Here is a 55,516-nt window from a genome sequence, read left to right on the forward strand (position 1 = left end):
CTAAAATAATTATTCTTACAGGATACCCTGAATTTGATTATGCCATAAAAGCCATTGAGTTAGGAGTCAATTTTTATATATTAAAGCCTGTGGATCCTGAAATTTTGAAAGAGAAATTAGAAAAGGTTTATCATGAATTAGAGAAAGAAAGAATTTTATATGAAAGTTCAAAGGGAAGGATAATGGAGAGATTTTTGAAAAAGCATTTAGATGTGAAGGAAGATGAGATAAATAATATCTTTTGTCTTGATCTTCCTTGGAATTCTTATCAGGTTGTTTTAGTGGATTGGGAGGATAAAAGTTTAGACAACTTTCTTTTTTAGTTGATAATTTTATAGGCTTTATTATTAAGGACTTTAGTAAAGAGAAAAGAAAGCTCATAAATTTAAGAGATCATCTAAGAAACAAATATAGAGATTATTTTTGCTTTTCCATTGGAGAAAAAGTGTATGATTTTTTGAGCATTTCATCCTCTTTTGAGAAGGCGAAGTCTCTTTTCTCAAGAAGATTTCTATATGAGGAGAAGGGTTTCTTAGTTTATCCTAAAGGAAAGAAAAATTTAAAGCCACATTTAGAATTGGAAAAAATAAATAATGTGGCACTTTGGGTTGAGGTTATTGAGGATCTTGATTTTGTTAAGCTTTGGGAACTTTTGGAGGATAAGATGATAAAACATATGGTTTATGAAGATGAGGAACAAGAGATAAAGTTGAGTTATTTTAACCTTTATGTAGATATAGTTACTCTACTTATCACAAGATACTCACAGTTTAAGGAAAAATCTTTCAAGTATCTTAAGAACAGGATTTTTGAAGAATTTTTTAATAAAAGAACAATAATTGATCTCCATGTTTTTACAAAAGAAATTTTAACTGAGTTAATTAGTGATTTTTCGGAGATTATGGGAAGAAATCCTCTTGTAAAAATTACCGAATATATAGAATCTAATTTTTACAAAGATCTTAAATTGAAAGATGTGGCAAAGGAATTTGGCTATAACCCTTGTTATCTTGGAAAAATCTTTAAAAAGTATACAAAGGAAAAATTTAATACCTATCTTGATAAAGTGAGAATAAATAAGGCAAAGGAGCTTTTAAGAAGGGGTTTGAAAGTCTCAGAGGTGGCAGAGATGGTAGGCTACAAGGATACAGACTATTTTATATGTAAGTTTAAAAAATATACAGGGAAATCTCCCCAGAATTTTAAGGAAAGTATTTAACTTTCTCTTCATCTTCCCCAAATCTTGAAGGTTATAGGGTAATTCAGCTTTTCAAATTCAGGAATTTTTATTTTTAATCCCTCCTCATTTCTTTCAAATTTAAGCTCTCCTTTTAATCCCAAAAGCTCAACCTTTGCTACTTCTTTTTGGTATAAAGTAAGTTCTGTGCTTAGTGATTTTATCACTATCTCATCCTTTTCAGGCTTATTCATGAGAATGGCATAAAGGGTATCTCCTTTTGTAGTAAATCTTAAATCTCTTCCTGTATAGTTAATTTCCTTCTCACTAAAAGATCCCGCATTTCCTTTTGTGGGTCCCTCCCCATAAATTCTCCATGGTCTTGTTCCATAAATTGCTTCTCCATTTTTAAGTAGCCATTCTCCTATCTCAAGAAGAGTTTTTTGAGCTGCTTCTGGTATGGTTCCATCTGCTTTTGGTCCTACATTAAGTAATAAGTTGCCATTTTTACTTACAATGTCTACAAGTTCCCATATTAACTCTTTGGCGGGTTTGTAAATATCATTTTCTACATATCCCCAAGAAATCCTTGATATAGAAGTATCAGTCTGCCAATATATGGGATCAATATCCCCTAATTTCCCTCTTTCCACATCAAAGACTGCACATTCCCTTGGTACTGCATTCAATTTATAGTTAATTACCACACCTTTCCCCCATTCATGGGCTCTATTATAGTAATAAGCAAAAAACTTTTTTAGGTATGGTTCAAAGGCAGGTTGTTCTATCCACCAGTCAAAATATACTACTTGAGGTTGATATTTATCCACTATTTCCAAAAGACGAAGAAGCCAATCTTCTAAAAATTCCTCAGTGGGCTGCATGGGTTCTGGTTGGGCAGGTCCATATAAATCAAAATAATCTTTATCTCTTACATCGGAATCAAATTTCATTCCCTCATGGAAAAACCACCAATGCTCTGCTCTATGATAAGAAATTCCAAAGGTAAGAAAATTTTCTCTCACGGCTTTTGCCAGCTCTCCAATGATATCTCTTTTTGGCCCCATCTTGCTTGCACACCATCTGGTAAAACTACAATCATACATAGCAAAGCCATCATGGTGTTCTGCTACAGGCACCACATATTTAGCGCCTGCTTTTTTAAATAAATCTGCCCATTCATATGGATCAAACCTTTCTGCTTTAAAAAGAGGTATAAAATCTTTATATCCAAATCTTTTGTGCTCTCCGTAAGTTTTTATATGGTGTTCATATTCGGGCGTTCCTTCAATATACATATTTCTTGGATACCACTCATTACTAAAGGCAGGAACCGAATAAACACCATAATGGATGAAAATTCCAAATTTGGCATCCTTGTACCATTCTGGAATTTTATAGTTTTTTAATGACTCCCATGTGGGCCTAAAAGGACCTTCTGGCATTTTGTACCTCATAATATATAAATTTCACCTCACTTTTAAGTTTCTTTATATACCTAAATAATACTACCAAAAAAGCAAATATGGAAAGAATTTTATTAAAATTTTTGGATTTATGTTAAAATTTTAAATGAGGGAAAATTTGTATGAACAGAAGCGATGATTGGTTAAAACAGGCTAAAAGGGATTATGAGAAAGCTCTTCTTGATTATGAACACTCATTTTACGAGTGGGCTTGTTTTGCCTCTCAGCAATCTGCTGAGAAAGCAGTAAAAGCTTTATATTATAAGTTAAATAGAGCTGTAAAAGGACATTCAATAGTAAAGATGCTTGATGGCTTAAAAGAGCTCATAGATGTGAGTGATGAAATTTATCATAGAGCAAGGATTTTGGATAGGTATTATAAGGAAAGTAGGTATCCTAATGGATTTCCTGAAGGAAGTCCTTATGAATTTTTTGATAAAAAAATTGCAGAGGAGGCTCTAAATGCTGCACGAGAAATTATTGGGTTCTGTGAAGATATTATCAGTAGATTATGATGCTTTAATAAATAAATTAAAAGAGATATCCTTTTTCATAAAGGAAAAGAATAGTAAAGTTATTAAGATTATGCTTTTTGGTTCTTTTGCAAGGGGAGATTATACTCCAGAAAGTGATGTGGATATAATGATTATAGTAAAAAATTCTGAAAAACCTTTTCTCTTTCGAGCTGATGAGTTTTTGGATTATTTTAAAGAAGTTCCCTTTGACGTGAATATAATTGTTTATACAAAAGATGAAATTGAAAAGATGGAAAAGGATAACAATATTTTTATTAAAGAGGTTTTAAGCTATGCTGTGGAGCTTGGGTAAAAATTTATCTTAAGTTTTCCTTTAACCAATTTTTGAAATTGTTTAGGTCCTCTTCCACAATGCTCCAATTTTTTGTTATTTTTTCTTTCAACATATTTACTTTTTCTGGAATGATTTCATAGTTATATGCATGCCTGAATATATATCTAAATCCTCGGAGTTCATTTAAAATAATAAAACTTTCCTTTGAGAGTACCTTAGGTCTTATTCCTGGAATTTCTATGGACATTCTTTTTAAAATCTCTTTATGAAAGAAGGATGCATTGTATAGATTGTGTAGGTTATAGGCTAAGTATATGGTTTTTTCTTTCATCTCTGGGTTAATGTTTTGTATTTCTCTGTATATTTTCTTAACTTCTTCCTCTTGAGAAAGGATATATCCTAAAAGAAAGCTTAATCTTTCCTTCTTCATTTTATTCTCAATCCTCTTTCATATATGATTTTTCTAAATTTACAATACTCAATTTCCACAAGATCTATGTTTCTTCCTATGATGTCCTCAAGATCAGAGAATATTTTGAAAAAGTCCTCTTTTAATCCTTCTACTGCTATATCCACATCTGAAAAATCATAAAACATATCCTCTTCTAATATGGAGCCAAAAATGTAAACTTTTTCTACTTTCTTTTCTTGAAAGTATACTTAAGTTTTGGGATTATATCTTCCAGTAATTTTTTTTCTCTTAAGCTCTCTTTCTTCTTTCTCTTTTAAAAGTTTTTCTTCCCAAACTGAGAAGTCAAACATGATTATAGTATAGCATAGTTCACCCCCAAAGCCCCCAATATATACTTTGGGAGACTTTGGGGGAAGAGGGGGGAGGAAGTTTGTATTACAACTCTATAGTAATCTCTTTAATTTTCTTTTCAGGTACAATTTTTATACCTTTTTCGGTTCTTTCTATTTTTCCACCAGTAATGTTTTTAGCCTCATTTATATTGAAGAGTAATATAGAATAGGGTTTTTCAGAATCTTTTTCTACGTTTATCTTTATTATGTTTTTCTCTTTAATAAGATTTACTTTTAAATCTACTTTTCTTTCTTGGTTGTAAACCTCGCAATATATTTTCTTTCCCTCTTGGGGCTCAAATACATATAAGATTACATTATTAGCATAATCATAGTCAGGTTTTTCTTTGTTTTCTCCCATAGGGATAATACTTCCCGGTCTTGCCATAAGGGGTAAGGAGAAATAATCAAACTTTTCTTTATACCATTTTCCTCCATCTTTTTTCTCGCCTGTCAAAAGATTGGTCCAAACTCCTACATTGGGAAGGTAATATTCTACCTCTCCTGTTTCCGAGAATATAGGTGCTACTAATAGGGAGTCTCCTAACATATACTCCCTGTCTAAAAAATGGCATGTAGGATCTTCTTCAAATTCAAGTACCATTGCTCTTAGCATTGGAATTCCCTTTTCAACTGCTTCTATTGCCTTTGCGTATAGATATGGCATAAGATTACATTTTAAGTTTACAAAAAATCTCAACACATCTACTGCTTCTTCATCATACACCCATGGTACTTTATAATCATGATTTCCATGGAGTCTGGAATGGGAAGAAAGAAGTCCAAAGGCAACCCACCTTTTATATAGATCAGGGGTTGCAGAGCTGTCGAATCCTGCTATATCATGACTCCAAAAACCAAATCCACAAAGTCCTAAGGACAATCCTCCTCTTAAGGTTTCTGCCATGGACTCATAAGTAGAGAGACAATCTCCTCCCCAATGTACTGGGAATTTTTGACTTCCTGCTGTAGCAGATCTTGCAAAGACCATGGCATTTTCCTCTCCAAGCTCTTCCTTAAGGGTTTCAAAGACGGTCTTATTGTAGAGGTAGGTATAAAAATTATGCATCTTTTCTGGATCAGATCCATCATAATAGACCACATCTGTAGGAATTCTCTCTCCAAAATCGGTTTTAAATACGTCAACTCCCATTTTTATTAACTTTTTTAGGTAATTTGAGTACCAGGCTCTTGCAGAGGGATTTGTAAAGTCTACGATTCCCATACCAGGTTGCCAGTCATCGGTTTGCCATATACTACCATCAGGCTTTTTCAAAAGATATCCCTTTTCTTTTCCTTCTTCAAAAAGTTTTGATCTTTGGGCAATATATGGATTTATCCATACACAGATTTTTAACCCCTTTTCCTTTAATCTTTTTAACATTTCTTCAGGATTAGGAAATACCCTATCATCCCATTCAAAGTTTACCCAATGATATTCCCTCATCCAGAAGCAATCAAAGTGGAATACATGAAGAGGAATATTTCTTTCTTTCATTCCTTCTATAAAGCTGGTCACTGTTTTTTCGTCATAATTGGTAATAAAAGAGGTGGTAAGCCAAAGACCAAAGGACCAAGAAGGAGGAAGATGGGGTCTTCCTGTAAGAAGGGTATAGTTTTCAAGAACCTCCTTTAAGTTTTCTCCTCCAATTAAAAAATAATTAATTCTTTCTCCAGGAACACTAAATTGTACTCTTTCTACATGTTCTGTAGCAATTTCAAAGGATACCTTCTCAGGATGATTTACAAAAACCCCATAATCTCTATTAGTTACATAAAAAGGAATGTTTTTATATGTCTGATCTGATACTGTGCCTGCGTCTGCATTCCACATCTCTACAGTTTGCCCATTTTTTATAAAAGGACCAAATCTTTCTCCTAGTCCATATACTAATTCTCCTACTCCAAGGTCTAAGCTTTCTATCGTGTAAGTTTTTTTGTTCTCATCTATAGCATATGCCATATGTTTGTGCCCCGAAGAAGTAAGTTTTTTGTCTTTCCAGTAAAAGGTATATTGAAAAGTGCCTTTTTTGTTTATCTTTACCTTTAGGTTTCCTGACTTTAGTATAAGAAAATCCTCCTCATCTAATATCTCAGGCTTATATTTCTTATCCCTATTTATCTCGAATTCTGGTCCTTTTTCTATCACTCCCTTAAAGTGGTATGAGATAACTTCTATGATATTGGGGAAAGGTGAGGAGAAATGAATCTCAAAAAGAGGACCATATAAAGTTTCACCACGGTTTTTAACAAAACTTGAAGGAGCATAAACTACTATTTCCTTTTCTTTAATTTCATAATCCCAAAGAATGCATGGATAATGAATTTTTATTCCCTCTCTTACTCTCCAATGTCCATCGGTAAATTTCATAATTTCCTCCTCCTATTCAAATCTAAACCAGTTTATTTTTAATCCTTTTTCTAAGGCTTGCCATGCAGATTCTATTACCAGATTAGGATCATCGGTGAAGGCGTCAATTCCAGCTTTTAAGGCATAGGCAAGGGTTTCATAGTGATTCTCAAAGGTTTTATGAGAGGTAACTGTTTGGCTAAAGTCTGCTGCATCGGTAACTACGCATCCTTCAAGGCCAAATTTTTCTTTTACCACCTCTTTTACTATAGGATTTATAATACAGGGGATTCCATTTACCGCATTGTATGCTGTCATGATGCATTGGGCTTTGTATTTTTCAATAACCCTTCTAAATACCTCAAGATAGTACTCATACATATTTCTCGGATCTATATTGGCTGAGAATTTATCTCTATCCTTTTCATTGTTATTGGCAAAAAAGTGTTTTGGAGTCATAGCAGTTTTAAGATATACGGGGTCCTCTCCTTGCATACTTTGTATATATGCACCTGCCATCTCTGAGGCAAGAAAAGGATCCTCTCCATAGCATTCCTCTGTTCTTCCCCAACGAGGATCTCTCCCCATGTCTACTGTTGGAGCCCAAAGCATAAGTCCTCCGATTTTACCCCTCATGTAATAATAGGCCCTTGCTTCTTGAGATACGACCTCTCCTATCTTTCTCATAAGATCTCTATCAAAGGAGGAGGAAAGTCCAATAGGCTGAGGAAAAACTGTGGCTTTTCCAAGCCAAGCAACCCCGTGAGCTGCCTCTCCTCCAATATAAAATTCGTGAATGTTAAGTCTTGGAATTTCTGCTTGTCTCGTGGGAAGAAGTTTTATCTTTTCTTCAAGGGTTAAGCGAGATACAAGCTCTTTTACTTTTCCTTCAATGTTCATAAAGTCATGTCCTCCCTTTTTAATATTTTTATTTATGAGATTAATTATATAACCTGAAAATTACTTTTATGAACCACGATATTTTTCTCTTTTAACACGAAATTGGAATGTCTTATAGAGCTGTTTTTTCTCTTTTTTGGAAGAACCTAAAATTTAGGTTGACATAAAAATCGGCGATTATCTGTGAATGGGAATATCATAAAGTTTTTCCCTTATAACTTTCAAGGGTCTAATTTTGTCCTCAACTGGGTATATCATTTTCAAAAAAGTTATAGGGGGTTTTGAATATGAAGATAGATAAAATTTTTTCAAGTCTGGAAATTATGGATCCTCAAACTTTTGATAACATAACCATTTTTCCATTGAAGCTTGAAATTGATAATATGCCTTATTTTATCAATTTAGATTCTGCATTGAAAACAGGGAAATTTCTTATAAAAGAAGTGAATGCTTTTGGAGAGGTACCAGTTTTGAAAGTGATAAATACTCTTTCAGAGCAGGTTTTAATTTTAGATGGAGAAGAGCTTAAAGGCGGAAAACAGAATAGAGTAGTAAATACCTCTATTCTTGTTAAGAAAAATAGCGAACTTACCATTCCAGTAAGTTGTACAGAAGCTCATAGGTGGGATTATACTTCTGAAGGTTTTAAAGATTCTGATGTAATAATTCCTATGGAAATTAGAAAAGAAAAGAATGAAACGGTACTCCAAAATTTAATCTCAAAGGGAGAATTTAGGTCAGATCAAGTTTCAATTTGGAATATGATTGATCTATATAAAAGGGCTTATAATGTGGACTCAGCAACTTCAGCTATGAGAGATATTTACGAAAAAGAAAAAGATAATTTGGAAAATAAGATCAGAAATTTTACATACACTGAGGGACAAAATGGTATTCTCGTATATATTAATGGAGGATTTGAAGGGATGGATATTATTCCCCTTGTTTCTGCTTATAAAAATCTCCATGAAAAACTGATAAGAAGTTATATTTTTAGATATCCCTATAAAAAATATTATGAGGTTAAGGAGGTAAATAAAAGGATATTTGAAGAAATAAGTAAAATTGAGCCTTTAAAATTTAAATCGGTAGGACTTGGATGGGATCTTCTTAAGGAGAATAAATAGAACTACGTATTCCAAGGTCTTTTAAAAATTTCAATTTGGGCTAATTTTAAAGAAAATTCTTTAGAAGAAAAAGATATCTTCTCTATATTTTTAACAGGAAAAGCTCCTGCTACACTTGTAGTTATAAAGCATTCCTCCATATTTTTGATGTCTTCTAATTTTAGGAATGATATATCTACTTGGTAGCCTAAGCTTTTAGCTACTTCAAGAAGATGTTTCCAAAAGCAGTTTCTGTTATTAGTTTCTTTTCATTGAGGAAAAGGCAGGTATCAAACCCCAAGCTTTTAGCTCTTTCTTCTTCTATAACATTAAGCCCCATATTAAATGTTTTGATATAATTAAGAATATTGTGGGAATATTTTCTAATTTTAGATATTTTTATAGCTAAACCCCTATTATACTTTTCCCTATCGTATTTTATTTCTTTTTCTTCTATAATAGGTTCTTTTCCTTTAAAGTGTATTCTTAAAGCTCCAAAAGACAAATTTGTTTTTGTTATATAGTCCCTAAGATACTCTTCGAATTTTTCAAAGGGAAGAGAGAAAGGAAGTTTAAGTGTTTTAAAACCTCGTCTCATTCTATTATAGTGTTCGTATAATAGATGCAATTCCCCATTCTCAAAATATATGGTTTCAAAAGGTACTAAACCAAAGGTGTAAAAATACTCCTCTTTATTCAAAGAAATCATCTCCTCCTGGAAAGGTTGCTTTGATTATATCTTTAAAGCTTACATCTCTCTTTAAAGTTCCATGTATGGTGGATACTAAGTGATATACTGAAGAATATTCTTCAACTTCAAAAAGTTTCTTTACTTCTATGGAGTTAGGAGTGCAAATTTTAGCTAAGTCATTTCTTTCTAAGTCTACAATCATGATAGGAGGTAAAGCTTAAAAGGTTCTATAAATATTTTTTCTTCTATAATATTTCTTCTCATAATCGTAAGAAATTTTTAAGTAAGTTTATTCCCTCCTCTGTTCCTATAGACTCAGGGTGAAACTGAACTCCTTTTTTAGTACAGGCAGCTATTTCTATAATATCATTATTGCTATGATTTTCAAGAATAAGAGAGTGATATTTCACTACTCTAAGAGGATTTTTGATGTTCTTAAAGATCCCTTTTTCATCATGAATTATCTCATCAATTATTCCATGCATTGGTTTTTGAGCCTTTACAAGTTTCAAACCAAAGAATACTCCAATTGCTTGATGTCCTAAGCATACCCCTAAAATTTTTTTGCTGCTTTTGAAACAATCTATTATCTCAAAAAGTATATTGTCATCGGTGGGTCTCCCAGGACCTGGAGAAAGCACTATATAATACTTATCTCGTCTCTATTTTTTACAATGGTTTTCACTAATCAAGATATTTGATATTATAAGTATAAGTTTTGGTTTAGAAAAGAGGTGAGATTAATGGAAGTTTTTGTAGAAAGACTTCTTGATAAAGGGTATATTGATGATGAGGAATTCTTTGTCATAGTTACAGAAGTGGATTACAAAGATGAAATCCCACTTCCTAAGGGTATGTTTAAATTTCAGCCAGAATTTCTCTTAAATATTATTGAGGATGCAGTGGGACAAAATCCTGATTTGATTCTTAAGGTGTATAGAGCTTTAGAGGAAAAGAACCTATATAAATTTAATGCTGTCTTTTATAGAAGTATTAACATTGTGGGTTATGATATTAAAGTCAAAGGTCAAGAATTTTCAGAAGAAGAGGCAAAAAGCTTAGGGTTAAGTAGTGATCAGCATAATCAGATTACAGGGAAAATAGAGGAATATGTTGAAATTTTGAAAGAAAAGCTCACTGAGTATTTTTTTGAGTTTTATAAAGAAGAAACCGAGGAATTTGTATTTGGAGAAGAGTATATAATTGATCTTTTAGATGATGAGGATGAAGAGGATGATTCGGAGGATTACAATGAATGAAACTTAGCATGCCCTCTTCCAAAGTATATGTTTATTTTAATATTATACTGTTTAGCTAATTCTAATAAATTTTCTTTTACAAGGGAATAAAAATTATTAAAATTTTCCTTATTGAAGAGTATTTCCTTCATTCTTGGAAGAAGGTTAGGATAATGTTGGGACATTAACCTTTCTATCTCGGAAAATGTTCCGCCCCGGGTATTAAAACTTTCTGTGTAGATTTCTTCTATACCAAGAACTTTAAAGGTTTTTATAAGTTCTTCCGCATCAGAAAAGAATGGCCAAAAAGGTCCCATCATCACATATACTTTTATATTTTCCTGTTTTAGTCTTTCTATAGTATATATTCTCCTCTCTATGGAGGGAGAGTTTGGCTCTACAACCCTTTTCCAGTCCTCATCAAGGGTATTCAAAGTTATATTTACATCAATATTTTTAAATTTTTTAATGAGGTCAATGTCTCTTAAGACAAGATCAGATTTTGTTAATATACTAAGAGGATAAGGATATTCTGAAAGTATTTCAAGGATTTTTCTTGTAATCTCATATTTTTCTTCTAATGGCTGATAAGGGTCAGTTACAGTTCCTATATTTATATTACCGTTTTTGTATTTTTCTCTCTTTATTTCCTTTTTAAGGACTTCAGGCATATTTACCCTTATATCTACAAACTCTCCCCATCCTTCTGTATGTTTTGTGAATCTTTTCATAAATCTTGCATAGCAATAAAGACATCCATGAGCACATCCTACATAGGGATTTATTGCCCATCCTCCACTGGGAAATCCACATTTTGATATTGCAGTTTTGCAAGTTATTTCTTTAATAACCATTTATTCCCCTTCCCTCATGGTTCTATTATATCAGAGGTTAGCATTCTTTTAAAAGCATAGAAAACTGATCTTTTTCAAAATCTCTTCATAATGCTCCATATCATCCATATGGTAAAGCTCTAAAACATAGTTCCTTAAAACAGAATAAAGAGGTCTTGGAGCTGGTTGGTTAAAGTTTTCAGGGGTGAGCTTGATTATCTTATCTTTAGGTAAGTTAAAAATTTCGGCTACTTTCCAGGCGAAATCATACCTTGTGATAATTCCCTTATTTACAATGTGATATGTGCCATATAATTTTGTAAAAGAGAGTTCTTTTACCTTTCTTACTAAATCGCCAGCATAGGTGCAGGAGGCAAAATGGTAGTTTGATAAATAAATCTCTTTCCCTTCTTTTAAGCTCCGATAGATTTGAGTAAAAGCATTGTTTCCATATTCTCCAAATACGTAAGAAGTCCTTATAATAAAATATTTTTCACAAAATTCTTTTACAAAAAGTTCTCCTTGTAGTTTTGTTCTTCCATAAACGTTTATAGGATTAGGAGTATCAAATTCTGTATATGGCGAGTTCTTATCTCCTGAAAATACATAATCGGTACTTATGTAAATTAAGGGTATATCAAGAATAGAGCAAGCTATAGCAATATGCTTTGTACCCAGTGCATTTACTTTCCAAGCTAAATCTGGATCCCTTTCACATATGTCAGGAGATCTTATAGCTGCAGGGTGAATCACTAAGTCAGGCTTAAGTTCTATTATTTTTTCTATAGTATTTTTATCTTCTATGTTTATATCTTTATGGGTCAAAGGGATCACATCATGATCTTGAAATTCCTTTACAAAATATTGTCCTAAAAAACCTCCTGCACCTGTAATTAATACTTTCATATTAAATTCTTTCCCATCCTATCTTTTCTAAGCTTTTTATTTTCTCCTCCTCGTCCCCTAATAGGATTATGAAATGGTTTCCTATAGGATTTTGTAAGAAAGAATCATCTTTTATCTTTGCTGTAATTTGAGTTCTACACATGTTTTCTTCAAAGGGCTTTTTAACTACCTCTCCTGTAAATAGTGTAAATTTTTTGTTTCTTCCTATTCTCAGGATGGTAATCTTTTCAGAATTTATGTATCCTTCTATGCCTACACTACTTAAGGTTTCAAAGTGAGTATTTAGGTTGAAATACTCTGGAATATTAATTGCTATGGTACAATGGGCAAAGGTATATTCGTTATTTTCTATTCTGGCAAGGTTTGCCATGAAAGGAGTTTTATTGGTTAGCTTGTAAGCAAAAAGCATGGTAGCAAGGGCTTCTGTATCTCCTTCGCAACTTGCAATAATTCCTTCAGCATTTAAGAGAGATAGGGCAAGGCATCCTGTAATTTTTAAATTTATAGCCAAGTCAAAACACCTTACTGTGATAGCATAAAGATTATATTTATCTATGATTTTCTTTAAAGAGGTATAAACTTTTGTTGCTTTTAAAAGTTCTTCTTTTGATATTTTTTTATCCTTTGAAAGTTCCCATATTTTATCGGAAAGGGTAGGATCCTCTTTAAGATTTTCTTCTACTTCTTTTAATGATATTTCCACGGGTTCTAATCCGAGCTCTTTTAATACATCATAATTTCCGCTTTTTATTAACCAATCGCTGGGCTTTCCTATAATCCCTACTTTTTTATTTTTTAACTCATCCATGACTCTTAATACATTCATTATGTTTTCGTCAGGTTTTGTGATTAAAATGGTCTTTATACCTTTTTCCTTGGCATAGGCTTGAACTTCTAAGCTTGCAGCAAGACCATTTGCTATGCCAAAGGGTATGATAAAAAGTCCATCTTTTAAATATTTCAAGGCTTCTTCTTCAGTTCCTCCAGTAAGAAGAATTATGGCATCAGGATCTTCACTCTCCTCTAAATTTAAATATCTTCCTAAATATTCTTTTGCTTCTTTAAGTTTTTCATCTACTTTATACGCTATGGGACTTAAAAGAAATTTTACTTTCATAGTTTATTCTCCTTTACAGAATTTTTTAACATATTCTGCCATTTGTCTTCCAAGCATTCTACATGCTTTTTGTTCTGCCTCCTTGGGATATCCCACAGAGACTGCCCCATAATGGGCAGTAACTCCTGGTGCAGAATAATCAGGAAGTCCAAAAACTAAATAACCATAATTCATAAGGACGGTTAATATAGAATATAAAGTGGCTTCATTTCCACCTCCTAGGCCTCCTGAAGATGAAAAAGCAGCCCCAATTTTTCCCTTTACCTTACCCCAGGCAACACTAACACTCTCGTCAAAAAACTTTTTCAGTTTCCAAGTAAGGGTACCACAATATGCAGGAGATCCTACAATAATGCCATCAAAGTTTAAAAGATCTTCAGGAATAGCATCATCTACATGTTTTATTACCACCTCTACTTCTTGTACACCTTTTGCTACCTCTTCTGCCATCTTTTTTGTATTCCCTGTTGCACTGTCGTATAAAATTAGCACCTTTGCCATGAAATCCCTCCCTTTTTGCATTTTGTCAGCTTAATATACTTTATTCTATCTTGAAAAGTTAGCAAGGACAATAGTTTAAATTCTACATAAGACGAAAAGCTCACTACTAATAATTCCTGAGTGTGGAAATCCAAGCATAGAGGTATATTATGAAACTGTAAAAAATTTAGCTATAAAAGATTTTGTTCCTGAGACTAAATGGTTTCTATGCACAAATCCAATCTGTAGAGTAGTATATTTTTCAGATAAAGATATTATTAATAAAGAGAATAAAGAAAATATTCCAGTATGCTACTTTGTAGGTATAACATATAAAGAATTATCTTGGTAAAACCAATAGTGGTATGTGTAGATATAAAAATCCCACGGGAAGGTGTTGTGCTAAGAGACTACTTTGATACAAATATAGAAACCCTTGCAAGGGTTTACGCAATTTTAATTTTTATTTTATCTCACATAAGAATCCTTTTCTTTGCTTATTTGAAATTTTTGGAACACTCTTCCCTTTCTCTTAAAAATCCTTTAAATCCCACATAGTTCAGATCAAACTTGTCCATCTCTTTGCCCTCCTATTCTTATTCCTTAAAAGTTTCATACAGTCTACCAATAGAATGAACTATATAACCTCTTACTTCTTCCCCTAAAGCCCATTCCTCAATAACTACATATCCCAGTCCTCCAGATGCATGCACTACTTTGAAATGTCCCTCTATAGTTGGTTCAATAAATAGCCCACAATGACATACTATCCCATCTTTATTTCTTACAAAAACAATGTCGCCTGCTCTTGCTTGTTCGAGGGGGATAGGAATTGTGTTTTCTGAAAAGAGCGCTTCTACAGTTGCATCGTTATAAATTTTTCCTTGATTTTTGAATAAAAGATTAGGACATACTTGCTGGTAGCCCCATACAACTAACCCTGAACAATCAAATCCTATGTCAGGACTTTGAGCCCCTAAAACATAAGGTTTCCCAACTTGACTTATTGCATACTCTACTGCTTTTTGCCCTTCTTCAGGCGTAATTTCCCTTGTGTAATATGAAATGCTACATCCTGAACCCCAAATTAAGCTAAGACAAAATAACATAATCAGGAACTTTATTTTCATCTTCTATCACTTCTCCTGTTTAAATCCCCCTTTATATTTTCTTTTTATTTTAACTCTAAAACTATCTCTTAGCGTATGCTTTTATCATATAGAGGGGTTAGGTCAACTTCTGGCCCTCAAATTTTTAAGGCAAAAATTTTTTAGGAAGGGTATTATTAGAAGTTTAATTGTTATCTTGAGTAATAAGTGAAAGCGTAACTATAAGTTGGGTTTTCTGATTTGTAATAAATTTGGTGATAATTATTGCTTAATTCAATCCAATCCCAGATATCGTCCCAGTTGGTGTAATAAGGTTGCCACTGTATAACTTTGTAGGGTTGATTGTTATAGGGGCATATTAGAGGTTCTGGAAAATACTGAGGATTATATAATACATAAGTAGAAAAAGACCAAGCATCAATGGGATATTGTTTGTTTTTTAAGTAGTACATCTCTAAAGCTTCTTTTACAAGTCTCATATTAGAGAGGTGAGCATTTCTTTTGGCTTGATTTATAGTTTCAAAATATAGAGGTATAGCAATGGCTATTAATATGGTTAATATGCCTATAACTACTAAAAGCTCTAATAATGAAAAACCCTTTCTACCCATATCCAATTATTAAATTTATATTAATTTTTAATCTGTTTAAATTATATCATAGTATGATTAAATATAAAATACCTTCTAAGATTATTTATTAAGAGGTGGAAAAATGAAGGAAAATTTGAATTTTCCATATTTTATGCCAACTAAAATATGGTTTGGACCTGAAAGCTTAGAAAAGTTAAGGGAAGAGAAACTTCCTGGAAAAAAAGCACTTATAGTTATCTCTGCTGGAGGTTCAATGAAAAAACTTGGTTATCTTGATAGGCTTATAGATATCTTAAAAAGTAGAAGGGTTGAATATGTAGTTTTTGACAAAATTCTTCCTAATCCTATTAAGAAGCATGTAATGGAGGGAGCCCAGATTGCAAGAGAAGAAGAGTGTGACTTTGTTATTGGGCTTGGTGGAGGAAGCAGTATTGATTCAGCAAAAAGTATCGCATTAATGGTAAAAAATGATGGAGATTATTGGGATTATATTGTAGGAGGCACAGGAAAAGGTAAAAAACCTGAGAAAGGTGCGCTACCAATTGTAGCTATAACTACCACAGCAGGGACAGGAACGGAAGCAGATCCTTGGACTGTAATAACCAATGAGGAAACTAATGAAAAGATTGGATATGGAAATGAGTATACTTTTCCCACTTTATCCATTGTAGATCCAGAACTTATGTTAAGTGTTCCTCCTCATCTTACTGCCTATCAAGGATTTGATGCCTTTTTCCATGCAGTAGAGGGATATATTGCAAATATTGCTAATCCTGTAAGTGATCTTTATGCTTTAAAAAGTGTAGAGTTAATTGCTAAATATTTGCCAATTTGTGTTAAAAATGGTAATGATCTTATTGCGAGAACTTATGTGGCTCTTGCCAATACTCTTTCAGGATTTGTTGAGAGTACATCAAGCTGTACTTCGGAACATTCCATGGAGCATGCTCTTTCTGCTTTTCATCCAGAACTTCCCCATGGAGCTGGTTTGATTATGCTTTCTGAGGCTTACCATACATTTTTTGCTTCTAAGATTCCTGATAGATATATTCAACTTGCTAAAGTAATGGGATTAGACGTAGATTCTCTCCCTGAAGAAGAAAAACCTTATGCTTTTATTAAAGCATTGAAGAAGCTACAAGAAGAGTGTGGAGTAGCAAATTTAAGGATGTCTGATTATGGTATAAAAGAAGATGAGATTGAAAAATTAGCTCAAAATGCTATAGAGACTATGGGAGGACTTTTTGAAATGGATAGATATAAACTAAGTTTTGATGAGGTAGTGGAAATATTGAGAAAAGCATATAAGTAAATTGTGGTTTGTGGGCTCTCTCCAAAAGGAGAGAGCCTTTTTTATTTATGGTATAATACTTTCAAATGAGAGGGGTATTGTATTTTTTATCCTGGCTAATAGGGTGGGTATACTACAAGAGTCTGAGATTTCTAAAGAAAGAAGGGGAAATTTCAGGGGAATATAAAGTTTCGGTGATAATACCAGCGAGGAATGAAGAGAAGAATTTAGATAAGCTTCTATATTTACTACAAAAGCAAACCTATAAACCCTATGAAGTGATAGTAGTGAATGACAATTCCGAAGATAATACGGAAGAAGTAGCAAAAAGGTACGGAGTGAAAGTAGTGTCTTTATATGAAGATCCACCAGAAGGTTGGGTAGGGAAGAACTGGGCAATATGGAATGGATATCTGGAGTCAAGGGGAGAGATTTTATTATTTTTAGATGCAGATGTAGAGCCGAGGGAAGAATTTATAGAGGTAATGTTGAGTAATTATGAGAGGTACGGTGGGTTAATTTCCTGTTGGCCATATCAGAGATTTGAAAAATTTTATGAGCATTTGAACTTTATTTTTAACATTGGCGCTGTTATTACTATGTGTGCCATTAAAAAAGAGGGAGCCTTTGGTCCCTCTATGATGATTTCAAGGGAGGATTATGAGAAGGTAGGGGGACATAAGGAAGTTAGGGACAAAGTGGTGGAAGATCTTCATTTTGGGAACCTTTGTATAAAGAAAGGGGTTCCAGTAAACAATTTTTTAGGTGGGGAATATATAAAATTCAGAATGTATCCTAAGGGGTTGAGAGATCTTATTGAAGGTTTTTCCAAAAATTCTTCTCAGGGAGTAGTCTCTTTAAGTTTTACCAAGTTTTTATATCTTTTGATGTGGTTTTATGGAGTTTTTGGAAGTTTTGCTTTTGAAAATCTCATAAATCTTTGCTATCTTTTATTCTCTTTTCAGCTCTATATAATCTCTCGTAGATTAGGAGATTACAGTATTGTAGATTCTATAATATATCCTATTCATTTTATGTTTTTTATAACAGTTTTGTTATATTCTACTTTTAAGACTTTTCTATTTAAATCAGTATCGTGGAAGGGGAGAAAAATAAATGTGGGATAAAATTCTAATTATCCTTCTCCAATTTCTCTCAGGTTCAGTTATGTACTCTTATTTTATTGCAAAACTTTTGAATATAGATTTAAGAAAGGTGAGGGATGGAAATCCAGGAGCCTATAATTTATGGATTTCTACTAACTGGAAGATAGGTTTGATTGGGGCACTTCTTGATTATTTGAAAGGTATTTATCCCCTTCTTTGGTTTGTAAGGTATAAAGATATAAAAGATAAATGGCTTATTACTATTTCTGCCCTTGCTGGAATATTCGGACATGTGTTTTCTCCTTTTATGGAGGGAAAAGGAGGAAAAGGAGTTGCGGTTTCCTTTGGAGCCTGGACGGTAGTTACAGGGCTTGAAGGACCTTTATTTTTAGGTCTCTCCATGTTTATATTCAACCTTGCTAAAATGCGAGGTGCAACGCCAGAGGAGGATGCCTTAAAGGTCTTTTATGGATTTTTGTGTTTAGTGCCTTACGTGATTTATAAAGTTTTTACTGGACACCTCTATATACTTATTCTTTATCTTGGAAATTTTGGAATAATAGCATATTCTCATAGGAATGAGCTTTTAAAGGTTTTTGCAAATGCATAAAGAAGGCAAGTTTTGTAGTTTTGGTTATTCCTGTTTAATTTTAAGAGATATATATTTGAGGAGAGTTTAAGGATATATGTGGATTATAATTGACTTTATGGTATAATTTTCTCAAATGAGAATTATCTTATTTTTAATCTTTTGGCTAATAGGGTGGGTATACTACAAGAGTCTGAGATTTCTAAAGAAAGAAGGGGAAATTTCAGGGGAATATAAAGTTTCGGTGATAATACCAGCGAGGAATGAAGAGAAGAATTTAGATAAGCTTCTATATTTACTACAAAAGCAAACCTATAAACCCTATGAAGTGATAGTAGTGAATGACAATTCCGAAGATAATACGGAAGAAGTAGCAAAAAGGTACGGAGTGAAAGTAGTGTCTTTATATGAAGATCCACCAGAAGGTTGGGTAGGGAAGAACTGGGCAATATGGAATGGATATCTGGAGTCAAGGGGAGAGATTTTATTATTTTTAGATGCAGATGTAGAGCCGAGGGAAGAATTTATAGAGGTAATGTTGAGTAATTATGAGAGGTACGGTGGGTTAATTTCCTGTTGGCCATATCAGAGATTTGAAAAATTTTATGAGCATTTGAACTTTATTTTTAACATTGGCGCTGTTATTACTATGTGTGCCATTAAGAAAGAGGGAGCCTTTGGTCCCTCTATGATGATTTCAAGGGAGTATTATGAGAAGGTAGGGGGACATAAGGAAGTTAGGGACAAAGTGGTGGAAGATCTTCATTTTGGGAACCTTTGTATAAAGAAAGGGGTTCCAGTAAACAATTTTTTAGGTGGGGAATATATAAAATTCAGAATGTATCCTAAGGGGTTGAGAGATCTTATTGAAGGGTTTACTAAGAACATTGCAAAGGGTGCATTTTCTATTAGTCTATTAAATTTTTTACTAGTTTTTCTATATATAACAGGGGTTTATGGAAGTATTTTTTATTTTAGGAGTACAGTTTTAAATTTTTTATATGCTCTTTATGCTACTCAACTTTTTGCAATACAAAGAAGACTTGGAGATTATAAATGGTATGATGCTTTCTTTTATCCTTTGCATTTTTTATTTTTCCTTTCCATTTTTTTATATTCCATTATTAGAATATTTTTTGTAAAAACGGTAATATGGAAGGGGAGGAAAATTCGTGTGGGTTAATTTAGGAGTAATATTATTACAATTTCTTTCTGGCTCTATTATGTATTCTTATATCATAGCAAGGATTTTAAAAGTGGATCTTTCAAAAATAAGGGATGGGAATCCTGGAGCCTCTAATTTGTGGAGAGCAGTAGGCTGGAAATATGGGATTTTAGCACTCTTTCTTGATTATCTTAAGGGAGCTCTTCCCCTTGCAATTTTTGTATCCTTAGGAATAGTAAAAGATAATTTTGTCATTTCTTTAGCTGCCCTTTCAGGGGTTTTAGGACATGCTTTTTCTCCCATCTTGAGGTTTAAGGGAGGAAAGGCGGTGGCGGTTTCCTTTGGAGCATGGTCTGTACTTACTAAGTGGGAGGCACCTATGCTTCTTGGAACTATTTTTACCATATTTACTATTATTAAACCCAAGGGTACTACTGTTCAAGAGGATGCTTTTAGGGTAATTCTTGGTTATTTATTTCTTTTGCCCTATATAATTTACAAATCTTTCCATGGAGATTTTCATCTTCTTATTTTTTACGATGGAAATTTTGCTGTTATCTTATATAAGCACTATAAGGATTTATGGGGATATTTAAGAGGGCAATCCTGATATAGGTTAAAGTATCAGGACTGCCTAAAATTTTATTCTAAGCTAATCTTTAAATTTACAGGATTTCTTATAATGTCAGATACGGGACATCTTCTTTCTACTTCCTTCATTAGCTCCTCAATTCTTTCTCTTTCAACTGGAGAGATAATTTTAACCTTTGCTCTTACCTCTTGATATCCTGCTCTAACACTTGGATCTCCCATAAATCCTCTTGGATCTAAGTCTCCTTCAGTTTCAATTTCAATACTTTCTAAGGGTATATTTTTCTCTCTTGCTACTACTGGTATTACAATTCCAAGGCAACCAATTAATGCGGCAAGTACAACTTCAACAGGGTTTGGAGCGGTATCCTCTCCACCAAGAGATGGAGGCTCATCCATATTAATTGTGAACTTATTTCTAATATTTACCTCAACCTTAAGATTGCCTTTCCATTCTCCCTTTGCCTTAAAGGTTACTAAGTTTGCCATTTCCTAACCTCCTTGTTATATTTTTTATTCTTAACAGTTAATTATATAATTTAATACCAAAAAAGTAAAGATTACAAAAATCCACTTTATAAGCTTTTGGTTTATTGATATAATAAAAATATATGGTAAGGGATAAAATGAGGGGTCTCACATTTATAGAGATTTTAATAACTGTTTTTATCCTTGGAATAATTGTTATTGGCTTAGTAAGCATTTTATCAAACTCAATAGATCTTTTCTTACTCAAATCTGAGGAGAGAGAAGTTATTTCAAATCTAAATACCGCAATGGATAGGCTTACCAGGGATATAAGACAGGGAAGAAGAGTGTTATCCTTGAGTTCTACTTCCTTTTCCATTGAACTCAGTACAGGAGTGACGCATACTTACTCTTTAATAACAGGGGCTGATGGTAAAAGTTATTTGGGAGTTGATGGGCAGATTCTTGCAGGACCAATAAGTAGCATCACTTTTACAGGGATGAAGGATGACTTTACTTATACTACTGCTCCTAGCGATATAAGGATAATAGCTTTTACTATAACTATGACCGATGGAAGGAATATGGCAAGTACTGTGGCACTAAGGGCAGAGATGCCAAGGGTAACAGGTGAGGTTGTGATTACAGAGATAATGTATTATCCTCCTTCTAAAGATAAAAATAGCAATAATGTTGGAACTTCTAATTCTCAATTTGTGGTTATATATAACAATTCAAATACCCCTGTTGATCTTAGAGGATGGAGTATAAATGGTAATCAGTTTACCACCTTGGTAAGTGGTACTTGGACATTATATCCTGGAAAGTCAGCTGTTATTGGGTCATCGGGATCAAATCTTATTGATACTTATTATTTTCCTTTACCTTACTATGCTTCTTATATAAAAACTTCAAGCGGTGGTTTGGGATTAAATGGAAACCCTCTTAGTTCTAATTCGGATACTGTGGTACTTCGTAACAATTTTAATAGAGTAGTAGATCAAATCAGTTATTCTTCTACTTGGGGTGGATATCCTAAGAGTACTTCAGGGCGATATAGGGATTTTTACTCCTTGGTAAGGAAATCTTTAAATGCTCCCTCTCAAGATCCGAATAATTGGGGTGATTCTCAAAATTTAAATTTTGTGATTAATCAGGGAAACGTTGACTATGTAGCTTATTGTTTGCTTCCCAAACTTGTAATCACAGAAGTCATGTATTTACCTTGTCCTTATGTGATTTTGGGCTGGTCAAATTCAAATCAGAATGAACGGGAATATATTGAAATTCATAATCCCACCTATTCAAGCATTGATTTAACTATAGATTGGTCTAAGAATAATTTTTATTCTGTTTATACAAATTCAAATCCTATCTATTCTTCAACAAAATGGATCCTTAATCCTGGAGAGTATGCTGTTGTAAGTAGTTCTGCAGCAAATATAAAAAGTTACTACGGTTTATCAGAAAGTATTATCTACATGAAAACAAATTCACCATCCTTAGCTAGTCCTACATATACTAATCTACCTGATACTTCCTTTACTATTACTCTTTTACAAAGAAATCAAAGCTTTAATCCTCCTAATGGTACAAATAGTTATACTATTGATTATTTCTATTACTCCCCATCCTTAGGTGGATTTCCTTATACTTCTACTTATTTAGATAGGTATTATTCTATTGAAATTAAGAATTTAGGCTTACTTGGTCTATTTAGGAGAGAAGATAATTATGTTCGGAATGTTGCCTCTTCTATTAGTCTTTGTTATACTGTTTTTATTCAATGGGAGAATAATAATCAAGGTAAGAGATATGAAGTGTATTGTAGTCCTGGTTCTAAAAATTCGATCTCTCCTTAAGTATCTTTCTTTTTTTGCTTTAAAAGGTGATTTGGTTTGTTAGAGAGGGCAAGAGTTATTCTTAAAAAAGGAGTGCATACAAAGGTTGTTAGGGGAAATCCTTGGATTTATGATAATGAGATATTGAAGATTGAGGGAGATTTTTTGCCAGGGGATGTTGTAGATATTTATGATGTAAGCAAAAGCTTTATAGGAAGAGGGTTTATAAATCCCAATTCAAAGATAAGAATAAGGATTCTTACAAGAAAGGAAGAGGAAATAGATAAAGAATTTTTTAGAGAAAGGATTCTTAAAGCTTGGGAGTATAGAAAAAAAGTAGTAGATACCGATTCTTGTAGAGTGGTTTTTGCTGAAGCAGATTTTCTTCCAGGACTTATTGTGGATAAGTTTTCAGATATTCTTGTGATTCAAACCTTAACTCTTGGGATAGATAGATTTAAAGAAGTTATAGTGGAAGTTCTTGATGAGATTTTTCAGCCAAAGGGTATATACGAAAGAAACGATGTCTCAGTAAGAGAGCTTGAGGGACTTCCTCAGGTAAAAGGTTTTTTAAAGGGAAATTTTGATACAAAAGTGGAGATAGTAGAAAATGGAATAAAAGTCATTGTGGATGTAGAAAATGGTCAAAAAACAGGCTATTTTCTTGATCAAAGGGAGAATAGGGCAAGTTTAAGGGGATTGGTAGATGGAGCAGAGGTTCTTGATGTCTTTTGTTATACAGGTGGATTTTCTCTTCATGCATTAAAATATGGAGCAAGTAAAGTTGTGGCGGTGGATTCATCGGGTATTGCTTTAGAGATAGCAAAGGAAAATGCTAAATTAAATGGATTTATGGATAGGATAGAGTTTATTGAAGAAAATGCTTTTGATCTTTTAAGAAGATTTCATAAAGAGGGGAGAAGTTTTGATGTGGTGATTCTTGATCCTCCTGCCTTTGCTAAGTCATCAAAAAATATTGACGGGGCTTTGAGAGGATATAAGGAAATAAATTTGAGAGCCATGAAGATAGTAAGGGATGGAGGATTTTTAATTACTTGTTCTTGTTCTCAGCATATTACAAGGGATCTTTTTGAAAAAGTCATAGAGTCTGCTAGTTTTGATGCCAATAGACTTCTTCGTCTTGTAGAGTTTCGCTATCAAGCAAAAGACCATCCTATTCTTCTTTCTCATCCTGAGTCTTTATATCTTAAGTGTGGGATTTATCAAGTTTGGAAAAAGTTATAATCTTATAACCGATTTTAATTCCTCTCGGTTTTCATAAAGCACTTCAAAGATGTCTTTATCAATGTAGCCCTCTCTTGCAAGTCTTCTCATATAATTTATAGCCATTTTCTCAGAGACTCCTTTTCTATATGGTCTATCCTCTAAAAGAGCAGAGTAAATATCTGCAGTGGCTACAATTCTTGCTTCAATAGGTATTTCATTTCCCTTTAGTCTAAAGGGATAGCCTTTTCCATTTAATTTTTCATGATGATAAGAAGACCATATAATTATGTCCTCAAAGGGAATGGAATTCTTAAGAGTTAAAAAAGTTTTAAAGGGATGCACTTTTATGTATTCTGTTTCTTTTCTTGTTAATTTATCTTTTTTTAATAAAATTTTTGAAGATAAGGCTACTTTTCCAATATCGTGAAGATATCCTGATATTCTTATTCTCTTTATTTTTTCATCATTTATATTTAAATTTCCTGCCAAAAAGGATGAGATGTTTGCTACGTTTCTTGAATGTCTTACTTGAATCCTGCTTCTATAATCTACAATTCTTGCAATGGCTTTTGAAAGGAGTAAAAAGGAATCAATATCAAGCTTTATATCGCAGGAAAAGTCCTTAGGAGTTATGTTATCATAATTTATTTCAAACCAAAAGGATTCCTTTTGAGAAAGATCATAAAAAGCGTTAAGTACATCAGGATGGAATAAATTCTCTCCCTTTTCTTTTATTTTTTTAATTATCTTATTCTTCTCTTTTAGTATATATTTACTTTTGTCATAGTTTTCATCAATATGTTCTGCAAGGTTTAATATTTGGCTTTCTATAGGTATTTTTTCATCTTGATAAAATTCTCCTCTTCCTAAATTCCAAGAAAAATGATGGTATTTTATTATGGTGGCGGGTCTTTCTAAAAAGGGAATATCCGATAGGAATAAGCTACTTTTTAAGGCATGATCAGAAATTTCCTTATGGTTGTAATTATTATTCTTGTTCCCATTTCCTGCATCATGAAGTAGGGCTGAAATGACAAGCTCATATTTGGATTTTTCTGGGAGCTTTAGGTGGTTTGCTATAGCGAGGGATATATTAGCTACCCTAGAAGAATGTCTTCGGTTTTCAGGAAGCTGACTATCCAACTGTTCAGAAAAAGCAAACAAAAAAGCAAGTAGAGACACCATTTTCTCCATAATTTTTTAGGTAATTTTAACACGACAAATTTTTTTTGTCAAAAATAATAAACCTTAATATTAAATTATTTTACCCTTAAGTTTTCGAAATTATTCTTTAATCAATGAAAATAGTTTTACCCTTTTCTGGATAAATTAACCTGCAAAAATTCTTGAATTCCATCTCCATTTAGATGTCCGCTGGCATGAAGAGGGGATTCTTCTCTTTTTTCTACTAAATTTCCCCTTATCTCTAAGTTGAAATATCTTAGCCAATTTTCTACTTTTTGCTGGTCTATTTTCATCTCTTCATTGAAAGCTTCGCTTGAGGAGAATATATATACTCCTTTATCAGGTAAAATGTCTAATAAAATATGAAAATCATAATAGGAGATGCATAAAATATAGTCCTTTGGATTTTTATTTATCTCCTTTGCTGTTACGACTTTTCCAGGAATATTTTTATATTTTTGAAGAAGGTTTTCTTCCCAAGTGTCATAATTTCCTTTAGGCTTTGCGTAAAAGGTTATGAATTCGTCCTTTTTAGGGTCAGGATATCCTATAAGAGATAGGCTCTCAAGAAGATATATGTCTTTTAGGGTTAGGACTAACTTTCTTCCTGTTTCTTTTTCTACCTCTAAAAAAGTTAATAACCTATCAATATTTCTTGGACCAAAATCTGCAATTACGTAATGAAAACAAGATTTAACTATCTCTAAAGCTTTTTCTTTTACTTCCTATTCGGTATAAAGTTTTTCAATATTAGGGTGGGTGCCTTCGCATATGAACACTTTTACATCCATTTCTTTTAAATTTTTCATAAATTCCTTTGTTAAATTTCCATTTCTTTCGTGTAGTCTTAAGTCTACTGTGTATACAATCCATCCTGCAGAGGTTTTTATAGCAAAGCTTCCTGCTCCTGGAATATAGTGATCTACAGGAAAAAATATAATTTCAAAAGGACCAATATTAAATTTATGGTTATTAATTTCTAAGAAGCTTTCGTAAAGATCGCTTATCTTTTTCTTTTCTATCTTTCTCCAGAATTCAAGTATTTTATCGTTGAAATTTTCTGCATAGGTGATGTATTTTCGAGGTTAAAGAAGTTATTATTGGGATTTTATGATTTATATAGGGGAGATAGCCTATGTGATCTAAGTGGGCGTGAGATATGAGTAGAGCAAGAGGCTCTATTTCTCTATAAAGAGAATGTTCTTTAAAATCTCCCCAGATTCCAGGAATTTCTAAATCTTCCCTATATAAACCTCTTAAAGGAGGAATAAGGCTTAGGTGTAAGTGGTCATAAATTCCTAAAATTTGCCTTGGCCTTAAGAATTTGTCAAAATATTTGTTCTCTTCATTAAAATTAGTTCCAAAATCTAAAAGGATAGAATTGTCTCCATCTTCTAAGAGTATTTTATTTCCCCTATGCAATTTACCCCATCATAAAAGTTAAGCTTTACATGCATATTTTATTTTATCACATGTTAAAATATAGGAGAAAATTAATTTTTAATGTGGTGATAAGAAGGTATGAACGAAACTATAAAAACTATCAAATCAAGGGTTAGTGTAAGGAAATTTTTGGAGAAAGAGGTTCCTAAGGAGATTTTAGAAGACCTTATTGATTGTGGAAGGCTTGCTCCATCAGGGTATAATAGACAGCCTTGGATATTTCTTGTAGTTACGGATAAAGAGTTAAAAAATAGGCTTGCTGAGATTACTCCTTGGGGAAGATTTTTAAAAGAGGCTGGCGCAGGAATACTTATATTTTGCGAAAAGGACGCAGAAACCGCCCTTGAAGATGCTTGTGCTGCGGGAGAAAATATAATTATTGCTGCTCAATCTTACGGACTTGGAACTTGTTGGATTAACTCTTACAAGAAAGCTTATTCTGAAGATGTAAAAAGGCTTGTTAAATGTCCTGATAATATGGAACTTATGGTCATGCTTGCTGTGGGTTATCCAGCAGAGATTCCTCAAAGACCTCCTAAGAAATCTCTTTCTGAGGTATTGAGGTGGCAGACCTTTTAAGGCCTGAAATAATATACGAAGATAATCATCTTCTTGTAGTAAATAAGCCCGCTGGAGTTTTGGTTCAAGGTGATATCACAAAAAGTACTACTCTTCTTGAAATCTCAAAGGCATACATTAAGGAGAAATATCAAAAGCCTGGGAATGTTTTTCTTGCTATTGTGCACAGACTGGATAAACCTGTATCAGGGGTGGTAATTTTTGCAAGGAATTCAAAATCTGCAGGAAGACTTTCGGAAGCTTTTCGAGAAAGAAAAGTGGAAAAAGAGTATTTAGCAATATGCGAAGGGATTTTCAAAATAAAAAAGGGAACTATAAATGAAAGCTTATTTTGGGATGAAAGGGAAAGAAAAGCAAAAATCTCTAATAAAGCTGAAAGTAGAGTTGCTATTACCCATTATGAGGTTTTGGAAGAGTTTAAAAATTTGTCCCTTGTAAGGCTCATACCTGAGACAGGGAGAAAACATCAGTTAAGAGCTCATCTTTCCTATATAGGACATCCTATATTGGGAGATGAAAAATATGGAGGGGGAAGAATATTTAAGGATAAGATCTTTTTGCATTGTAGGAGGATGAGGATTCCTCATCCTGTAAAAAAAGAGATTATGGAATTTAAGACAGAAGTTCCAAATTTCTGGAGTGAATTTTTAAAAATTAAAATTTAAAAGATGAAAAAGGGTCTAAGGCTTACTATAGAACTAATTCCAGAAAGTGCATGGGGAGAAAATTTGAGGAAATATCTTCCAAGGGAAGTTTGGAATAAAATAAGGAGAGAAGTTTTAAAGAAGTCAGGATACAAATGTGCCATATGCGGAAGCTCAGAGAAACTTCAATGTCATGAAGTATGGGAGTTTGATGATGAGAATCATATTTTGAAATTAAAGGGTTTTATGGCTTTGTGCGAGAAATGCCACTTAGTAAAGCATTTTGGTATGGCAGAAATTTTGGCGTCAGAAGGTAAAACAAATTTGGAGGATCTTATAAAACATTTTATGAAGGTAAACGACTGTGATAGAAAAACTTTTGAGGAACATAAAAAGGAGGCTTTTAAAAAATTTAACGAAAGATCAAGATATGAATGGTTAATAGATATCGCTGTATTAATATAAGATGGGGAAAGGGGAGGAATGAGGATTTTAGGGATGCTTGGTTCTAAATTTTTTGCATTTCGTGTAGGCTTCTCAAATAAATAGTGTCTTTTCTATCAAGCTTAGGTGTTCCCTTGCACTTTTTTCCCACGAAAATTCTTTTGCTCTCTCAATCCCCTTGTCAATTAGTTCTTTTCTAAGTTTTTCATTCTCCAATACCTCTTTTATTCCCTTAGCTATATCCCACTCGTCATGAGGATTTATATAATAAGCCGCATCTTTGCAAATTTCCCAAAGAGGTGGTATATGGGAAACTACAATGGGACATCCACATGCCATGGCTTCCAAAGGGGGGAGACCGAAGCCCTCATAAAGGGAAGGAAAAACAAAAATCTCTGCCAGATTATACAAATATGGAAGATCTCCTTTATCCACGTGTCCCGTGAAGATTACCCTCTCTTTTAAGATAGTATCTTTATTTATGAGCTCAAAAATCTTTTTATCCCCCTTTAAGAATCCTTCCTTTTGGCCTGTAATTACTAAAAATAGGTCTTTAAAATCCCCTGCAATGATCTTAAAAGCCTTTAAAAGTCTTCTTAAATTTTTATGGGGTTTTACGTTTCCCACAAATAAAAGAAATCTATTGGGCAACTTGTATTCTGATTTTATTTTCTCCAATTCTTCCTTCTCATATACTCTGAATCTCTCTCTATCTACGCCATTATATATTACCTTAATCTTCTCTTCCTTTACTCCTGTGTATTTTATGATTTCAGATTTTGAAAAGTTAGAAACAGTAATTATTACATCAGAAAGATTTACCGCGGAATTTATAAGGAATTTAGCATAAGTCCTTTCAAAAGGACTGTAAAGTTCTCCAAAGGCCAAATGAAATACGTCATGAATAGTAACTATTCTTTTTTTAGCTCTTATAGGGAAAACAGGTACGTTAAAATGTGGAGACCAAAAAATATCCACATCTTTTATCTTTAGGAGAAACTCTATTTGTTCTGTGGGAAAATAGATAGGGGATTTCATGGATATAAAATTCAAGTTAGATATATCAATATATTCTTCTACTTTCTCCCTTTCTCCTAAGAGGGAAAGATTTAAATGATTCTTCAAAAAAGGAATTAAATTTTGAAGATAAGTACCTATTCCAGAGGAATCTATCATTCGAGCATCAAGAAGAACCTTGGTCATTTTCTCATTCCATAAAAATCAGATAATTTACTTTTTTCTAATCCTTTTGAGCTTGATCCTATGCTTCCTCCCTCTTTATGGTATATTCTACTTCTCCAACAGTGTGCTAATTTATATCCTTTTCTTTTTGCCATTTTAGACCAATCTAAATCCTCGAAATATAAGACATCCATAAGCCATACATCTTCTATGAATTTTTTTGTCATATTGTCCTTAATCATCTACAAAATATCCTCTATCCCGGAATAATGTACAACAATATAAACTTTTGCATTATTCATAACTTTCTCATTACTGAATTCCATTTGTTAATAAATTCGGATAAAACTATCTCTTTCTTAAATCTCTTTCCCAATTCTTTGGCTCTTAAAGACAAATCTTTTTTATCATCCTCTGTCAATTGAAAATATTCTATCACCTTTTCTGCAGCCTTTTTGGGATCTAATGGTACTACGAAGTCATCTCTTAATTTTTTTACTATCTCTTTAGCTCCTGTATATTCTGAAACAATAGCAGGTAAGCCTCCTAAAAGAACCTCTATGGTACTTATCGAAAAAGCCTCACCTCTTCCTAAATGAAGGTAAAGGGATGATTTCTCTATATATTCATAGATCTGAGAGAATCCTACAAAATGAACTCCTTGATAATAGAATTTTTCTTTGATATCTTTGTTCCAATTTCCTAAAATAAATAACTCTGCATCTTGAAACTCTTGTTTTACAATTTTGAAGGTGTTTATCAATAGGTCTATTCCTTTATAAAAATGATCGGGACCGTTTCCTACAAATAGAATATTATGGTTGAATCTTTCTTTTATAGGGAGATTTAGGAGTTTGTTATATCTTTCTTCCTCGATGAATGGATAAGCTACTATGTATTTTGCCTGAGGAAATATTTCTTTTAAAAGATCTTTCTCCATCTCTCCTATGCATATGAATAGGTCTACCTGGGGAATTGCTAATGAATGCAGAAATCTCTTGAAAAGGTTCATTTTTTTAGTTTTAATATAGTACAACTTGGGATCCGCTGAAATGTTAATTATAAATTTCTTAAATTTCTTAAAGGGTAAGATTTTAAATAAGGCAGGAATTAAAAAAGTTCCTTCGCAGAGGAGAATCTCATAAGGGGAGGTAAATAAAGAGAATTTTATATAGGAGAAAATTCTTCTTAAAGGTTTTTTATTACTACATAATATATCCAAATCTTTAGCTCTTACCGCTTGGGCTAAGCTTTTATGAAAAGTATGTGGGATGTAGTAAAGGAAAAAAATATTTTTACCATTTTGCATACGCTAACCTACCTGCGACAAATATAGATTAACTAATTTATCTACTGAATGCTTTTCTAAGTACTTTGATCTTATAAGATCATAAAGCTCTATGTTTTGGGACTGAGAGTTAACTTTTAAAATTCCCTTCTTTATTGACTCTATACTATTAGGATCACAGTAGACTACTTTGTCCCCAAAATATTCTATCACAGGCTTGCATTTTCCTACTAATATGGGTTTTTTAAATATTCCAGCCTCAAGGTTACTTAAGCCAGGTGTTTCTAAAAAGCTTGGTAGTAGGTGGGCTTTGCAGTTTAAGTATGCGGATTTTAACAAGTCGCTCTTTCGGTCGATATATTCTATGTGTAGAATTTTGTCTTTATTAGTGTAAACTAATTTTTCAACTTCTTCTTTAATGTTATTATTTCTAAATCTAAATTTGCCTATTAGAACCAACTTTTTTTTCAAAATAGGATATACTTCTAAGAATGCTCTTAGAAGATTAAGAGTGTTTTTCCTTTCGTCCAAAAAGGCTACGGAGAGAAAATACTCGTCCTTATCAAGGTTATATTTTCTTAAAAATATGTTAGCATCCTCAGGATTATTAAAGATAGCGAAGCTGGAGTCTACATAATTGTATATTATCTCAATTTTGGGAGCATCTATTTGAAATAACTTTATTAACTGTACTTTTTCAGCATTACTATTTACAATAATAAGATCCGATTTGGAAAGAAAATATTTTTTATAGGAGAAAAAGTTAGGAACAGGACAAAGTTTTGAGAGAAGAGACCCTATTAACATCCTTGTCTCCTTTTCATAATAGAAGGTTGGGCTTACAAAAATCTTTATATTGGGAAAATTATTTTTTAAGTTTTTTACAATATCGTAAAACCAGTTACTATAACCAAAGAGGTGAATTATATCAAAGGTTTCCTCCATACTAAAAAAGTCTAAAAGCTTTACTCTTATGTTAAAATTTCCATTGTTAATATGTTCCATATAGGAAAGAAGTTGAACTTCTTTCCCTCCAAAGGCTATAGAAAAAGGGAAATCGCTTAGAAAAGCTACTTTAATCATAGGTACCTCAAGAATAATTTTTAAGAACTTCTCTTTGCCATTTTATTACTTCCCTTACACCTTCTCTAAAAGAGATCTTAGGTTTGTATCCTAAATTTTTTATTTTTTCTATAGAAAATCTTTTTACAAGACTCAGAAATTTAGAAGGTGGATCTATAATCTTTAAATTTTCAAAATCTCCTCCTACCTCCTCAATGATTATATTTGCTACCTCTTCCATAGTATGATATTCATCGGACCCAATATTAAAAGCCTCATATTTTTCTGTTATAGGGTAGTCTAACAGTAATTTAACCCCGTCGATAAAATCTGAAATATAGCACCAGGCTCTTATTGCTCCTTTATGAACTGTTATAGGTTTATTATTTAAGGCATTATAAACAAATATTGATATGGCACTTCTATATCTATTGGGATATTCTCCAGGGCCATAAACCATAAATGGTCTAATGGTTAATGCTTTGAGACCATAATTATCTACGTAATGTTTAACTATAGCTTCCCCATAAAGTTTGGACAGAGTATATATATTTGTTGTTATAAATGGATTACCTTTTAGCTCTATATCTTCCTCTTTGACCTCTTTCCCTTCATTAAAGAGTTTTCCATACACTTCAGAGGTACTAAAGTATATCAGTTTACTATTATATTCTAAACATAAGGAAATAATATTAAGAAGCCCAACATTATTAACATATACCATCCTTTGAGGATATTCTTCTCCTATTAGTCTCCCTACCTCTCCTGCAAGATGTATAACTGTACTTATTTTCTCCCTTTTAAAAACCTTCCATAAATCCTCAAAATGAGTCACATCAGCTCTTATATAATCGCTATAATCAGTAATCTTCTGGTCAATTCCTATAATTTCAAACCCATCTTTTTTCAAAGAATCATATAAAAAACCTCCAATAACACCTAACGCTCCAGTAATAAGGATTTTACTCATAATTTTTCTCCCCCATATTTGTCAGTAATTTTTTAAAATAAATTTCTAAGTCTTCCCAAATATTAGGAAAAGATATATTCCACTTTTTTAGGTAGCGAGAAAGTTTTTCTGTAGATCCCCAGAAACTAACAGGCCATATTTCTCCTTTTTCTTCAACAATATAATTAAAAGGTTTTATAGTATGTAAGAATTTAACTATGTCTAATACAGATACTTTCTCAGAATGATTTAAGTTTGTTACCTCTAAAAATTCATTATCTTCCTCCTTCATAGTTAATAATGCATTTACCAGTATTTCTGCAACAAAATTTACAGGTAAGGGATTTAAAAATGATCTACCACCTCCTAATACTTTCACTATATCCCCATTTACAGCCGATTTTGCACATTTAGGGATTAATCTATCCATTCTTTCTCCTTTTCCAAAGGCATACATTAATCTAAATATCCATAACTTTGATAAGTAACCAATTTTGTAAAAATACTTTGCATATTCTTCTTGAAACCGTTTTGAAATACCATAAGGTATAGTTGGGTAATGAATGATGTTTTCAGGAATCTCTCCTGTAAGTCCATAATATACTGCTTGAGAAGACAAGAGTATTAATTGTCCTCTAAAGTACTTCATAAAATTTAAAAAATTTCTCACATTTAGATCGAGATCCATAATTGGATTATTATAAGCCATATTGTGAAAACTATTACCTGCTAAGTATATGCAATATGAGAAATTTCTAGCAAGTTCACAGTCTTTTTCATCTTGGAGGTCTAATTTGACTTTTTGGAATTTATTCTCAATATTCTCTGGGTGTTTGTTATAAGTAAATATAAATTCTTTAGCAAAAGGCTTTTCTTTAATTAAGTCTTGTATCCCTCTTCCAATAAAACTACTTCCACCAACTACCAATATCATAACTTTTTTCTCCTTTCTCTCAACAATATTTTAAAATTCTCAAAGACATCACTCTTAGATTTTTCTTCGACATCTTTATAGAAATTGTCTCTACTTAAGCCTAAAGATTCTATATGCTGAGTTGTTTCTATTAGAGCCTTATTTAATAATTTTGACCTCTTTAGACCGGGGCTGTTATTTATCATGTAATTAATTAAAAATTCCGATGTAAAAGGATAAGCTAAATGTATTTTCTTACCACTGTAAATAGCTGATAGTAAAAACAATGCTATAAGTTTTGATAGTTCTTTTAATATTTCCTCTTCCTCTAATAGTTTTAAGATCCTTACTCTTGTTAAATCACAGCCATAAATCATTTCTTTTATTTTTTTGGATGTTTGAAACGGATGTTGTGTATAGAATACACCCACATCTTTTATAATTGCAGGTTTAATTTTTAATAGTGCGTAACGCATTAGTAAATCTCCATCGGCATCAACATTTCTTAATAAGGGATCAAAACTTCCATAATTTTCTAAACAATTCCTATGGAACATTAAAGAACTACCATTTATTGGGTTTGAGTAAATTATAAATAAAAAGAGAAAATCTGTGCTAATAGAGGATAGACAACTTAAGATTTTAGACTTATACGAATTTCCCATTAGTATGGCGTTATTAATACTCTCTCCTATATAATATTTTTCAAAGAAGCTCCATAAAGTCTTATTTTTTTTCATTGTAAGTATTTGTTTTTCAAGTTTTCTAGGATTTATAAATATATCGTCAGCGCTTAGCCAACAAATATAGCTCCCGTTAGCCTCCTTGAATCCTACATTTAATGCGTTTGCAGCACCTTTATTTTCCTTTAAATTGATGATTTTCATATAAATTTCTTTGTTTGGAACTAAATTTTCTAAGCTTTCTATAATGTCTAACGTATGGTCAGTGGAACCGTCGTTAATAACAACTATCTCTATTGGTCTATAAGATTGCTTAAATATAGAAAGTATAGCATTCTTTATAAAATGTTCCGCATTATAAGCAGGAATAACTACACTAATAAGGTCTTTTCCCTTCATACTATTCAACCCTTAATCGAAGAAGATGCTTATTGGTCACCTTTGTAAGAGATCTCAGCCTTGTTCCTGTTCCCCCTGCTAAAATTACTCCTTTCATAGGTTAATAATCTCCTTATAAAAAAGCAAAGTATATCTTATGCATATTTTCATCGCTTTTTATTATTTATATCATGAGATTTAATAAAATAAAATATTATATTCCATAAAAGGTGTTGAGAAAGTAGGACAACAAAGATGACTTTCTTGAGATTTTGCGCAGTGGGTAAGCAATATTTCTCTTGCTTATTTCTTTTTATTTTGTTATAATTTTGCACCGAACGACGTTCGTTCAAAATAAGGAGTGAAGGAAATGAGGATAAGTAAAGAGCCTGAAATAAGAAAACAAGAGCTAATTGAGACTGCTCTTAAATTATTTTTGTCCAAGGGTTATGAGAAAACCTCTGTTAGGGATATTTTGCGAGAGGTAAAGGGATCTCCTGGGATGTTTTATTATTATTTTTCCTCAAAGGAGGAGATTTTTGAGGAGGCTATAAAATACTATGTGGAGAATTATATAAAAGAGCTTTCTCAAATTTTTAAAGATGAAAATTTAACCCTGCAGGAGAAATATCAAAAAATAGTCAATGCAGTGGTAAAAGCCTTTGAAGATATGAAGTCTCTTTCAGATATTTATTATAGTCCTCAATATTTTCCTTTAAGAGTTAAAGTATCTTTCAAAATCCTTGATGGATTGAGAGAGCCCTTTGCAGAACTGATTGAAAAGATTAAAAAGGACAGAAATCTTGACTCTAAAAAAACTGCTACCTTTATTCTTTATGGAGTATATGGGTTATTACACAAAAATGCAGAAAATTTAGGAGAGCCAAGTAGTATTCAGAGCATAATGAACTTTATCCTTGAGCTTACGGGGAAAATTTTGGGAACTTTAAGTATTTAGAAGGGGATGGTGATTGTGTATGAAGAAAATTTACCTATGGGCATTTAGACATTCTAAGCTGGTACTTATTTTTTCTTTGGCTTTATTTGTTTTTTCTTTATATCTCACCTTAAACTTAAAAGTTAATTATGACTTATATTCTCTTCTTCCTAAGGATTTATCCTCAGTAAAAGCTTTAAATACTTTGAGAGAGAAGTTTAAATTAGGAGAAGAAGGCTACATATTGCTTCCTTTTAAGGATCCAAAAGAGGCTGATGAATTTAAAAATAAAATTGCAAAAATAAATGGGGTTTCTAAGGTCTCATGGATCTCTGATTATCAAGATATCTTTGTCCCTGAATATTTTTGGAATGAGGATTTAAAAAGTAGGTTTATAAGAGATGGTTATACCTTTTTAAAAGTAGATTTTATAGAATCTTCTCAAAGTCCTTTAACTAAAAAAGCTTCTCAGGAGATAAGAAAGCTTCTTCCTAAGGGGGCTTATTTTACAGGAAACGTGGCTATTGCTGAAGATCTAAGCGATTTGACTCAAAGGGAAACTGCAAAATATCTTCTGATAGGAAGTATTTTTGTAATAATATTTTTGTTTTTTCTTTTGCCTTCTATGTATGTTCCTCTTCTTATTTACTACAATATTTTCCTTGCTATTTTGGTGAATACTGCCATCTCTACTTTAATAGGGCAGGAGATAAGCTTTTTAACCAGGATGCTTGTGAGTATACTTCAAATGGGAGTTACTATGGATTATGCCATATTCTTGTATCATAGATATGAGGAAGAGGCAAAGAATAATAGTAGAGAAGAAGCAGGATGGATTGCAGTAAAGACTACCGCTACAAGTATTATTGCAAGTGCAGGGACAACTATAGCAGGATTTCTTGCTATGACTCAGATGAAGTTCGGACTTGGAAAGGATATGGGATTTATCTTAGCAAGGGGAGTTTTGCTTTCTCTCATATTCTCTTTAACTATTCTCCCTGTACTTTTCTATCATTTTTATAATAAGTGGGCAAATGCAAAAAGATGGGTTTTAAGGCTTTCTGGAGAAAGACTTTTTAAATTTATACTTAAGGCAAGACCTATAATTTTTGTCATATTTTTAATTGGGGTAGCAACTATTCTTTTGGCTCCTAAATTTCCTATGGACTATAAACTTCTAAGGGGATTTCCAGAAAATGTTCCATCCATGATAGGACAAAAAAAGCTTGAGGAAATATTTGAAAAAAGGTCTACTATTTTTGTTGTGGGAGAAGAGAGTCCAAAAAATTGGCAAGAGATCTTAAAGATTTTGAAGAAGGAAGAACATATTACAGGGGTTATGGGGTATTACAATATGGTTGATCCTCTTTTGCCCCAGTATATGGTGCCAGAGAGTGTGGTGAAAAATTTCTTTAAGGATAGCACGTCTTATGTGACATTAGATACAAATTTTGAATATGGTACTCTTGAATCCTATAAGTTTGTGGAAAGGTTAAGAGAAAATGTGGAGAAAAAATATAACGTAAAAATTACAGGTGTTCCTGTTTTAAATTATGATTTGAAAAATGTTACTACTAAGGATCTTGATAGGGTAAATTTCATCTCTATTATTGCTATATTTTTCATAATTGCTTTATCTTTCCTATCTATTCCTATTCCCTTCCTTTTAGTATTGGTCATTGAGATGGCTATTACCATAAATCTTCTCATAGATTATCTTACTTATGGATTTGTATTCTTCTCTTCTAACTTATTTATAGGGGCAATACAACTTGGTGCTACTATAGATTATGCGGTGCTCCTTACATCAAGATATTTGGAGGCAAAGAGCAAGGGACTTGATAGAGTTTCCTCGGCTCATTTTGCCTTTGAAGGTGTAAATAGTATTTTAACCAGTGCTGGTACTATGTTTTTTATAGCGCTACCCTTAGGAATTTTCTCTGAGATATTTATGGCGCAAAATCTTGCCATGCTTGTGAGTAGAGGAGCAATAATAAGTGTGCTTTTTGTTACTCTATTTATAATTCCTCTTCTTGTTACCTTTGATCCTATTATTGAGAAGTTAACTTTTATTAAGAGGGAGGGAAAATAATGAAAAGGGCATTTATTATAGGAGTCATATTTTTGCTTCTTATTGGGCTTTCCTTGGGAAACTCTTTAAAGATTAAAAATGATGAGACTGTCTATGTCCTTTTGGATTATGATGGAAAAGCAAAAAAAGTGGACTTGGTAAATTGGATTGAGGTACAGGGGCAGGGAGGCTTTGAGATAGTAAAGGATGCAAGATATATTAAAAATCCTGATCTTTATTCTGAAGATGTAAAGATGGACTTTACAAAAGACAAAATAAGATTTTATGGAAATGTTAAAGAGGTCAAAAATATTTATTATAAAGCAGAGGTTAACAGAAAGCTTCCCTTAGAGTTTAAGTTCACCTATAAATATAATGGAAAGGTTGCAAGTCCTAAGGAATTTTTGGGAAAATCTGGAAATTTAGATATTGAGATATATATTAAACCCATTGAAGATTTGCCTTTTAGAATTGTTATGTCCACAGAATTTCCTTCTGATGATCTTATCTTGAGAAATCCTGAAGATTTTATGGTAATGGTACTTGGTAAGACCGTGAGAGTTACAGGATTTACTTATCCGATCCCTGATGGAAAGATAATTTTATCTTTAAAAAGTAATAAGTTAAAAGTTCCTGATATTACTTTTACTGCTCTTCCTTCTCTTCCTCCCTTGGATCTTTCTACGGGAGAAAAATTAAAGGAATTCTATAATGGATTAGAAGGATTTCTTATGTTAAATCAAGCTCATCAAAAGATATTAAAAGGAATATTAGAAAGTCTTGAGAAGAATACTCTTTCTATACCTCAAGAATTTCTTACTCTTCCCTTTACTTTAATGTCCTATCAAAATAAAGCATACTTTATTTCTGATAGTTTAAAGACCTATCCTAAGAGCTTTAATAATCTCTATGAATTTATAAAAAGCAAAGCAGAAGGTAGTAAAGAAGAAGATTGGAAGAAGGCTTTGAGTCTTGCGGAGGAAGTAAAAAAGGAAATTGAAGAAAATAATATGTCCGATGACGTGAAAAAGATTGGAGATTTCTTGGCTGATTTAAATTTTCAAAGCAAAAAAGCTATGGATCTTTTGAGTGCATCTCTTGAAGGACTTCAAAAGATGGAAGAGCTTTTAAATACTATACTTTATGGAGGAGAGATTGAAGGAAAGAAGCTTCCAGGGCTTGTAGATGTAGAAAAGAATATGAAAAAGTCAAAAGATACCTTAAAGAGTAATTTAATGGAATTGGAAAAGGGAGAAAAAAAGCTTAAGGAGTGGGAAAATAAATTGAAAGATTATAACTTTGCAGGAAGGATTGAGGGAGCAAAATCCATAGTAAGATTTTACTTTAAATTAAAAGAGATGAAATAACAAAAGGGGGCAAGAGAATTACTCTTGTCCCCTTTTCTAATGTCTTAATTTAACCAGGTAGCTTGTAAATATCTACATCGTAGATTTCAAGTTCATCATAGGTTCCCATCATGGCATGAGGTCCATAGGGCCAGTATGCCATACCATAATACTTTTGCCCAAAGGGATTCTGTCCTATGAAAAACAATTCTCCATTGTTAAGATCAGTGTTGTAGTCATTCTCTGCTACTTTTATTCCATTTAAGTAGAGTTTGATTTTTCCTTCGGTTTTATTCCATATTACTGCAATCTCTGTAAATTGATCTGTAGGTAAAGTTATACTTTCAGCTATAGCATAGGACCAAGAGTATCCACTCCAAGTTCCAAAAATCATATTTATTATTTTTTCTTGCGTGTTTTGATCTACTCCAAATAGCATTACATTTGAAAAGCCTCCAGAAAATGCTTCCAGCCACCCTACGGTGTCCAAGAGAAAGGCTTCAAAGCGATTATTCATCGTAGTTGAATCATAGTAAGTCAACTGATAGTCTGAATTAGGTTTAAAGTAGAATTTAATAGTTCCCTCTGTAGGGTTTAGATATTGGGTGCTATAGCATATATAACTGTTTAAAGCATCTAAGTGAACGCCTTTTCCGACTTTACCGTTTACAAAGGATATATTTCTTATAGAGTCTATGGTTTCTCCATAGAATGGACTTGTGTATTTATTTTCATTATTTGTTTTGTTTTCAAAGTGGTCCACAAAAACGGGAGTGTTGCCTTGAGTTGGAGGATTAGTTTTGGGAATGCATCCGCTAATAAAAAGAAACATAAGGGAAATTAAGGAAAAATTAATGTTTTCTTCATGTTCCCTCCTTTAAAAATAAAAATTCAGAAGACTTTAGAAAACTTGGGTTATTAAAAAAGGGTTAATTAGGATTTATATAAGAATATGATTAATCAACTCTTTTTTAACAACTTTGGGAAAAATTTGATCCTACTTTCCCACCTCCTGTAAAGATTTTTACATTTATAGTTTATATTGTTTATAATTTGCCGTAAAGTGATGTATGTCACATTTTTAAAAATTTTTAGAAATTTTAGAAAATTACCTTTGAAGAAAGGGTTAAAAGGGTTACAATGGTTGAGGCAATAAGAACACCAGAAGTTATAGAGATAATAGCTTCTTTTAAGCTGAGCCCTAAAAATCTTGCCAAAATTGCACCTGTAAAGGCTCCTGTTCCAGGAAGGGGAATTGCCACAAAAACCGCAAGAGAAAACACAATCCCCAAGGAATATATTCTTAATCTTTTAAGTTTATTCCTTACAAAGCTATCATAATATCCCTTTAATGGCTCTTTGCTAAGTATATATTTTCCAATCCAGTTAATAATATTGTAAATTATTATTCCCATTAAAGTATTTCCAAGAAAGCTTATAATAAAACTTTCTAATGGAGAAAGGCCATTATAAATTCCGTAGGGAATAGATATTCGACATTCTCCTACGGGAGTCATAGAAAGCAAAAATACTTTAAAGATTAAACTTATATTCATGGAAAATATTATAATAACAATTTCAAATTAAATTCAAGCCATTCTCCATAACTTACAGGAGAAGTAGTATTTTTGGCAATAAAAAGCTTCCTTTGAAAAGGCAAATATATTATGCTTTGCAATGTTAAGCGGGTGCTTACATTTTTTAAAATCTCCTTCCCATATTCCACATCTATTTCTTCTTTTGAGCTTATCATCTCTCTTATTATCTTTTCTCTTTCCTTAGTATTTATCTGTCTTACAAAAGTGCCATCTACCGGAGTAGGAAGTTCTTCAATGAGTTTTTCTGCCTGCTCTGATATCATTTCGGGATGTTGAAAGTGGTTAGTTATAACTAAGAATCTCTCTTTATCAAGTTCTCTTATTGCTTTTTTTCTAGGGCTAATCTCTAATACTACTGCCTTTTTATCATCAGCAATTAATAGGTTTAGACCTTGATAGGGATATAATGCATTTTCTAATGCCTCATCGATACTATTAGAATATTGGATTATTTTTCTTGTAATGAGGCATTCCGGAGCGCCCATATTGGTTTTGTGGCTTTGAGATACATTTATAGATATATAAAGGTTTTTAGATATTCCTGTGTAGGCTCCTACAAGTCCAGGAAAGGATATAGAAATAAATGGATTTCCCTTTTCAGGATAATATTTAAAAATTACAGGACATAGTGGAAGCTCATTTACAAATACACCATAATCTAGATTTCTTCCTATTATCAGATTTCCATCTTTATTTCTAAATACAAAGGCAGAGCAACCAATTATAGATATTTTCCAGTAATAATTTAATACTATTTCATCCATGAGATTGAAAAGGAGTATATTTTCATAGGGGACTTCTGCTCCATTGGATATTCCTTTCATCTCTTCTATGAGTTCTTTAAATTCTGGGTAAGTTTTCCCAAATTCCTCTGCTAATTCTTTGGCAGTTTTTAATATGGTTTTATATATGATGAGTTTTTCAATCCTATGGCTAAAATATTGAATTTCTTCTTTTAATTCTTTTCCATGTTGATATCCTATCTCATAGGGGTTTCCTCTGAGTTCTACTATCCTTATGCCAGTATCCTTTAATACTGGCTCGGGTTTGATACAGCCTTGTGAGGATATTAGTATGAGAACTACTAATAGAAGAAATATTCGCTTCATATTACAATTTTAAACTTTTTAAATATTCTTTTTCAATTCTTTTTAACAAAATAATGTTATAATCTTTTTTGAAGGTTTATATGGTTTAGGAGGGGATATGAAGAGGTTTTTAAAAATTTTTTTTATCCTTCTTTTCCTCTTAAATTTTGCCTATGCTAAGGAGTATTTTATAAGAGAAGCAATACTTACCTATGACATCCTACCTACAGGGGAGATTAAAGTAGAAAATAAATTAACTTATGATTTTTCCGGATCCTTTTCCCGGGCATGGATAACTATTCCAAAAGGAAAGTATAGTATTGGGGAAATTTCTGTTGGAGAGATTATTGATGGGATTTACAAAGGTTATTCTTATCATAAAGAGACTTCAGAAAGAATTCCTGGAACCTTTGATGTGGTTCAAGAGGGCAACCAATATAAAATAACCTGGTTTTATAGAGCTAATAATACCAAAAAAACCTTTGTAATAAGGTATAAGTTAGAAAATGCTTTAAAAGTTTACGATGATGTGGCTGAATTTTATTGGAAGGTATGGGGTGGAGATTGGGATATAGGTCTTCCTGCTTTATGGACAGAAGTAAATTTACCCTCTGAGATTAAATCTACTAATGATGTATTATACTGGCTACACCCTAATATAGATGGAAAGATAGGTATTAAGAAAGATTATAAGGGAATTGTAGCTTATGCAGGAAATATTCCCCCCCATCAGTGGGTAGAAGTAAGGGTTGTATTTCCTAAGAGTTATTTGACTAAGCTTGATCCCTTTAAAGTAGAATTAGCTTCAGAAAGTGGAAGAAATCTTATATTAGATGAGGAACAAAGATGGCAAAAACAGGAGATTGAAGAAGAGCAGAGAGAGGTTGTATACATAAAAGTTTTTGGTGTATTTTCTCTTTTGTTACTTTTTTTAGGCATTTTCTTACCCCTACGGATATATTTTAAGTATGGAAGAGAGCCAAAGGTAGAGTATGAAAGGGATTACGAGCAGGAGCCTCCAGCGGATATCCCACCCGCATGGGTTGAGGCTTTAGTAAATCAAGCTTCTACTTTAACTCCTAACTCCATAGTGGCTTCAACTCTTGAGCTCGCAAGAAGAGGTTATATAAAGATTGAGGAAGAAGAAAAGCGAAGCTTTTTAGGACTAAAACATAAGGAATATAAGATCGTAATTACTAATAAAGAGATAGAAAATGATCTTTCGGAAGAGTTAAGGCTTCTTCTTGAGGAGTTAAGAAGTTTTGGAAGAGAATTTTATATATCGGAATTGAAAAAGAAAGACCTTTCTAATTTCAAGAGAGAGTTTGACAGTGTTGTAAAAAACTATGTTTTTAAAGAGAAAAAGTGGATTATTGATGAGGGAAAGCAAAAGCTTTATATCTTAATTGCTCTTTGGATTGGACTTGGAGTTTTATACTATTTGGGAATTTTCTCTTCTGCTCTTTTTAGAAATGAGCTTTCTTTTTGCAGCGTATTTTTATGGTTTATTCTTTTTATAAATATAGTGATCTCTGCTTTATTCATACGTCCTGTACAGAGATATTCGGAGGAAGGAAAGCTTTTAGCCCTAAGATGGAAGGCATTTAGAAGATATCTTAAGGATTTTTCTTTAATCTCTGAGCGTCCTCCTTCATCCTTGATCTTATGGGAGAAATATTTAGTTTACGGAACAGTTCTTGGAGTTGCTAAAGAAGTTTTAAGGGCTATGCAAATGCTTAATGTGCCTGTAGATCAGATAAGCTGGTATGTTCCTATGTCCACCTCCTCTGCTATGGGACTTGCTGATTCAATTCAGAGCTTTAGCTCATCTCTTGAAGATTTTAGTAGTGCCTTTTCAAGTAGTGTTATATCCTCTACTTCCTCTGGTTCTTCGGGAGGAGGTGGCGGTGGAGGAGGGGGAGGAGGCGGAGGTGCAGATTAAAAGGAGATTTTGAGAAAGGAGTGATTATATGCTGGAAAAATTAAATGATTATTGGAAAGCTTGTTGTTATTTAGCTGCAGGTATGATTTATTTATGGGATAATCCTCTTTTGAAGGAGCCTTTAAAACCGGAACATATTAAGGAGAGACTTCTTGGACATTGGGGAGCAAGTCCTGGACTTTCCTTTGTTTATGTACATGGAAATAGGGTGATAAATAAATATGATTTAAATTGTATATTTATAGCAGGCCCCGGACATGGAGCACCTGGAGTAATTGCACCAGCCTATTTAGAAGGAACGATAAGTGAACTCTATTCTCAATTTAGTCAAGATGAAGAGGGAATGAAAAATCTTTTTAAAGCCTTCTCTTTTCCAGGTGGCCTTGGTAGCCATTGTACTCCAGAACTTCCAGGATCTATTCAGGAGGGTGGAGAGCTTGGGTATAGTTTATCTCATGCCTTTGGTGCAGTATTTGATCACAAAGATCTTATTGCCATAACCGTAGTAGGCGATGGGGAAGCAGAAACTGGTCCTCTTGCCACTTCTTGGCATTCTAATAAGTTTTTAAACCCTGTAAGAGATGGGGCGGTACTTCCTGTGCTTCTTCTCAATGGCTACAAAATAAATAATCCTACTCTTCTTTCAAGAATAGAGAATGATGAACTTATAAATCTTTTTAAAGGATATGGATATGAGCCTTATATAGTAGAGGGAGAAGAATCCTTTGAAGTTCACGAAAAGATGGCAAAAGCTATGGATTCTGCCGTTGAGAAAATAATTAATATATGGGAAGATGCAAGATCTAATAATAAACCTTTTAGACCTTTATGGCCCATGATTATATTGAGGACTCCAAAGGGATGGACCGCACCAAGAAAAGTAGGGAATCACTACATTGAGGGTTATTGGAGAGCTCACCAAGTACCCTTCTCTGATGCCAAGGAAAATCCAAAATCTCTTGAAGTTCTTGAGGCTTGGCTTAGAAGTTATGAGCCTCAAAAACTTTTTACACCTGAGGGGAAATTGAGAGAGGATTTAAGAGAACTTGCTCCAAAGGGCGAAAAAAGAATGAGCGCTACTCATTATGCTAATGGAGGATTTTTGAGGAAAGAATTAAAGCTTCCTGATTTAAAAAATTATGCAGTTAAAGTAGAAAGCCCTATTAATGATGAAGCGGAAAATACTCGTCCTCTTGGTATATTTTTGAAAGAGATTATTAGGTTAAATCCTGATAATTTCAGAGTTTTTGGACCTGATGAGACCAAGTCTAATAGGCTTGATGCGGTATTTGAATATGGAAAGGCATGGATGGCTAAAATATTACCCGAAGATGAAGATGAAGGATTTTTATCTCCTTTTGGAAGAACCATGGAGATGCTTTCAGAACATACCCTTGAAGGTTGGCTTGAAGGCTATCTTCTTACAGGAAGACATGGATTTTTAAATACCTATGAAGGATTTGCTCCTATTATTTCTTCCATGGTAAACCAATTTGGAAAGTGGCTTGACATATCTTCAGATATTCCATGGAGAGCTCCCATATCTTCTTTAAACCTTCTTCTTACATCAGTAGTTTGGAGACAGGATCATAACGGTTTTACTCATCAGGATCCTGGATTTATTACCTCTATTGTAGACAAATGGCCTAATGTGGTAAGGGTATACTTCCCACCTGACGCCAATACCCTTCTTTGTACTGTTTGGCATTGCTTCCAAACCACAAATAGAATAAATATTATTGTTATTGATAAACAAAAACATCCTCAATACTTATCTATAGAGGATGCCTTTAAACATGCCATGAAGGGAATAGGAATTTGGGATTTTGCAAGCAATCATCCTGAGCATGAGCCCGATGTGGTTATAGCAAGCTGTGGAGACATACCTACAAAAGAAGCTATTTATGCGGTAAAGATACTTAAAAAATTGTTCCCTAATCTTAAGATAAGATTTGTAAACGTACTCAATTTATTTACCCTAACTCCTAATACAGAACATCCCGATGGACTTTCCGATAGGGAATTTGACTCCTACTTTACAAAGGACAAACCAGTAATATTTAACTTCCATGGATATCCATGGCTAATTCATAGACTAACTTACAGAAGAAATAACCATAAAAATATCCACGTAAGAGGGTATAGAGAAAACAGAAAAATTGGAATAGATGCAGGATATTTAGCCCCCTTCTTAAAAGGAAGAGGAGGAATAACCACTCCACTTCAACTTGCTATTCTTAACCAGATAGATAGATTTAGTATTGCTATGGATGTGATAGAAAGGGTAGAAGCATTGCAAGACGAAGGTGGATACTACAAAGATCTTTTAAAGAATAAACAGATTGAAGCCTTAGAATATGCATATAATCATGGAGTTGATAAAGAATTTGATGAAAAAGATTTATAATTGAAAAGAAAACATTCATTATAGATAAAGGGGAAGGAATTTACTGCCTTCCCCTTTTTTATTTAAATTTTTTTTGAAGGAATAATTTTGACCCCAAAAGGTTTTATTTTAAATAATAAGTTTTAAAGATTTTTGATATAATAATTTTAAAAGATAAGCTCTGAGGGAATTAAATGTATAAATTTGAATGGGATAAAGAGACAGGGGGAGTTATATTAGTAAGCTCTTCAACTTCAGATTTACCCTCTCCACGTCCAGTTTTTTATGAAGAATTAGACCTCTTGGGTTTTGATAAGTATTGGGAATATCCAAAATCTGAGGAACCTCTTTTATGGAATATTGGTAGAAAATATTACTATTTTGGAGAAATGGTGGCAGAAGTTAGAGGGGGTAATATATTTGAGGATCCTAAGATTTTATTCACAGACAAAGGAAAAGATTTAAAGCTTAAACCAATAGATTTGAAAGGGATGATAGAAAAGAATATAGAACCCTTGAAGGTATTAGAAAATGAAGCCATCGATTTTATAAATGATGTTTATAAAAAATATAAAGAAAAAGTAGATTATTTTATTGTTTCCTATAGTGGAGGAAAAGATTCTCAAGTAGTCTTGGATTTGGTAAGTAAAAATCTACCCCCTGATGAATATATAGTAATTTTCACAGATACTACAATGGAGATTCCACCTACTTATGAGGTGTACGAGAAGACAAAAGAATATTATCAAAAGTTATATCCCAATTTGAAATTTCTATACAGTAAGAAATGAACAACATTCCTATGATTTATGGAAAATATTTGGACCTCCAAGTAGGATAATTCGTTGGTGTTGCTCTGTTTATAAAACTTCTCCTCAAGTAAGGTTTTTAAGAAGATTGAATCCTGACAAGGAAAATTTGAAAATTTTGGTTTTTGATTGGGTTAGAGCAGAAGAAAGTGCAAGAAGGAGTACTTATGAGAGGGTAGGAGAGGAAGTAAAGCATTATACAGTCATTAATTCAAGAGTCATATTGAATTGGTCATTTGTAGAAAGTTTTCTTTATTTATTTTATATAAAGCTTAAAAAAATAGTGATGGAGGAATATTAATAAACAAGGGATATAGATATGGTTTGAGTAGGGTTGGTTGTAGTGTTTGTCCTTAATTCAGAGTCCTTTTACGACTGGTATTATAAATTTGAGAAAGTTAAAAATATTATAAAAGAGGATGCAGAAAAAATTGTGTTTGTGGATGGTTTGGGTGTTGAATTTTTAAGCCTTTTGCAGGCCATTTTAAAGGAGAAAGTTTTCGATACCAAAGAAAATAAAAAGTCTGCTGAAGTGGGAAAGGAACAGTCTCCAAAGAAGTCTTCTCGTGAAATTGGAAAGCTCAAAGTTAGGAGAAAATCAGAAGAACTCTTTAAGGATTGGGCTAATGATGTATTAGCTAAGTATCACTTTGAAGAGATCTCTAAATACCCTAGCCAGAAAATATCTTGGCTATGGACTTGAATATATGGATTTAGTTCAGGAAGGTTATATTGGGCTTATAAAAGCAGTGGATAAATTTAATTGGAGAAGAGGATACAAGTTTTCTACCTATGCTACTTGGTGGATAAGACAAACAATAACAAGAGCCCTTTCGGAGAAAGCTAATTTAATCAGGGAACTTTCAGGGAGAGAAAAGTTTTAGAGTTAAGATATGGATTAAAAGATGGTATTCCGAGAACTTTGGAAGAAATAAGAAAAAGGTGCATCTATCAATTTCTAACTTTTGATTTGTTTTTTCTTTTATGGTATAAATAAGCAAAAATAGAGGGGGTAAGAATTATGAGGAGACTTATATTTATCCTGAGTTTTTTTATATTTTTCTCCTTTTTAAATGTTTTCTCTTTTGCAGATTTTTCTGAGCCTGATGCAAGTATTGTTATTAGCCAAAATACATTAAATAAATTTTTAAATGTGATAGGGGAAGTGGAAAAATCTGATAAATTTAACATCTCAGGAGTTAAAGGAGAATATACTTGGATAGTTAGAAATCCAAGGATAATTTTGCGTAAGGACAAAGCAAGGTTTCAAGCGGATGTTACCGTATCCCTTAAAATGCCACCTTTGAGCTATTCTACTCCTGCCTATGGAGAGGTATCTATAAAATATGATCATGAAAATAATAAGATAAACATTAAAGTAGAAAAAGTTGCCTTTGAGGTTGCTTTTAATATTTTAGGAAAGAAAATAGCCTTAGGAGAGGTAGATCTCTCTAAAATTTATCAAATAGCCTTTACTTTTCCAGGACCAAAGCCTTTTGAGAGTTTTACAGAGGTAAGTATGCCCGATGGAAGTAAAAAGAAAATAAGAATTGATACTATTCCTGTTTTAATGCTTGATGAAGGAAAAATAATTGTGGGAACTCAAGTGAATTATAGTTCTTTAAATGGTAGGTAGAAAGGGTTTTTCTTTATTAGAAATACTTATAGTATTAGGTATTATTTTTATAATTGTTTCTATTTCTATTCCTTTATTTTTGAGAGTTCAAGAGGATGCAAAGAGAAATTCTCAAATTTACAATCTTTCTCTTGTTCAACTTGAAATTGAGAAATTTTACTTAAAAAATGGGAGATTTCCATCCTCAGAAGAAATTCAAAATCTCTTAACTACTAATTTCGTAGAGAACCCTATATGTCCTTATAATAGTCTCAATTATATTTTTACTTCTAATATAACAGCCTTTAGAAATGCTCTTAAAAATAATAATTTTAATAATGCCCACATAATATATTATTATGTATCGGGGAGGACTTATACTCTTTGGTATTATCCTCCTAAATTTTACGTAGGTAATAAAGCTACAAAAATATTCCACTATCCATGGTGCTGGACTTTGCCAGCACCACAAAATCAAGTTTTTTTTAACACGAGAGAGGAGGCTATCAATAATGGTTATAGACCTTGTGGTAATTGTCAACCCTAAAATTTATTTATAAAATTTTGCTCTAACCTCATCCATATTTATTACCTTGTTGTTTAACCTAGATTCTTCAGCAGAAAAAGCCATGAGATGACTTTCTATGGATTCTTCAATATTTGATAATGTCTCTTTTATTTCTCCTTTTAGTGCTTTTACAAATTCCTCCATTATTCCCTCGTCTCCTCCTGCATGTCCTACTAAATCTTTAAAAGGTAAGTTAAGGTTAATTATTTCTTCTTCTTTTCCAAATTTCTGTATGTAAATTTTATTCTCATCAAGATCTCCATAAATTTCTCCATGGGAGCCATAAAGATATATTTTTCTCGTAATCTTATTAGTAAAGGCGGTCATTGTAAAGGATGCATATACATTGTTTTTAAATTTTATAGAAACTTCTTGATGATCAACCACATTGTTATCAGAGTAATATACACATCTTCCATAGGGTCCTTCTCTTAGGGCTTTTAATCTTCCTTCTAAGGAAAGATCTTCAGAAATTACAGAGACAGGCCACCCTGTATAATCACCAAGATAAATTTTCTTGGCGTCATAGGGACAGTCCACACTACAGTCAAGACACCTTTCCTTTGCTTCTTTGGGAGCATTTTCTCTCTTGAAATATCTTAGTTCTCCAAAGGATGATAGGGTTTGGGATTTTTCGCCAATAAGAAAGGTTAAAATATCTAAGTCATGACAACTTTTTGCTAAGATTGATGGTGCTGATGTTTCCGAATTTCTCCAATTTCCCCTTACAAAGCTGTGGGCAAAATGGAAAAAGCCAATATTTTCTACTAGATTTATACCAATAAGCTCTCCTATTTCTTGTTTATTTAAAAGTTCTTTAAGTTTTTGGAAAAACATGGTATATCTTAATACATGGGCTACAGTAATACTCGCATTATACTCTTTTGCTACTTTATATAGTTCTTTAATCTCCTCAAGGTTTACTCCAATAGGTTTTTCAAGGAGTATTTTATATCCCCTTTTTATGGCTTCAATTGCAGGTTTTACGTGCATTCTATCCATGGTGGTAATAATTACACCATCGGCAAACTTTTCTTTTTCAAAAACCTCTTCCCAGGTTTTAAATTGTCTTTCGGGAGGAATATGGTGTTCTTTTGCAAATCTTTCTCTTCTTATGTCATTTGGTTCTGCTACTGCAACTACTTTTATGTCAGGTCTTCTTAATATTATCTTTCCATAGGCTTCGTAACCTCTATTTCCTGCACCAATCATTATAACTTCAACAGGTCTCATAATTTATTCTCCTCCTTATAAATTTCTAAAAGTTTATTTATAAATTTCCCTTTTTTCTCTTTATTTCCAAAGCTTAAAAAGGCAAGAAGTATAGCACCAAGTACAGGAGAAAGCTTTGGAGGCTCAACTTTGTAGCCTTCTTTCTCCAAAATATTAATAAACTCTTCTCTTACAATATCATTCTTCTCCAAAACACTCCCACTATAGGTCACAGTTATGGGTTTTTTAATTTTTAGAAATTTATTCGCCGTGGTTACGGTAATAGCTAATTCCTTTGCTGAATCTTTTAATATCTTTAAAGCCTTTTTATCTCCTTCTTTAGCAATCTCATAAGTGATTTTGGCAACGGAGGCAATATTTGATCTTCTATCCTTTTGAGGATCATAAATAAACTCAATAAAATCCAAGTGATCTTTTAAGCTTAGTTTTTTAAAGAGTAATTTGGTTAAATCTGTCTTTCTTTTTCTTCCATCAAGTTCTCTACTTACTTCATTTAATGTCCTATAGCCTATATAATATGCACTCCCTTCATCCCCAATAATGCTTCCCCATCCTGAGACCCTTATATCTTTATTGCCTTTTCTTCCATAGGTAATGGTTCCTGTTCCTGCTACTACATGGATTCCATCTCTTGCTAAATTTCCTCCAGCCCATCCTATAACTACATCATTAACAATAATGTCGGGCTCTATTTTTAGTTCATCTTTTATTATATTTCTTAAAATTTTTATATCTTCTCTAAATTCTCCCACTGCAGGAAGTCCAAAGCAAGATTTAATATCCTTAGGATTTATATCCTTTAATATAGAGGAAAGAAGTTCCTTAAGATTTTTTCTAAAAACCTCTTCTCCATTTTCTAAGATATTTGTAGGTCCTGATGTATTTTTAAAAATGAGGTTACCCTCTTCGTCAAAGAGGTAGGCAATAGTTTTTGTTCCTCCTCCATCTACGCCTAAAAAATACATTTTAATCACCTATTTAACTTGGACTTCTAATATATTATTATCTTTTGTAATTTCCTCAATTTTATTCTCTGGGTCTATGATAAAGGTTAATTTTTTAGGAGTACTTTGTGAAAATTTTAAGGTAAATTCTTGATCTCCATTTTTATCTAATCTTTCCAGATTAAATTCTCCTATAATATTGCCATTTTCGTCTTTTACAACAACTTTTATATTCTTTGCATCCATTAATCCCACATTTCCTACCTTGAAATATACTCTGTCTTTCTTTTTCGTAAATTCCACCTTGCCAAATAAAAGTTCTGGTTTTTGTGGATATCCTATAAAAGCTACTTTTGCTCCCTGAAAGCCAAATTTTTGCTGTATTCCAGGAGTATTTGGATCATTATCGTAAAGTTCTTCTTTTTTCACTTTAACTTCAAAGGTTTTGAATACTTCAGAATCTCCTACCGGAAGTGAAGCAATCATGGGCCAATTTAACCCATTAAAAGTAGTTATTTTTAAGGCCATCTCTTCTATACCACCATCGTAGAAAGTCACATAAAATATAGAGTCTTTTTTCTCTTTAAAGGTTAATACTACCCCTGCTCCCCATCCTTCACATTTTCTTGCTTTTGTTCCCCATATATTTTCAATTTCTTTCCATCCATCTCCATACAAAAAATCCTTATCGTTTCTTCCTATAATTATCAGTTGATTTACATTATCAGTAGTATAAGTTCTTTCTTTAATTTGGGCTGAGAGGTCATATACTTTAGATATGTAAAGATCGGTGATAGAATAGAGAAGATTGTATTTTTGACATACTTCTTTAACATAATTTATTAATTCTACATCATCCTCTTCGGCATAATTTAGGGTGAGAATTATGTAGCCTTTTCTTTTGGCAAGCTCAATTTGTTGTCTTACATATAGATCATTTATAGAGTTTTTTTCGTATTTTCCTGATTGGAAATTGTATCCTGAAGCAAAATCTTCCCAAAGTACTGCATCTATATAATCTCCAGTATATTCAAGAAGAGGAAAGCCTCTGTTTTGTATTAGGATTGCTTTAGGAAAAGTATCTCTTATTTTTTTAATAAGGCTTACCATACCATCTTTAGTTTGAGGAAAAAGTACTGCCGTATCTACTGTGTCCAAGAAAAAGCCATCATAATTTTTGTCTATTAAAAGATTCTTCATCTTGTTTATTACCAAATTTTGCCATTTTTCACATCCTGCATCCATATACCAAGAATTCCAGTTTACATTCTTTCCTAAGACACAGTTTTGTAAATCTGCTGTAGGGGGAGTATCGGATTCTCCGATGGTTACATAAACAACTACCTTTTTGCCCTTTGATTTTAAGTAATTTACCTCGTCTTTGGTAAGGGTATAATCTTGAATAACTATGAGATCATATTTTTCAAGTTTTTCAACTTCTCCTCTACCATAAAAGAATACAAAATTTTTAATATTACTAAGTTGGGATCCCTTTAAGGCAAAAGTATTTTGACCACCAGTTATTAGAACTATAAGTATTATGATAGCAAAGGTTAAAAATGGAGTTTTTGAAATTTTAGTCTTCATAGAACCTCACCTCTCGTATTTTATTAAAGAGGGGAGAGAGAGGGATTCCCTCTCTCTCCCCAATATTTCTATAGCTTTTTAGGTTCCAGTTTTATTATTTTCTTCTATAATTTCTTCTATAGTATTATCAGGATCAATGCGAATTTCAGTAGCATTAGAGGCATTTTCAAAAATTAATTCCTTTGTTGTATTTGGATTTAGAAGAGATATTGTTTGAGTTGCTAATATTTGATCTTGACCATTTTCGTATGAGTGGATGTTAACAGTTACGTTTTCAGCAGGTTTCAATCCTATGTTGGAGATATCAACTACTAAATTAGGTCCCCATTCTACTTTGCTAAATAATAGTTCAGGTTTTTCACCAGGATTTCCTATGTATGCGACTTTTACCGTATCAACACCATTCCCATTAATATCTGCGGCATAAATTGAAAATTTTTGCTGAATTCCCTCTCTACTATTCTCATTACTATCCTCATTGTCAAAAAAATCATCTTTGCTTATATTTACTTTTATGACTTGGAACTTTTTAGCAGTATCCGCTTTAATTTCCTCTTGCAAAATATTTTTCCAGTTATATGGAGGAGTTATATTATCATAAGTGTTTATATATAAGGTTTTAGGGGTATCGTCAGCATTATAAATTGCTATATAGAAGAAAGAATCTATGTTTTGGTCAAAAGTGAGTACAAATCCGGCACCCCATGGTTTGCAATACCTCACATCTGTTAAAAATATATACTCTATATCTCCCCAGCCATTATTAATATCATATCCATATAGTCCATCCTTAGTTCCACTTTGCCATGCATCATTTTTACCTATTAAGATTAGTGAGGTGGTGTTGGTAGGAGTTTCTAAACTTGTTGGAGTTTCTGGTGGTTGAGTGTTTTGTTTTGCAGAACACCCTGCAATGACCATCAAAAATAAGGTAATTGCAAGTAATTTTAATAATTTAGAACTCTTCATTTTCTCAACCCCTTTTAAATTAATTAAATTAAGAGTAGGGAAGAAGTAGCCTTCTTCCCTACTCTTAGCTCTTAGAAGTTTCCTAAAGGATCAACAAGAATTAAATTACCCCAGAAGGTAGGATTACCCCAGTTGGGGCTTGCTCCAGGAGCAGAACTCATCATCATTTCTTGATCTAATTTTCCAGGTGTATCGGTATCGCTTGGAGAGAAGGCAAATCCCATTATTAAATCGGGTTCAGGCTTTACCTTTATCAAAGACCATGGTATAGCAACTTCCACAGTATACCCATCGTTGGTTCTTTTTACTGCAATTTTTGCCTTTTTAACTTCATCTGCGAGAACTGGTGGGGTCCATACCCATATTTCGGGAGAAAGGAGTTCAAAATCTCCAGGGCTTATCCCTAATTGATAATCATCCTTGTTGTTTTTATTGTCTTCAAAATCACTTTGGAGATCAGTATCAAACCAAATTTCAATGTGATCTCCTTGCCACATATTTTCTCCTGTTGCTAACTGTACTATACTATCATCTTTTAATACAGCACCAATATATAGATAGTTCTTATCCCAGAGCATATAGTAATATACTGATAGATCATTGGGACCATTCCAGTTTTCTGGAATGTAGTCTACATCACCTTTAAGACCTACGTAGTACCTTGGTGAAAGGAAATATTCACTAATTTTAATGTCTCCATCAATAGTGGGTGGTGTTGTAGTATATGGTACATAGTGGGTCCAAGTGCCTTTTCTTAATTTTATGTCTTCAGCAAAGGATAAAGTTAATGTTAGAAGAAGAACTAAACTTAAGACTAATAAGAAACGCTTCATTTTGAATACCTCCTTTTGATTTTTAAATTTTTGCTTAACCATAAGTTTTTTAAAAATTTATTTTGTCTTTTTCACCTCCCCTTTATTTTTCTAATTTTTTCCAAGCCTCTTGTAAGATTTTGTTAACTCTGTCCTCAGCGGTTTTAGCAGCCTTTTCAATATCAACCTTTCCTTGCCAAGCATAGCCGAGGGTAGTTTCAAGCATATTATTCCATTCTAACCAAGAAGGAGTAAATTCAAGAGATTTGAGTTGTCCCTTTTCATATAGAGAGAAGATAGTGAGAGCGGATTTAATGTTAGGATCGTCGAAATATACTCGGGTTTTCAATTTAAGAGCGGGTATAGCCTGATGTTCTTTTCCCATAATTTCCTGCCCTTTAGGTCCAGTAGCGAACTTAATGAATTCCCAAGCAGCCTCTGGATATTTAGACTTAGAGTAGATAGCGAGGGAAAGTTGGTTAGCGGACATAAATCTTCCAGCAGGTCCTGAAGGTATAGGAGCGATACCCCAACGGAAAGGTAGTTTTCTATAGCTAACAATGAAAGAAGATATTCCCAGTGTAGTTGCGAAGTTTCCAGTCATGAAAGGATCGGAGAGTCCCTGCATGAAGGACTCAGAGGGACAGACCTTATATTTATATCTTAGTTCATACATAAATTTAAGACCCTCAAGGGATTTAGGGTTAGAGTAGATGGTGCAGGATTTTTTATCCTTAGAGAGTACAGTACCTCCTGCGCTCCAAATGATAGGATAGAGTCCACCCTCACCCCAAGTAGGGACGTAAGTTCCCCAGATTTCAGGAGTACCATCTTTATTTTCATCTATAGTTAATTTTTGAGCTGCCTCAATCCATTTATTCCAATCCCAAGACCAGTCAGGATATTTAATCTTATACTTATCAAAAATATCTTTGTTGTAGAACATTATACCGCCTAAGGTGATATCCCTTATCATAGCGTAAATCTTTCCATCCCATTCACA

General features: G+C 32.9%; 58 protein-coding genes and 7 pseudogenes. 29 read left to right on the forward strand and 36 right to left on the reverse strand.

Annotated elements, in window-relative coordinates; all coding sequences use genetic code 11:
* Together ACP5QL_RS04920 and ACP5QL_RS04925 are read left to right on the forward strand one after the other, a co-directional pair.
* Window positions 1–323 (forward strand): annotated as a pseudogene (locus ACP5QL_RS04920) (response regulator transcription factor); the annotation flags it as partial.
* Window positions 324–445: 122 nt separating this feature from the next.
* Complete coding sequence (locus ACP5QL_RS04925; RefSeq protein ID WP_428125778.1) at window positions 446–1,219, forward strand: helix-turn-helix transcriptional regulator; 774 nt, start codon at window positions 446–448, stop codon at window positions 1,217–1,219.
* An 8-nt stretch (window positions 1,220–1,227) separates the two neighbouring features.
* Here ACP5QL_RS04925 and ACP5QL_RS04930 read toward each other — a convergent pair whose 3' ends face one another.
* Window positions 1,228–2,622 carry an alpha-L-fucosidase gene (locus ACP5QL_RS04930; protein WP_272995015.1) on the reverse strand — a complete coding sequence of 465 codons (1,395 nt, stop codon included), beginning with the start codon at window positions 2,620–2,622 and terminating at the stop codon, window positions 1,228–1,230.
* A gap of 143 nt (window positions 2,623–2,765) precedes the next feature.
* Here ACP5QL_RS04930 and ACP5QL_RS04935 point away from each other — a divergent pair, with 143 nt between their 5' ends.
* Together ACP5QL_RS04935 and ACP5QL_RS04940 are read left to right on the forward strand one after the other, a co-directional pair.
* On the forward strand, window positions 2,766–3,158 hold the full coding sequence (locus ACP5QL_RS04935) for a HEPN domain-containing protein (protein WP_012582722.1): 393 nt from the start codon (window positions 2,766–2,768) through the stop codon (window positions 3,156–3,158).
* Entirely contained in the window at window positions 3,106–3,471 is a 366-nt protein-coding gene (locus tag ACP5QL_RS04940; protein WP_012582723.1) for a nucleotidyltransferase domain-containing protein, read from the forward strand. Before ACP5QL_RS04935 ends, ACP5QL_RS04940 begins: the two co-directional genes overlap by 53 nt.
* Before the next feature lie 4 nt (window positions 3,472–3,475).
* Here ACP5QL_RS04940 and ACP5QL_RS04945 read toward each other — a convergent pair whose 3' ends face one another.
* From ACP5QL_RS04945 to ACP5QL_RS04960, 4 genes and pseudogenes are all read right to left on the reverse strand, one after another.
* Window positions 3,476–3,883 carry a hypothetical protein gene (locus ACP5QL_RS04945; RefSeq protein WP_012582724.1) on the reverse strand — a complete coding sequence of 136 codons (408 nt, stop codon included), beginning with the start codon at window positions 3,881–3,883 and terminating at the stop codon, window positions 3,476–3,478.
* Window positions 3,880–4,095 (reverse strand): annotated as a pseudogene (locus ACP5QL_RS04950) (nucleotidyltransferase family protein); the annotation flags it as partial. The gene ACP5QL_RS04945 and the pseudogene ACP5QL_RS04950, both read right to left, overlap by 4 nt.
* Window positions 4,096–4,300: 205 nt before the next feature.
* On the reverse strand, window positions 4,301–6,628 hold the full coding sequence (gene yicI, locus ACP5QL_RS04955) for an alpha-xylosidase (protein ID WP_012582725.1): 2,328 nt from the start codon (window positions 6,626–6,628) through the stop codon (window positions 4,301–4,303).
* Window positions 6,629–6,640: 12 nt separating this feature from the next.
* Complete coding sequence (locus ACP5QL_RS04960) at window positions 6,641–7,507, reverse strand: glycoside hydrolase family 3 protein (RefSeq protein ID WP_428125783.1); 867 nt, start codon at window positions 7,505–7,507, stop codon at window positions 6,641–6,643.
* Window positions 7,508–7,794: 287 nt separating this feature from the next.
* Between ACP5QL_RS04960 and ACP5QL_RS04965 the strand changes: the two genes are divergently transcribed.
* The gene (locus ACP5QL_RS04965) at window positions 7,795–8,634 is read left to right on the forward strand and encodes an ARPP-1 family domain-containing protein (RefSeq protein WP_272995026.1); all 840 of its coding nucleotides are present in this window, start codon (window positions 7,795–7,797) and stop codon (window positions 8,632–8,634) included.
* 2 nt (window positions 8,635–8,636) lie between these two features.
* Here the strand turns inward: ACP5QL_RS04965 and ACP5QL_RS04970 are convergent, their stop codons facing one another.
* The 4 genes and pseudogenes from ACP5QL_RS04970 to ACP5QL_RS04985 form a co-directional block, all read right to left on the reverse strand.
* Window positions 8,637–8,774, reverse strand: coding sequence for a hypothetical protein (locus tag ACP5QL_RS04970; RefSeq protein WP_242603788.1), 138 nt, complete (start codon window positions 8,772–8,774; stop codon window positions 8,637–8,639).
* A 3-nt stretch (window positions 8,775–8,777) separates the two neighbouring features.
* Window positions 8,778–9,322, reverse strand: a pseudogene (locus ACP5QL_RS04975) (aminotransferase class IV); the annotation flags it as partial.
* A gap of 1 nt (window position 9,323) precedes the next feature.
* Window positions 9,324–9,509: pseudogene (locus ACP5QL_RS04980) on the reverse strand (chorismate-binding protein); the annotation flags it as partial.
* 55 nt (window positions 9,510–9,564) lie between these two features.
* Window positions 9,565–9,951: pseudogene (locus tag ACP5QL_RS04985) on the reverse strand (anthranilate synthase component II); the annotation flags it as partial.
* A 96-nt stretch (window positions 9,952–10,047) separates the two neighbouring features.
* Here ACP5QL_RS04985 and ACP5QL_RS04990 point away from each other — a divergent pair.
* Entirely contained in the window at window positions 10,048–10,563 is a 516-nt protein-coding gene (locus tag ACP5QL_RS04990) for a hypothetical protein (protein ID WP_012582728.1), read from the forward strand.
* On the opposite strand, the gene ACP5QL_RS04995 is transcribed toward ACP5QL_RS04990, so the two are convergent.
* Genes ACP5QL_RS04995 through ACP5QL_RS05010 form a run of 4 tightly spaced genes read right to left on the reverse strand, consistent with a single transcriptional unit; the run spans window position 10,551 to window position 13,899 of the window.
* A complete protein-coding gene (locus ACP5QL_RS04995; RefSeq protein ID WP_272995033.1) occupies window positions 10,551–11,396 on the reverse strand; it encodes a radical SAM protein in 846 nt (281 codons plus the stop codon). The two genes, ACP5QL_RS04990 and ACP5QL_RS04995, sit on opposite strands and share 13 nt — an antisense overlap.
* Before the next feature lie 48 nt (window positions 11,397–11,444).
* Window positions 11,445–12,281 carry a dTDP-4-dehydrorhamnose reductase gene (gene rfbD, locus ACP5QL_RS05000; RefSeq protein WP_272995034.1) on the reverse strand — a complete coding sequence of 279 codons (837 nt, stop codon included), beginning with the start codon at window positions 12,279–12,281 and terminating at the stop codon, window positions 11,445–11,447.
* Between the two features lies 1 nt (window position 12,282).
* Window positions 12,283–13,398 (reverse strand): hypothetical protein, encoded by a 1,116-nt coding sequence (locus ACP5QL_RS05005; protein WP_012582731.1) that lies wholly within the window; start codon window positions 13,396–13,398, stop codon window positions 12,283–12,285.
* 3 nt (window positions 13,399–13,401) lie between these two features.
* The gene (locus ACP5QL_RS05010) at window positions 13,402–13,899 is read right to left on the reverse strand and encodes a flavodoxin family protein (protein WP_428125790.1); all 498 of its coding nucleotides are present in this window, start codon (window positions 13,897–13,899) and stop codon (window positions 13,402–13,404) included.
* A 112-nt stretch (window positions 13,900–14,011) separates the two neighbouring features.
* Between ACP5QL_RS05010 and ACP5QL_RS05015 the strand changes: the two genes are divergently transcribed.
* On the forward strand, window positions 14,012–14,230 hold the full coding sequence (locus tag ACP5QL_RS05015) for a hypothetical protein (RefSeq protein WP_353745325.1): 219 nt from the start codon (window positions 14,012–14,014) through the stop codon (window positions 14,228–14,230).
* A gap of 244 nt (window positions 14,231–14,474) precedes the next feature.
* On the opposite strand, the gene ACP5QL_RS05020 is transcribed toward ACP5QL_RS05015, so the two are convergent.
* On the reverse strand, window positions 14,475–15,008 hold the full coding sequence (locus tag ACP5QL_RS05020; RefSeq protein WP_164930964.1) for a C40 family peptidase: 534 nt from the start codon (window positions 15,006–15,008) through the stop codon (window positions 14,475–14,477).
* Window positions 15,009–15,178: 170 nt separating this feature from the next.
* Window positions 15,179–15,598 (reverse strand): type II secretion system protein, encoded by a 420-nt coding sequence (locus ACP5QL_RS05025; protein ID WP_428125793.1) that lies wholly within the window; start codon window positions 15,596–15,598, stop codon window positions 15,179–15,181.
* Window positions 15,599–15,701: 103 nt separating this feature from the next.
* On the opposite strand from ACP5QL_RS05025, the gene ACP5QL_RS05030 reads away from it, so the two are divergent.
* From ACP5QL_RS05030 to ACP5QL_RS05050, 5 genes are all read left to right on the forward strand, one after another.
* Window positions 15,702–16,892, forward strand: coding sequence for an iron-containing alcohol dehydrogenase (locus ACP5QL_RS05030; protein WP_428125795.1), 1,191 nt, complete (start codon window positions 15,702–15,704; stop codon window positions 16,890–16,892).
* Between the two features lie 77 nt (window positions 16,893–16,969).
* Window positions 16,970–17,998, forward strand: a complete 1,029-nt coding sequence (locus ACP5QL_RS05035) for a glycosyltransferase (protein ID WP_428125798.1) — start codon at window positions 16,970–16,972, stop codon at window positions 17,996–17,998.
* Entirely contained in the window at window positions 17,988–18,587 is a 600-nt protein-coding gene (locus ACP5QL_RS05040; RefSeq protein ID WP_012582735.1) for a glycerol-3-phosphate acyltransferase, read from the forward strand. Before ACP5QL_RS05035 ends, ACP5QL_RS05040 begins: the two co-directional genes overlap by 11 nt.
* Before the next feature lie 115 nt (window positions 18,588–18,702).
* Window positions 18,703–19,749 (forward strand): glycosyltransferase, encoded by a 1,047-nt coding sequence (locus ACP5QL_RS05045; RefSeq protein WP_428125802.1) that lies wholly within the window; start codon window positions 18,703–18,705, stop codon window positions 19,747–19,749.
* On the forward strand, window positions 19,739–20,341 hold the full coding sequence (locus ACP5QL_RS05050) for a glycerol-3-phosphate acyltransferase (protein WP_012582737.1): 603 nt from the start codon (window positions 19,739–19,741) through the stop codon (window positions 20,339–20,341). Before ACP5QL_RS05045 ends, ACP5QL_RS05050 begins: the two co-directional genes overlap by 11 nt.
* A gap of 32 nt (window positions 20,342–20,373) precedes the next feature.
* Here the strand turns inward: ACP5QL_RS05050 and ACP5QL_RS05055 are convergent, their stop codons facing one another.
* Window positions 20,374–20,811, reverse strand: a complete 438-nt coding sequence (locus ACP5QL_RS05055; protein ID WP_012582738.1) for an OsmC family protein — start codon at window positions 20,809–20,811, stop codon at window positions 20,374–20,376.
* A gap of 137 nt (window positions 20,812–20,948) precedes the next feature.
* Here ACP5QL_RS05055 and ACP5QL_RS05060 point away from each other — a divergent pair, with 137 nt between their 5' ends.
* The gene (locus tag ACP5QL_RS05060) at window positions 20,949–22,652 is read left to right on the forward strand and encodes a lamin tail domain-containing protein (RefSeq protein ID WP_428125807.1); all 1,704 of its coding nucleotides are present in this window, start codon (window positions 20,949–20,951) and stop codon (window positions 22,650–22,652) included.
* A gap of 36 nt (window positions 22,653–22,688) precedes the next feature.
* Complete coding sequence (locus ACP5QL_RS05065; protein WP_012582740.1) at window positions 22,689–23,876, forward strand: class I SAM-dependent rRNA methyltransferase; 1,188 nt, start codon at window positions 22,689–22,691, stop codon at window positions 23,874–23,876.
* On the opposite strand, the gene ACP5QL_RS05070 is transcribed toward ACP5QL_RS05065, so the two are convergent.
* Window positions 23,871–25,043, reverse strand: coding sequence for an HD domain-containing phosphohydrolase (locus ACP5QL_RS05070; protein ID WP_428125812.1), 1,173 nt, complete (start codon window positions 25,041–25,043; stop codon window positions 23,871–23,873). The genes ACP5QL_RS05065 and ACP5QL_RS05070 overlap by 6 nt on opposite strands.
* Window positions 25,044–25,168: 125 nt before the next feature.
* Window positions 25,169–25,336, reverse strand: coding sequence for a hypothetical protein (locus ACP5QL_RS05075; protein WP_164930967.1), 168 nt, complete (start codon window positions 25,334–25,336; stop codon window positions 25,169–25,171).
* 478 nt (window positions 25,337–25,814) lie between these two features.
* Between ACP5QL_RS05075 and ACP5QL_RS05080 the strand changes: the two genes are divergently transcribed.
* The gene (locus tag ACP5QL_RS05080) at window positions 25,815–25,961 is read left to right on the forward strand and encodes a hypothetical protein (protein ID WP_424662025.1); all 147 of its coding nucleotides are present in this window, start codon (window positions 25,815–25,817) and stop codon (window positions 25,959–25,961) included.
* 126 nt (window positions 25,962–26,087) lie between these two features.
* Here ACP5QL_RS05080 and ACP5QL_RS05085 read toward each other — a convergent pair whose 3' ends face one another.
* Window positions 26,088–26,465: a hypothetical protein gene (locus ACP5QL_RS05085; protein ID WP_428125815.1), complete on the reverse strand. Its 378-nt coding sequence runs from the start codon at window positions 26,463–26,465 to the stop codon at window positions 26,088–26,090.
* Window positions 26,466–26,564: 99 nt separating this feature from the next.
* On the opposite strand from ACP5QL_RS05085, the gene ACP5QL_RS05090 reads away from it, so the two are divergent.
* The 3 genes from ACP5QL_RS05090 to ACP5QL_RS05100 are packed head-to-tail and all read left to right on the forward strand — an operon-like array spanning window position 26,565 to window position 28,174.
* Window positions 26,565–27,065 (forward strand): nitroreductase family protein, encoded by a 501-nt coding sequence (locus ACP5QL_RS05090; RefSeq protein WP_012582742.1) that lies wholly within the window; start codon window positions 26,565–26,567, stop codon window positions 27,063–27,065.
* On the forward strand, window positions 27,050–27,730 hold the full coding sequence (locus tag ACP5QL_RS05095) for an RluA family pseudouridine synthase (protein ID WP_272996005.1): 681 nt from the start codon (window positions 27,050–27,052) through the stop codon (window positions 27,728–27,730). The genes ACP5QL_RS05090 and ACP5QL_RS05095 overlap by 16 nt, the downstream gene beginning before the upstream one ends.
* A gap of 3 nt (window positions 27,731–27,733) precedes the next feature.
* Entirely contained in the window at window positions 27,734–28,174 is a 441-nt protein-coding gene (locus ACP5QL_RS05100; protein WP_428125820.1) for an HNH endonuclease, read from the forward strand.
* Between the two features lie 72 nt (window positions 28,175–28,246).
* Here ACP5QL_RS05100 and ACP5QL_RS05105 read toward each other — a convergent pair whose 3' ends face one another.
* The 8 genes and pseudogenes from ACP5QL_RS05105 to ACP5QL_RS05140 form a co-directional block, all read right to left on the reverse strand.
* The gene (locus ACP5QL_RS05105; protein WP_428125822.1) at window positions 28,247–29,356 is read right to left on the reverse strand and encodes a glycosyltransferase family 4 protein; all 1,110 of its coding nucleotides are present in this window, start codon (window positions 29,354–29,356) and stop codon (window positions 28,247–28,249) included.
* Window positions 29,353–29,577, reverse strand: coding sequence for a hypothetical protein (locus ACP5QL_RS05110; protein WP_272996000.1), 225 nt, complete (start codon window positions 29,575–29,577; stop codon window positions 29,353–29,355). The genes ACP5QL_RS05105 and ACP5QL_RS05110 overlap by 4 nt, the downstream gene beginning before the upstream one ends.
* 56 nt (window positions 29,578–29,633) lie before the next feature.
* Window positions 29,634–30,275, reverse strand: coding sequence for a glycosyltransferase family 4 protein (locus ACP5QL_RS05115; RefSeq protein ID WP_428125825.1), 642 nt, complete (start codon window positions 30,273–30,275; stop codon window positions 29,634–29,636).
* A 372-nt stretch (window positions 30,276–30,647) separates the two neighbouring features.
* Window positions 30,648–31,706, reverse strand: coding sequence for a glycosyltransferase (locus ACP5QL_RS05120; RefSeq protein WP_273333275.1), 1,059 nt, complete (start codon window positions 31,704–31,706; stop codon window positions 30,648–30,650).
* Window positions 31,707–31,713: 7 nt separating this feature from the next.
* Window positions 31,714–32,655, reverse strand: a complete 942-nt coding sequence (locus ACP5QL_RS05125) for an NAD-dependent epimerase/dehydratase family protein (RefSeq protein WP_428125828.1) — start codon at window positions 32,653–32,655, stop codon at window positions 31,714–31,716.
* A complete protein-coding gene (locus ACP5QL_RS05130; RefSeq protein WP_428125831.1) occupies window positions 32,648–33,568 on the reverse strand; it encodes an NAD-dependent epimerase/dehydratase family protein in 921 nt (306 codons plus the stop codon). Before ACP5QL_RS05130 ends, ACP5QL_RS05125 begins: the two co-directional genes overlap by 8 nt.
* On the reverse strand, window positions 33,565–34,629 hold the full coding sequence (locus ACP5QL_RS05135; RefSeq protein ID WP_428125833.1) for a glycosyltransferase family 2 protein: 1,065 nt from the start codon (window positions 34,627–34,629) through the stop codon (window positions 33,565–33,567). Before ACP5QL_RS05135 ends, ACP5QL_RS05130 begins: the two co-directional genes overlap by 4 nt.
* 19 nt (window positions 34,630–34,648) lie before the next feature.
* A pseudogene (locus tag ACP5QL_RS05140) lies at window positions 34,649–34,726 on the reverse strand (sugar phosphate nucleotidyltransferase); the annotation flags it as partial.
* Between the two features lie 252 nt (window positions 34,727–34,978).
* Between ACP5QL_RS05140 and ACP5QL_RS05145 the strand changes: the two are divergent.
* The 3 genes from ACP5QL_RS05145 to ACP5QL_RS05155 are packed head-to-tail and all read left to right on the forward strand — an operon-like array spanning window position 34,979 to window position 38,983.
* Window positions 34,979–35,566: a TetR/AcrR family transcriptional regulator gene (locus ACP5QL_RS05145; protein WP_012582751.1), complete on the forward strand. Its 588-nt coding sequence runs from the start codon at window positions 34,979–34,981 to the stop codon at window positions 35,564–35,566.
* A 19-nt stretch (window positions 35,567–35,585) separates the two neighbouring features.
* Window positions 35,586–37,637 (forward strand): MMPL family transporter, encoded by a 2,052-nt coding sequence (locus ACP5QL_RS05150; RefSeq protein ID WP_272995443.1) that lies wholly within the window; start codon window positions 35,586–35,588, stop codon window positions 37,635–37,637.
* Window positions 37,637–38,983 (forward strand): hypothetical protein, encoded by a 1,347-nt coding sequence (locus tag ACP5QL_RS05155; RefSeq protein ID WP_428125836.1) that lies wholly within the window; start codon window positions 37,637–37,639, stop codon window positions 38,981–38,983. Before ACP5QL_RS05150 ends, ACP5QL_RS05155 begins: the two co-directional genes overlap by 1 nt.
* A 49-nt stretch (window positions 38,984–39,032) precedes the next feature.
* Here ACP5QL_RS05155 and ACP5QL_RS05160 read toward each other — a convergent pair whose 3' ends face one another.
* The 3 genes from ACP5QL_RS05160 to ACP5QL_RS05170 all read right to left on the reverse strand — a co-directional run bounded on the left by ACP5QL_RS05160 (window position 39,033) and on the right by ACP5QL_RS05170 (window position 41,669).
* Window positions 39,033–39,794, reverse strand: coding sequence for a LamG-like jellyroll fold domain-containing protein (locus ACP5QL_RS05160; protein ID WP_428125838.1), 762 nt, complete (start codon window positions 39,792–39,794; stop codon window positions 39,033–39,035).
* A gap of 268 nt (window positions 39,795–40,062) precedes the next feature.
* Window positions 40,063–40,518, reverse strand: coding sequence for a COG2426 family protein (locus ACP5QL_RS05165; protein ID WP_012582755.1), 456 nt, complete (start codon window positions 40,516–40,518; stop codon window positions 40,063–40,065).
* An 8-nt stretch (window positions 40,519–40,526) separates the two neighbouring features.
* Entirely contained in the window at window positions 40,527–41,669 is a 1,143-nt protein-coding gene (locus ACP5QL_RS05170; RefSeq protein ID WP_428125843.1) for a C45 family autoproteolytic acyltransferase/hydolase, read from the reverse strand.
* 97 nt (window positions 41,670–41,766) lie between these two features.
* Between ACP5QL_RS05170 and ACP5QL_RS05175 the strand changes: the two genes are divergently transcribed.
* From ACP5QL_RS05175 to ACP5QL_RS05210, 8 genes and pseudogenes are all read left to right on the forward strand, one after another.
* Window positions 41,767–43,590: a DUF2207 domain-containing protein gene (locus tag ACP5QL_RS05175; protein WP_428125846.1), complete on the forward strand. Its 1,824-nt coding sequence runs from the start codon at window positions 41,767–41,769 to the stop codon at window positions 43,588–43,590.
* A gap of 28 nt (window positions 43,591–43,618) precedes the next feature.
* Window positions 43,619–45,997 carry a phosphoketolase family protein gene (locus ACP5QL_RS05180; RefSeq protein WP_272995437.1) on the forward strand — a complete coding sequence of 793 codons (2,379 nt, stop codon included), beginning with the start codon at window positions 43,619–43,621 and terminating at the stop codon, window positions 45,995–45,997.
* Between the two features lie 173 nt (window positions 45,998–46,170).
* Window positions 46,171–46,767, forward strand: a complete 597-nt coding sequence (locus ACP5QL_RS05185; protein WP_428125848.1) for a phosphoadenosine phosphosulfate reductase family protein — start codon at window positions 46,171–46,173, stop codon at window positions 46,765–46,767.
* Window positions 46,768–46,873: 106 nt separating this feature from the next.
* Window positions 46,874–47,086, forward strand: a complete 213-nt coding sequence (locus ACP5QL_RS05190) for a hypothetical protein (protein WP_272995434.1) — start codon at window positions 46,874–46,876, stop codon at window positions 47,084–47,086.
* Window positions 47,087–47,128: 42 nt separating this feature from the next.
* Window positions 47,129–47,488, forward strand: a complete 360-nt coding sequence (locus ACP5QL_RS05195; RefSeq protein WP_272995433.1) for a hypothetical protein — start codon at window positions 47,129–47,131, stop codon at window positions 47,486–47,488.
* Window positions 47,442–47,642: pseudogene (locus ACP5QL_RS05200) on the forward strand (sigma-70 family RNA polymerase sigma factor); the annotation flags it as partial. The gene ACP5QL_RS05195 and the pseudogene ACP5QL_RS05200, both read left to right, overlap by 47 nt.
* 164 nt (window positions 47,643–47,806) lie before the next feature.
* A complete protein-coding gene (locus ACP5QL_RS05205; protein WP_272995430.1) occupies window positions 47,807–48,421 on the forward strand; it encodes a hypothetical protein in 615 nt (204 codons plus the stop codon).
* Window positions 48,411–48,947, forward strand: a complete 537-nt coding sequence (locus tag ACP5QL_RS05210) for an Ada metal-binding domain-containing protein (RefSeq protein ID WP_164930976.1) — start codon at window positions 48,411–48,413, stop codon at window positions 48,945–48,947. The genes ACP5QL_RS05205 and ACP5QL_RS05210 overlap by 11 nt, the downstream gene beginning before the upstream one ends.
* A 3-nt stretch (window positions 48,948–48,950) precedes the next feature.
* On the opposite strand, the gene ACP5QL_RS05215 is transcribed toward ACP5QL_RS05210, so the two are convergent.
* The 6 genes from ACP5QL_RS05215 to ACP5QL_RS05240 form a co-directional block, all read right to left on the reverse strand.
* The gene (locus ACP5QL_RS05215; protein ID WP_273333656.1) at window positions 48,951–50,201 is read right to left on the reverse strand and encodes a Gfo/Idh/MocA family protein; all 1,251 of its coding nucleotides are present in this window, start codon (window positions 50,199–50,201) and stop codon (window positions 48,951–48,953) included.
* A complete protein-coding gene (locus ACP5QL_RS05220; RefSeq protein WP_272995425.1) occupies window positions 50,198–51,166 on the reverse strand; it encodes an N-acetylglucosamine kinase in 969 nt (322 codons plus the stop codon). The genes ACP5QL_RS05215 and ACP5QL_RS05220 overlap by 4 nt, the downstream gene beginning before the upstream one ends.
* Window positions 51,167–51,175: 9 nt before the next feature.
* The gene (locus ACP5QL_RS05225; protein WP_428125855.1) at window positions 51,176–52,732 is read right to left on the reverse strand and encodes an endo alpha-1,4 polygalactosaminidase; all 1,557 of its coding nucleotides are present in this window, start codon (window positions 52,730–52,732) and stop codon (window positions 51,176–51,178) included.
* Between the two features lie 78 nt (window positions 52,733–52,810).
* A complete protein-coding gene (locus ACP5QL_RS05230; protein WP_428125857.1) occupies window positions 52,811–53,701 on the reverse strand; it encodes a CARDB domain-containing protein in 891 nt (296 codons plus the stop codon).
* A gap of 71 nt (window positions 53,702–53,772) precedes the next feature.
* Window positions 53,773–54,534, reverse strand: a complete 762-nt coding sequence (locus ACP5QL_RS05235; RefSeq protein ID WP_428125859.1) for a sugar-binding protein — start codon at window positions 54,532–54,534, stop codon at window positions 53,773–53,775.
* Window positions 54,535–54,616: 82 nt separating this feature from the next.
* Window positions 54,617–55,516, reverse strand: a 900-nt coding sequence (locus tag ACP5QL_RS05240; protein ID WP_428125862.1) for an ABC transporter substrate-binding protein, incomplete at its 5' end; no start/stop codon positions are given.

The organism is Dictyoglomus sp., assembly GCF_049968615.1.
Lineage (GTDB): Bacteria > Dictyoglomota > Dictyoglomia > Dictyoglomales > Dictyoglomaceae > Dictyoglomus > Dictyoglomus turgidum.

Excerpts from the sequence above, each read along its gene's own strand:
- ACP5QL_RS04930 (WP_272995015.1), bottom strand. The coding sequence starts at position 2,622 with ATGCCAGAAGGTCCTTTTAGGCCCACATGGGAGTCATTAAAAAACTAT.
- ACP5QL_RS04935 (WP_012582722.1), top strand. The coding sequence starts at position 2,766 with ATGAACAGAAGCGATGATTGGTTAAAACAGGCTAAAAGGGATTATGAG.
- ACP5QL_RS04940 (WP_012582723.1), top strand. The coding sequence starts at position 3,106 with ATGCTGCACGAGAAATTATTGGGTTCTGTGAAGATATTATCAGTAGAT.
- ACP5QL_RS04945 (WP_012582724.1), bottom strand. The coding sequence starts at position 3,883 with ATGAAGAAGGAAAGATTAAGCTTTCTTTTAGGATATATCCTTTCTCAA.
- yicI (WP_012582725.1), bottom strand. The coding sequence starts at position 6,628 with ATGAAATTTACCGATGGACATTGGAGAGTAAGAGAGGGAATAAAAATT.
- ACP5QL_RS04960 (WP_428125783.1), bottom strand. The coding sequence starts at position 7,507 with ATGAACATTGAAGGAAAAGTAAAAGAGCTTGTATCTCGCTTAACCCTT.
- ACP5QL_RS04965 (WP_272995026.1), top strand. The coding sequence starts at position 7,795 with ATGAAGATAGATAAAATTTTTTCAAGTCTGGAAATTATGGATCCTCAA.
- ACP5QL_RS04970 (WP_242603788.1), bottom strand. The coding sequence starts at position 8,774 with ATGGAGGAATGCTTTATAACTACAAGTGTAGCAGGAGCTTTTCCTGTT.
- ACP5QL_RS04990 (WP_012582728.1), top strand. The coding sequence starts at position 10,048 with ATGGAAGTTTTTGTAGAAAGACTTCTTGATAAAGGGTATATTGATGAT.
- ACP5QL_RS04995 (WP_272995033.1), bottom strand. The coding sequence starts at position 11,396 with ATGGTTATTAAAGAAATAACTTGCAAAACTGCAATATCAAAATGTGGA.
- rfbD (WP_272995034.1), bottom strand. The coding sequence starts at position 12,281 with ATGAAAGTATTAATTACAGGTGCAGGAGGTTTTTTAGGACAATATTTT.
- ACP5QL_RS05005 (WP_012582731.1), bottom strand. The coding sequence starts at position 13,398 with ATGAAAGTAAAATTTCTTTTAAGTCCCATAGCGTATAAAGTAGATGAA.
- ACP5QL_RS05010 (WP_428125790.1), bottom strand. The coding sequence starts at position 13,899 with ATGGCAAAGGTGCTAATTTTATACGACAGTGCAACAGGGAATACAAAA.
- ACP5QL_RS05020 (WP_164930964.1), bottom strand. The coding sequence starts at position 15,008 with ATGAAAATAAAGTTCCTGATTATGTTATTTTGTCTTAGCTTAATTTGG.
- ACP5QL_RS05025 (WP_428125793.1), bottom strand. The coding sequence starts at position 15,598 with ATGGGTAGAAAGGGTTTTTCATTATTAGAGCTTTTAGTAGTTATAGGC.
- ACP5QL_RS05030 (WP_428125795.1), top strand. The coding sequence starts at position 15,702 with ATGAAGGAAAATTTGAATTTTCCATATTTTATGCCAACTAAAATATGG.
- ACP5QL_RS05040 (WP_012582735.1), top strand. The coding sequence starts at position 17,988 with ATGTGGGATAAAATTCTAATTATCCTTCTCCAATTTCTCTCAGGTTCA.
- ACP5QL_RS05045 (WP_428125802.1), top strand. The coding sequence starts at position 18,703 with ATGAGAATTATCTTATTTTTAATCTTTTGGCTAATAGGGTGGGTATAC.
- ACP5QL_RS05055 (WP_012582738.1), bottom strand. The coding sequence starts at position 20,811 with ATGGCAAACTTAGTAACCTTTAAGGCAAAGGGAGAATGGAAAGGCAAT.
- ACP5QL_RS05060 (WP_428125807.1), top strand. The coding sequence starts at position 20,949 with ATGAGGGGTCTCACATTTATAGAGATTTTAATAACTGTTTTTATCCTT.
- ACP5QL_RS05070 (WP_428125812.1), bottom strand. The coding sequence starts at position 25,043 with ATGGTGTCTCTACTTGCTTTTTTGTTTGCTTTTTCTGAACAGTTGGAT.
- ACP5QL_RS05075 (WP_164930967.1), bottom strand. The coding sequence starts at position 25,336 with ATGAAAATAGACCAGCAAAAAGTAGAAAATTGGCTAAGATATTTCAAC.
- ACP5QL_RS05080 (WP_424662025.1), top strand. The coding sequence starts at position 25,815 with ATGAACACTTTTACATCCATTTCTTTTAAATTTTTCATAAATTCCTTT.
- ACP5QL_RS05090 (WP_012582742.1), top strand. The coding sequence starts at position 26,565 with ATGAACGAAACTATAAAAACTATCAAATCAAGGGTTAGTGTAAGGAAA.
- ACP5QL_RS05100 (WP_428125820.1), top strand. The coding sequence starts at position 27,734 with ATGAAAAAGGGTCTAAGGCTTACTATAGAACTAATTCCAGAAAGTGCA.
- ACP5QL_RS05105 (WP_428125822.1), bottom strand. The coding sequence starts at position 29,356 with ATGACCAAGGTTCTTCTTGATGCTCGAATGATAGATTCCTCTGGAATA.
- ACP5QL_RS05110 (WP_272996000.1), bottom strand. The coding sequence starts at position 29,577 with ATGATTAAGGACAATATGACAAAAAAATTCATAGAAGATGTATGGCTT.
- ACP5QL_RS05115 (WP_428125825.1), bottom strand. The coding sequence starts at position 30,275 with ATGGAGAAAGATCTTTTAAAAGAAATATTTCCTCAGGCAAAATACATA.
- ACP5QL_RS05120 (WP_273333275.1), bottom strand. The coding sequence starts at position 31,706 with ATGATTAAAGTAGCTTTTCTAAGCGATTTCCCTTTTTCTATAGCCTTT.
- ACP5QL_RS05125 (WP_428125828.1), bottom strand. The coding sequence starts at position 32,655 with ATGAGTAAAATCCTTATTACTGGAGCGTTAGGTGTTATTGGAGGTTTT.
- ACP5QL_RS05130 (WP_428125831.1), bottom strand. The coding sequence starts at position 33,568 with ATGATATTGGTAGTTGGTGGAAGTAGTTTTATTGGAAGAGGGATACAA.
- ACP5QL_RS05135 (WP_428125833.1), bottom strand. The coding sequence starts at position 34,629 with ATGAAGGGAAAAGACCTTATTAGTGTAGTTATTCCTGCTTATAATGCG.
- ACP5QL_RS05145 (WP_012582751.1), top strand. The coding sequence starts at position 34,979 with ATGAGGATAAGTAAAGAGCCTGAAATAAGAAAACAAGAGCTAATTGAG.
- ACP5QL_RS05150 (WP_272995443.1), top strand. The coding sequence starts at position 35,586 with ATGAAGAAAATTTACCTATGGGCATTTAGACATTCTAAGCTGGTACTT.
- ACP5QL_RS05155 (WP_428125836.1), top strand. The coding sequence starts at position 37,637 with ATGAAAAGGGCATTTATTATAGGAGTCATATTTTTGCTTCTTATTGGG.
- ACP5QL_RS05160 (WP_428125838.1), bottom strand. The coding sequence starts at position 39,794 with ATGTTTCTTTTTATTAGCGGATGCATTCCCAAAACTAATCCTCCAACT.
- ACP5QL_RS05165 (WP_012582755.1), bottom strand. The coding sequence starts at position 40,518 with ATGAATATAAGTTTAATCTTTAAAGTATTTTTGCTTTCTATGACTCCC.
- ACP5QL_RS05170 (WP_428125843.1), bottom strand. The coding sequence starts at position 41,669 with ATGAAGCGAATATTTCTTCTATTAGTAGTTCTCATACTAATATCCTCA.
- ACP5QL_RS05175 (WP_428125846.1), top strand. The coding sequence starts at position 41,767 with ATGAAGAGGTTTTTAAAAATTTTTTTTATCCTTCTTTTCCTCTTAAAT.
- ACP5QL_RS05180 (WP_272995437.1), top strand. The coding sequence starts at position 43,619 with ATGCTGGAAAAATTAAATGATTATTGGAAAGCTTGTTGTTATTTAGCT.
- ACP5QL_RS05185 (WP_428125848.1), top strand. The coding sequence starts at position 46,171 with ATGTATAAATTTGAATGGGATAAAGAGACAGGGGGAGTTATATTAGTA.
- ACP5QL_RS05205 (WP_272995430.1), top strand. The coding sequence starts at position 47,807 with ATGAGGAGACTTATATTTATCCTGAGTTTTTTTATATTTTTCTCCTTT.
- ACP5QL_RS05210 (WP_164930976.1), top strand. The coding sequence starts at position 48,411 with ATGGTAGGTAGAAAGGGTTTTTCTTTATTAGAAATACTTATAGTATTA.
- ACP5QL_RS05215 (WP_273333656.1), bottom strand. The coding sequence starts at position 50,201 with ATGAGACCTGTTGAAGTTATAATGATTGGTGCAGGAAATAGAGGTTAC.
- ACP5QL_RS05220 (WP_272995425.1), bottom strand. The coding sequence starts at position 51,166 with ATGTATTTTTTAGGCGTAGATGGAGGAGGAACAAAAACTATTGCCTAC.
- ACP5QL_RS05225 (WP_428125855.1), bottom strand. The coding sequence starts at position 52,732 with ATGAAGACTAAAATTTCAAAAACTCCATTTTTAACCTTTGCTATCATA.
- ACP5QL_RS05230 (WP_428125857.1), bottom strand. The coding sequence starts at position 53,701 with ATGAAGAGTTCTAAATTATTAAAATTACTTGCAATTACCTTATTTTTG.
- ACP5QL_RS05235 (WP_428125859.1), bottom strand. The coding sequence starts at position 54,534 with ATGAAGCGTTTCTTATTAGTCTTAAGTTTAGTTCTTCTTCTAACATTA.